The sequence below is a fragment of the Xenorhabdus bharatensis genome (genome assembly GCF_037996705.1).
In the GTDB taxonomy this organism is placed as follows: domain Bacteria; phylum Pseudomonadota; class Gammaproteobacteria; order Enterobacterales; family Enterobacteriaceae; genus Xenorhabdus; species Xenorhabdus bharatensis.
In genome coordinates, this window is record NZ_JBBMXG010000016.1 from 57,672 (window position 1) to 115,342 (window position 57,671).

A 57,671-nucleotide genomic window follows, 5' to 3' on the forward strand; every position below is an offset into this window, starting at 1 on the left:
ACAGTTACAAACACAGCCAGTTTCCTCAATCACATCTTGCCCGTCTGGCAAGCCAACAGGGTTTTTCTTTACCTGATATTTTTATTGCCTACGACCGCTATTCAGCATCAGCCACTGAAATTAACCAGAATCAGCATTGCCATATTGATGGAATATTTAATATTTATCCCATCGCATTCCGTTTGAAAGATCACGGTTATGATCAGGAATTAACAATAACAGTCGATTATTTGCAGGCCTACTTTAATGATGCCGATATTCAAAATGCGCTTGAACGGCTACAAAATTTATTGGCCGCATTAATTGATAATCCATCTGTTCTCGTCCGCGAGTTACCTATTTTATTAGAGCAGGAACGTCAATCATTATTGCGTCTCCAACAACCGGCTGATATCGCGTATCCACAGGATAAAACCCTGCAACAACATTTCGAAGCGCAAGCAGCCGTCAGGCCGGATAATACGGCAGTCGTGTTTGAGGATGAAACGCTGACCTATCGCCAGTTAAATGAGCGGGCGAATCAACTCGCAGTTGTTATTCGTGAACGTTATCAGCAGCAGCATAATCGATCCATGCCGGTTAATACGCTGGTTGCACTCTATCTGGAGCGCAGCACGGAAATGGTGCTCAGCATTCTGGCAGTGCTGAAAGCAGGTGGTGCTTATGTGCCTGTCTCACCGGATTATCCATCGGAACGGGTTCGGTTTATTCTGGAGGATACCGGCTCATTCTGTGTGATCACGCAGCAAAAATACCTACCAGTGTTGAACAAGTACGCACCGGCACAAACTGTTCTGATTGCCGCTGATGACCACTGCGTAACTGAAAATCGCGCTACGGAAAATCCGGTATGCGCTGGTCAGGCAACCGATCTGGCCTATGTTATCTATACCTCCGGCACCACCGGGCAGCCAAAAGGCGTATTGCAGACACATGCTAATGTCGCCCGTTTATTTGCCAGTACACAGGAAGATTATCAATTTAATCAGGATGATATCTGGGTACTGTACCATTCCTACGCCTTTGATTTCAGCGTCTGGGAATTGTGGGGGGCACTGCGCTATGGCGGATGTCTCATTATTCCGACAGCGGAATGTACCAAGGATTTTGATAAATTCAGCGATCTCTGTTCAGCTCGGAATGTCACCGTGCTGAACCAGACTCCGGGGGCGTTTTATGCCTTTATTGATGCTTCATTAAAGGCCGGAGCTGAATTTCCTCATCTTCGCTATGTCATCTTTGGTGGTGATAAGCTGAATCCGATGCAACTGAAACCCTGGTGGAATTTTTACGGCGATCAAGCCCCTGCCCTCATCAATATGTACGGGATCACCGAAACCACCGTCCATGTGACCTATAAAAAATTAACTCAGAGCGATGCAACCGCAGTCTCCTGCATCGGGCGACCACTGCGTGATATGTCTGCCTATATCCTGAACCATTCAGGGCAGCTTGCCCCTATTGGCGCGCCCGGTGAGTTGTATATCGGCGGTGCTGGGCTGGCATCTGGCTATTTAAACCGGCCGGAATTAACGGCTGAACGCTTTGTAGAGAATCCGTTTGCTACGGATAAGGAAAAAGAATCCGGTTATACCCGCCTGTATAAAACCGGCGATTTAGCCCGTTGGCTACCTAACGGGGAACTGGAATATCTGGGGCGTAATGATTTTCAGGTCACAATCCGTGGTTATCGCATTGAACTGGGGGAAATTGAAAGTGCGCTCGCTTCGCATCCAGAGGTAAAACAGGCGGTTGTGATTGATCGCGAATATCAAGGTAATAAGGTGTTGGTCGCTTATCTGGTTAGCCATGAAGAACTTTCGGATGAGGCGTTAATCAGCCACTTATCCGCCCTTCTGCCTGACTATATGCTACCGGCCAGTTTTACCCATATTGAATCCATCCCTCTGACTCAGAACGGTAAAGTCGATCGGCGGGTATTACCAGAACCCGCCTTCGGCAACAAAGCCGGTTCTGTTTCTCCCCGTAATGAACTGGAATCCCGGCTTTGTGATCTTTGGCAGACCGTTCTGGGCGTGAAACAGGTGGGAATTGAAGATAACTTCTTCCGTCTTGGCGGGAATTCTTTGACAGCCATTAAGCTGATTAGCGCCATTCGCCAGCAATTAGGGCTGGAGGTTTCATTAAGTCAGTTTTTTGAGTTTAAAACCATTGCCGGGATCGCAGCACAGATGGCGCAAGCAAACGGTATGGTTATTGCGCATATTGAGCAGGAGCATTACCCGCTGTCATTCGCTCAGGAACGAATGCTGTTTATCGAACGTTTTGAGCAGGGTACTTATGTCTATCATGTTCCTTATCTCGTGCAACTGGATGACAACACGGACCTGCCATTATTGGAAAGCGCGATTAATCAGGTGGTTGATCGTCACCCGATAATGAAGACGGTATACCGTACGGATGCTCGCGGGCATGAATATCAACAGGTATTAGCAGAGAACCTCAGATTCAAATCACAATCCTGTCAGGATATGCATACCCTTTTACGATCAGTACGCGCTGAAATCGCCACGCCATTTGATCTGGTCTCTGAGCCAAGTCTGCGTGTGTGCCACTATCAAGTGGCTGAAAGTCATTACTTATTGTTCCTGTGGCACCATATTGCCACTGATGGCTGGTCTACTGATATTTTTACCACCGAGCTGGCAGAAAGTTATCACGCACTTCTGCAAGGACGTCCCAGCCAATTACCGGCACTGGAGATCAGTTATGGTGACTATGCACGGTGGCAACGGGAATATTTGCAGGGCGAAGTTCATGCACAACAACTGGCTTACTGGCAACACACACTAGCAGGCTTTGAAACGCTGGATTTGCCAACAGACTACTCCAGACCGGCTCAGGTCAGTTATCAGGGTCGGGATGTTACCTTTACGCTGAATTCCGTCCTTTCCGAACAATTGCGAGCGCTCGCCAAAGCAGAAGAAACAACTTTGTACACCGTTCTGCTCAGCGCCTTTTATGTCATGCTGGCGAAGCTATCCGGGCAGAAGGATATCGTGCTGGGCACGCCGACGGATAATCGCCATCATACCCAGACCCAGTCTTTGATGGGCATGTTCATCAACTTACTGCCATTGCGTGCACAGTTAGAACAGACGGACAGTGTAAAAACACTGATTGGGCAAATTCATAAAGTCATTGCCGGCGCCAAAGATCATCAGGACATGCCATTTGAACAGCTACTTGACGCGCTGGTGATGGTACGGGACACCTCCCGCCACCCGATTTTTCAGGTGATGTTTGGCTTACAGAGTTTTGGGGAAAGCCTGACAAATACCCCTGAACTGCCGTTCAGCCCGGTTGATCTGGATGACTCTTTATACAGCCCGGCTAAATTTGATTTGAGTCTGTTCTTATCGGATGGACAGACCTGTCTTACCGGTAGCCTCAATTATGCCGTCAGTCTGTTTAGCGAAGCCACCGCCGGACGATTGGCTGACTATTATCAACGTGTGTTGGCGGCTTTTATCGAAGACCACCAGCAAAGGTTGGCTGACATTAACATTCTGTCAGAACAGGAATGCCGGACTCTGTTGCATCACTGGAATCAGACTGATGCGCCGTATCCACAGGATCACACTCTGCAACAACTGTTTGAAACTCAGGTGGAAAAAACACCGGATAATGCAGCGCTGGTCTTTGAAGGCGAAACGCTGACTTATCGTCAACTGAATGAACGCGCGAACCAGCTAGCCTGTGTTATCCGGGCTTACTACCGGCAGCAGCATGGTGAAGCGTTACAGGCAGATATGCCGATAGCACTCTATTTTGATCGCAGCCCGGAAATGGTGATCAGCATGTTGGCGGTGCTGAAGGCCGGTGGGGCTTATGTTCCGATTTTACCGGCCTATCCTGCCGAACGGGTTCAGTTTATTCTGGCTGATACTACGGCACGCTGCATACTGACTCAGCAACATCATCTGACAACACTGGCAACATATTGTCAGGCGCTGCCTGAACAACCGGCACTGATTGCGGCAGATGACCATACTATTACCGCAGAACAGCCTGTAGAAAATCCGGCACGGATCAATACCCCCACCGATTTGGCCTATATCATCTATACCTCCGGCACAACCGGGCAGCCCAAGGGGGTCATGATTGAACACAACAATGTGGCTCATATGGCGGCTGCGCAAACAAACATTCTGGATACCCCGAAAATAAAGAAAGCCTTAATGTTTGCTGCCTATGTGTTTGATGGTTCGGTTTTTGAATTATTCCCCTGCCTATTCAGAGGAATTACGCTTTACCTTTGTAGTGAAACAGAGCGGAATGTCATTTCAGTTGCGCAACTCATTCAACGTGAAGGTATCGAAGCGGCCGCCTTACCTCCCGCGATGCTGAAATTACTGACTGATACTGAGTTGCCTTCTTTGCGGGTATTGGTGACAGCGGGAGAAGCGCCGTCCTCCGATTTCATTAAACATTTCCGACAAACCAGCCGCGTACTGAACTCTTACGGCCCGACGGAAGTCACGGTCTGTGCGACTGAAAAGCAATTTCAGCAAGGGGATATCCCGGCCAATATTGGCAAAGCCATTAATAACGTCCGTCTTTACGTTCTTGACGAACAAGGTCATTTATCGCCTGTCGGCACACCGGGAGAACTGTATATAGGCGGAGCCGGGCTGGCGCGCGGGTATTTAAATCAGCCTGAACTGACCGCTGAACGTTTTGTGCCTAATCACTTCGCTACCGCAGAAGACAGAACCAAAGGGTATACCCGCCTGTACCGAACCGGAGATTTAGTCCGCTGGCTGGCAAATGGTGAACTGGAATATCTGGGACGCAATGATTTTCAGGTCAAAATCCGTGGTTATCGCATTGAACTGAGTGAAATTGAACGGTCACTGACGTTACATCCACAAGTAAAACAAGCCGTCGTGATTGATCATGAATATGACGGCAACAAAACGCTGGTTGCTTATCTGGTCATTGATGGCGAACTTACCGACGATGTATTAATCCGTCATTTATCCGCCCGTTTGCCTGAATATATGTTGCCAACCTGCTTTACCCGCATTAATGCAATTCCTCTGACGGTAAATAACAAAGTGGATCGGCGTGCATTACCGGAACCGGTTTTCGGCAATAAAATGGGCTATGTTGCCCCCCGTAATGAACTGGAAACGCGGCTTTGTGCTATCTGGCAGGATGTTCTGGGACTGGAGCAGGTAGGTATTGAAGATAATTTCTTCCGTATCGGAGGGAACTCCCTGACCGCCATTAAGCTGACTGCGGCTATTCAACGTATTCTGGCAACAGAAATCTCACTCACCCAGCTGTTTGAACTGAAAACCATCGCGGAACTGGCAACGCAAATGAGGGAGAAGAGTTATACCGTTATCCCCCATCTGGCACAGGAGCACTATCCTTTATCCTTTGCGCAGGAGCGCATGTTATTTATCGAACAATTTGAACAGGGCAGCAATGCGTATCATGCACCTTATCTGGTTCAACTGGATAATGAAATTAGCCTGCCCTTATTGGAAAGCGCCATTAACCGGTTGGCTGAACGCCATTCCGTGATAAAAACAGTGTACCGTTCTAATGATGAAGGCCAGATTGACCAACAGGTGCTGAACAGGGATCTGAAAATAACCTCCCAATCCTGCGAAAATATGGATGTGTTACTGAGTGCTGTGCGCACCGAGATAGGACGCCCATTCAACCTGACCACAGAATTCAGCCTGCGTTTATGCCACTATCAGGTGGCTGACAGTCACTATTTACTGCTGCTATGGCACCATATCGCTATTGATGGCTGGTCTATCGCTATTTTTATGGCAGAACTGGCAGAAATTTATCAGGCTCTGCGGGATAACCGTCCCTGCCAGCTTGCACCTCTGGATATCACTTACGGTGATTATGCTGTCTGGCAGCGTGATGACTTACAGGGTGACAGGTATGAACATCAGCTGAGTTACTGGCAACAAACGCTGGCCGGTTATGAACCGCTGGCCTTGCCTGCTGACTACCCCAGACCGGCTCAGGTCAGTTATCAGGGACGGGACTTCAATTTTGTACTGGACACCCGGCTTTCGGAGCAATTGCGGACATTGGCAAAAGCACAGGAAACCACCCTCTATACTGTGCTGCTCAGTGCCTTTTACGTCACATTAGCGAAACTCTCCGGACAGGACGATATCGTTATCGGCACCCCGACGGATAACCGCCACCATGCCCAGACTCAGTCTCTGATTGGGATGTTCGTTAACTCGCTGGTTTTAAGGACTCAACTTGAACAAACCACCCGCGTAGAAAACCTGATTCAGCAGATCCATCAGTTAGTTACCGAAGCCAAAGCTCATCAGGATATGCCGTTCGAACAGTTGCTTGAAATACTCGGTATTGAGCGTGATACCTCCCGCCATCCGATTTTTCAGGTCATGTTCGGCTTGCAAAACCCCGAAGAAAGTCTGCCACAGGGAACGCATCTGCCATTCAACCCGGTAATACTGGAAGAGCCTCTGTACAGCCCGGCTAAATTTGACCTGCATCTGTATTTATCCGATGGACAAAGCGGGATTTCCGGCTGCCTGAATTATGCGGTCAGTTTGTTTAATGAAACGACCATTATGCGGTTGGCAGATATTTATCAACGGGTACTGGTCGCCTTTGTGGCAGATCAAAAGCAGCCACTATTCGGGCTGGATATCCTGTCGGGACAGGAACGCCATACTCTGCTGCATCGCTGGGATCAGGCGGAGATATGTTATCCGCAGGATAAAACCCTGCCGCAACTGTTTGAAGCTCAGGCAGACAAGACCCCAAATAATGTGGCATTGATATTTGAGGATGAAACGCTGACCTATCGCCAGTTAAATGAGCGAGCCAATCAACTCGCGGTTGTGATCCGTGAGCGTTATCAGCAACAACATCATCAACCGATGCCGACTGATACGCTGGTTGCCCTCTATCTGGCTCGTAGCCCGGAAATGGTGATCAGTATTCTGGCAGTCCTGAAAGCGGGAGGCGCTTATGTGCCCGTCTCACCGGAATATCCGCCTGAACAAGTCCGGTTTATTCTGGAAGATAGCCAAACTCCGTGTGTAGTGACTCAGCAACGGCATTTAGAAGCACTGAAAGCATGTACACAAACAGAGATGGAACAGCCCGCTCTGATTGCGGCTGATGATCCGGCTGTGACACAAAATCCGTCAACGGAGAATCTGGCATTCATTCATCAGGCAACCGATCTGGCCTATGTTATCTACACCTCCGGCACCACCGGGCAGCCAAAAGGCGTGTTGCAGACGCATGAAAATGTTGCCCGCTTATTTGCCAGTACACAGGCAGATTACCAATTTGATCAGAATGATATCTGGGTGCTGTATCATGCTTACACTTTTGATTTCAGTGTCTGGGAATTATGGGGCGCATTACTCTATGGCGGGCGCCTGATTATCCCGACCCTTGAATGTACTAAGGATTTTGACCGGTTCAGCCGCCTTTGTTCAACTCAGAACGTCACCGTGCTGAATCAGACACCGGGCGCATTTTATGCCTTTATTGATGCTGCATTGAATATAAAAGCAGAGTTCCCTCACCTTCGTTATGTGATTTTCGGTGGCGATAAACTGAATCCGGCACAACTGAAACCGTGGTGGGATCATTATGGCGATCAAACTCCTGCCCTCATCAATATGTACGGGATCACCGAAACCACCGTCCATGTGACCTATAAAAAATTAACCGCAAACGATGTCACCACAGTCTCCTGCATTGGGCGGCCACTGCGTGACATGTCTGCCTATATTCTGAATCAATTCGGGAAGCTGGCCCCGATTGGCACACCGGGCGAACTGTATATCGGTGGCGCAGGATTGGCGCGGGGCTATTTAAACCGACCGGAACTCACCGCTGAACGTTTTGTGCAGACCCCTTTTGCCTCGGAGAAAGACCAAGAATACGGTTACACTCGTCTGTATAAAACCGGCGATTTAGCCCGCTGGCTGCCAAATGGAGAGCTGGAATATCTGGGACGTAACGATTTTCAGGTTAAGATCCGTGGTTATCGTATTGAGCTGGGGGAAATTGAAAGCGCACTTGCTTCACATCCACAGATAAAACAGGCCGTCGTGATTGATCGGGAATATGAGGGCAACAAAACGCTGGTTGCTTATCTGGTCATCAAGGGCGAACTGACAGATGATGCATTAACCGGTTATTTATCCTCCCGCCTGCCGGAGTATATGCTGCCTGCCAGCTTTACCTCGATTGAAGCGATCCCGCTGACCAAAAACGGTAAAGTCGATCGCCGGGCATTACCGGAACCGGTTTTCGGCAATAAAACAGGTTATGTTGCTCCCCGCAATACGCTGGAAGCTCAACTGTGTACCATCTGGCAGGATGTGCTGGGGCTGGAACAGGTAGGGATTGAAGATAATTTCTTCCGAATCGGGGGAAACTCTCTCACCGCCATTAAGCTGACCGCCGCGATCCGCCGTATGCTGACAACTGAAGTCTCGCTGGCACAGCTATTTGAGCTGAAAACGATTGCAGGTCTGGTCACGCAGATGGAGAAGCAGACTTATACGATTATTCCTCATCTGAATTTGGATCGTTATCCCTTATCTTTTGCTCAGGAACGGATGCTGTTTATCGAGCAGTTTGAACAAGGTTCTGATACCTACCATATTCCTTATCTGGTTCAGCTGGATGATGAAAGCTGTCTGCCTTTATTAGAAACCGCCATTAATCGACTGGCTGAACGCCATCCGGTCATAAAAATGCTGTACCAACCTGATGATAACGGCCAGATTTACCAGCAAGAAATGGATTGTCATCTGGTTATCCAATCCCAGTCCTGTGAAACGATGGAAACTCTGCTGAGCACCGTGCAGGCTGAGATAGCCACACCATTTGATCTTTCTAACGAGCCTAGCTTGCGCTTGTGTCATTATCAGGTCGCTGATAGCCACTATTTATTGCTGTTGTGGCACCATATCGCCTTTGATGGCTGGTCTGCCGATATTTTCAACAATGAACTGGCGGAAATTTATCAGGCTCTACAAAATGGTCGTGACTACCAGCTCACACCTCTGGAGATCAACTACGGAGATTATGCCGTCTGGCAACGCCATTATTTACAGGGGGATAACTATGAACAGCAGCTTGCTTACTGGCAACACACTCTGACGGGCTATGTTTCACTGGATTTACCCACTGATTACCCCAGACCTGCGCAGGTAAATTATCAGGGGCAGGATTTCAGTTTTGAACTGGATATCGCCCTCTCAGAACAGTTGCGGACACTGGCAAAAACACAGGAAACCACGCTGTATACCGTGTTGCTGAGCGCCTTTTACGTCACACTGGCGAAACTCACCGGGCAGGACGATATCGTGCTGGGAACGCCAACAGATAACCGCCACTATGCCCAGACTCAGCCTCTGATTGGAATGTTTGTTAACTCGCTGGTTTTAAGGGCACAGCTTAAACAAACCACCAGCGTGGAAAAGCTGGTTAAGCAGACTCATCAGCAAGTGAGCGAAGCCAAAGCTCATCAGGATATGCCATTTGAACAACTTATTGATGCCCTGAACCTTGAACGTGATACCTCCCGTCACCCGATTTTTCAGGTGATGTTCAGTGCTCAGAGTGAATCTGAGTCAAACGAAACCCATCTGCCATTTCATTCGGTAACACTGGAAAAACCGCTATACAGCCCGGCCAAATTTGACCTGAGCCTGTTTTTAGCCGATGGGAAAAGCGGCATTACGGGTTGCCTGAATTACGCAATCAGTCTGTTTGGCGTAAACACGATCACACGGCTGGCGGCGAGTTATCAGCGGGTACTGAGCGCTTTTGTGGCAAACCAGCAACAATCCTTGTCCAGCATTGATATTTTATCGGTACAAGAGCGGCATACACTACTGCACGATTGGAACCAGACAGCGGCTCCTTATCCACAGGATAAAACCCTGCCACGGCTGTTTGAAGCACAGGCCGCCCAACACCCCGAGGCTATCGCCGTTATCTTTGAAGATCAGACCATCAATTATGGCGAACTCAACCGGCGAGCCAATCAGCTGGCTCATCATCTGATTGCACTGGGGGTACGCCCTGATGACCGGATCGCCATTTGCCTTGAGCGCAGCCCGGAGATGATTGTGGGCTTACTCGCGATTCTCAAGGCGGGCGGGGCTTATGTACCGCTCGATCCGACCTATCCGACTGAACGGCTCAACTTTATGCTGGCGGATTCTGCGCCGGTCGCTCTGCTGACTCAAACCACACACGTTGATAAATTATCCGGCTCCGTCACCACGGTATTGCTTGATGAGCAGGCACGATCCCTTGCCACCCTGCCGGAGACGGATCCTGATACGCAGGCATTAGGCCTGACATCACGCCATCTGGCTTATGTTACCTATACCTCCGGCTCCACCGGTTTACCCAAAGGCGTCATGGTGGAGCACCGTAATGTGCTGCGCCTGATTATCAATAATGGCTTTGCCGATATCGGGCCGGATGACTGCATTGCGCATTGCGCCAATATTTCATTTGATGCCGCCACATGGGAAGTGTGGTCAGGGTTAGTGAATGGCGCCCGTATCCTGCTGGTGCCGGAAAAAACCCTGTTACAGCCAGCTGAATTTGGTCAGTGTCTCTCAGCAGCCGGCGTCAGTGCGCTGTTCCTGACCACCGCGCTGTTTAACCAGTATGCCGACCTGATTGCCCCGGCACTATCAGGATTGCGCTATGTCCTGTTCGGCGGTGAACAGAGCGATAATCGGGCCGCCATGCGCCTCAGAGCGGAACATTCCCCTCAACATTTACTGCATGTCTACGGGCCAACAGAAACCACGACGTTTGCCACAGCCTACGATATGCCACGGATGGAAAGCGGAAAACTGCCTATCGGGCAACCTATCAATAATACCCGCATCTATATTCTTGATAATCAGGGCCAGCCCGTTCCGGCAGGTGTACCCGGTGAAATCCATATTGGCGGAGACGGCGTTGCCAGAGGTTACCTGAACCGGCCTGAACTGACGGCAGAGCGGTTCCTGATCGACCCATTCTCCCCAGAACCGAATGCCCGTATGTACAAAACCGGCGATCTCGCCCGCTGGTTACCGGACGGCAATATTGAATACCTGAGCCGCAACGATTTTCAGGTTAAGTTACGCGGGTTCCGTATTGAATTGGGGGAAATCGAAAATGCCCTGACCGCTCATCCACAAATAAAACAGGCCGTCGTCATTGATCGGGAACATCACAACCATAAGGTGCTAATCGCGTATCTGGTGACAGAAGGAACACTCTCCAATGACAGCCTGATGGAATATCTCTCTTCCCGCTTGCCGGAATATATGCTGCCTGCCAGCTTTAGCGTTATAGAATCTATTCCGCTGACGCTGAACGGTAAAGTGGATCGCCGTGCTCTGCCGGAGCCAATCTGGGGTAATCAGGAGCACTATACTGCGCCGCGTAACGCACTGGAAACTCAGCTGTGTCATATCTGGCAGGATGTGTTAGGGCTGGAGCAGATTAGCGTTGACGATAATTTCTTCCGTATTGGCGGCGATTCGATTGTCAGCATCCAACTGGTTTCCAGACTGCGTCAGGCCGGTTTTACTCTTCAGGTCAAAGCCATTTTTGAGGCTCCCACGGTGGCGCAATTAGCCCGATTGCTGGCACAGGCTGTTTCTACTGAGACAGTCATCGCCGAACAAGGATGGCTAACCGGAGAATTTGAACTGTTGCCTGTCCAGAAGACTTTCTTTGACTGGGATTTCGCCAATCCACACCATTGGAATCAGGCTTTTATGATTCAGATACCCGGTCATATTAAATCTGTTCAGGTTGAGCAAGCACTGATAATGCTGGCTGAACGACACGATATGCTACGTACTCGTTTTATTAAAACCGAAACAGGTTATCGCCAGTGTTATTCCGCAGAAATACCGGATTCACCTTCTCTTTTACAACATGGTGATATCCGTGAATTCGATCAGGAAGCGCTGCATCAACAACTCACCCAATGGCAAAGTGGATTCGATTATCACAACGGGCCATTATGGCAGGCGGCTCATCTGATCGGCTACGCAGATGGCAGTGCCCGTTTATTTTTTGCCTTCCACCACCTGATTATTGATGCCGTCTCGTGGCGGATTATTGCCGAAGATATGCGTTTACTCCTGCAAGGTATGCCGTTACGCCCGAAAACCAGCAGTTATCGCCAATGGGTAGCCGCAGTACACCACTACGCCGAGCAGCATCAGAATGAGGTTGCTTACTGGCAACAGGTGATGGCAGGCCATGATGCCAAACCGGCACAGGATAACATCACTCGTCACCCGTTAAGCCTTTCTACGGAGATGACAGACATTCTGCTGCATGAAGCCAATAACGGTTATCACACTGAAATTAACGACTTACTGTTAAGTGCGCTGGCGCTGGCTTTGCAGGATATCTTCGCACAACCCGTCAATCACATTACACTGGAAGGACACGGACGGGAACATATTGATAACACACTGGATGTTTCTGAAACCGTAGGCTGGTTTACCACACTCTATCCGGTTCAGTTGCAAACACAGTCCGATATTACCGAAACCATTATGCATACCAAAGAAATGCTACGTGGTGTTCCGAATAAAGGTATCGGTTACAGCACACTACATCAGGCAGGGTATCTGAGCGGTGACTTACCGGCGATCAGTTTCAATTATCTCGGCCAACTGGGAGGGGCCAGCTCTCAGGATTGGAGCATCACCAGCGATGATTGCGGAAATGCAATAGCCAGTGAAAATAGCAGCCATTTATTGCTGGGCATCAATGGCGCAATTCAGGACGGAAGACTGCAATTCAGTGTGGATTCCCGTCTGCCGAAAAACCAGACAACAATGTTTATCACCGCATTTGAACACACGCTCAACAGCGTGATCACCATGGCTCAGGCACAAGCACAATCGGGCGGGATAAAAACGCCCAGCGATTATGGTATTGAAGGGCTTTCAGTCAGGGCATTAAATCAACTTCAACAGCAGTATCAAATTGAAGCCCTGTATCCTGCCACCAGCCTGCAACAAGGTTTTGTCTACCATTATCTGGCTCAACCGCAGGATGATGCCTATCGCGTACAATGGTTGCTGGATTATCACGCCAATGTTGACACTGCCGCCTACCAACAGGCATGGGCGCTGGCTTCGCTCCGTTTCCCTACTCTCAGAACTGCCTTTGACTGGGAAGAGAAAATATTACAGGTTATTACAACCGAGGCCGGTATTGGTTCGGCCCACTTCAGAAGAGAAGATCTCACCCAATTATCAGAAGCAGACTGCAACCGGGTGATTGACGAAATTCAGCAAACTGACCGTACGCAGCCGTTTGATTTAAGTCAGCCCGGTTTGGTTCGTTTTACGATGATTCAACAGCGTGAACAACTCACCACGGTGCTGATTACATTACACCACAGCATTGTCGACGGCTGGAGTACGCCGATTTTATTGCAGGCTGTACATGGGTATTACAACGCCATCATTCAGGGCGAACTCCCTGAAATCACGGTGGATCAAGCTTATCCGGCCACCCAGCAATATTATCTGGATCATAAAGCAGAATCAGACCGCTACTGGGCCAAGCGTAAAATCCAGTTTCAGGGTGCCAATGATTTTTCTGCTTTACTGAGCCATTCCATTGATTTAACACAGGTAAAAACCGTTGAAAAACCCGCTGCACAGTTACTGACTCTACAAGAAAGTGCCTATCAACAGCTTAAAGCGATCTGCCGGACGCAGGGCGTAACCCTGAATGTGGCCCTACAATTTGCCTGGCATAAATTACTGCATAGCTACACGAGCGATGAACAGACTATTGTCGGCACGACAATATCCGGCCGCGATGTCCCCGTATCAGGCATTGAGGATAGCGTTGGTCTGTATATCAATACGTTACCGCTGATGGTGCGCTGGGATCATACTGATAGTGTGGCAACGGTTTTACAGGCCATTCAGCAGGATATCGCTGCTCTCAACAGCCATAGTGATGTTGCCCTGTCCAGTCTGCAATCTGACGGTGAGCGGTTATTCCATAGCCTGCTGGTCTTTGAAAATTACCCTGTCCCAGCGGTAAGCGAAGATATGGCGGGTATCGAGCATACTCTGACATTCCGTAAAGCGGTCGAAAAAGTGGATTATCCGGTGTTGATCATGGCCTATGAACAGGATAACCGTTTAGTTATCAAATTCAGTTACGGGGAAGACTGGCTGACAAAAGAACAGGCGCAGCATTTACTCTGCCAGCTTGAACGTATCCTGTACGCGGTAGCCAGTAATCCACACCAGCCACATACGTCAGTCTCTTTCCTCAGCGAAGAAGAGCGTCATACTCTTCTGTACCGCTGGAATCAGACAGCGGCCCCTTATCCACAGGATAAAACCCTGCCACAGTTGTTTGAAGCTCAGGCTGACCAACATCCTGAGGCTATCGCCGTTATCTTTGAAGGCCAAAGCATGAGCTATGGCGAACTTAACGCTCGAGCCAACCGACTGGCTCATCATCTGATTGCGCTGGGGGTACGTCCTGATGATCGGGTTGCTGTCTGTCTTGAACGCAGCCCGGAGATGGTGGTGGGCTTACTCGCCATTCTTAAGGCAGGCGGGGCTTATGTGCCACTTGATCCGGCCTATCCCACTGAACGGCTCAGCTTTATGCTGGCGGATTCAGCGCCGGTCGCACTGCTGACTCAAACCACACAGGCTGATAAATTATCCGGCACCGTCACCACGGTATTGCTTGATACTCAAGCGGCAGATCTTGCCACCCTGCCGGAGACGGATCCTGATACGCAGGCATTAGGGCTGACATCTCGCCATCTGGCTTATGTTACCTATACCTCCGGCTCCACAGGTTTACCGAAAGGCGTCATGGTGGAGCACCGCAATGTGTTGCGCCTGATTATCAATAATGGCTTTGCCGATATCGGGCCGGATGACTGCATTGCGCATTGCGCCAATATTTCATTTGATGCTGCCACATGGGAAGTGTGGTCTGGATTAATAAATGGTGCCCGTATCCTGCTGGTGCCGGAGAAAACCCTGTTACAACCCGCTGAATTTGGTCAGTGCCTGTCAAATGCCGGTGTCAGTGCGCTGTTTCTGACCACCGCGTTGTTTAACCAGTATGCCGACCTGATTGCTCCGGCACTGTCAGGGCTGCGTTATGTCCTGTTCGGTGGTGAAAAGAGTGATAATCGGGCCGCCATGCGCCTCAGAGCAGAATATTCCCCTCAACATTTGCTGCATGTCTACGGGCCAACAGAAACCACGACGTTTGCCACAGCCTACGATATGCCACGGATGGAAAGCGGAAAACTGCCCATCGGACGGCCCATCAATAATACCCGCATCTACATTCTGGATAATCAGGGCCAGCCCGTTCCCGCAGGTATGCCCGGTGAAATCCATATTGGCGGAGGCGGCGTTGCGCGGGGTTATTTGAACCAGCCTGAACTGACAGCAGAGCGTTTCCTGTTCGACCCGTTCTCTCCGGAACCGAATGCCCGTATGTACAAAACCGGCGATCTCGCCCGCTGGTTACCGGACGGCAATATTGAATACCTGAGCCGCAACGATTTTCAGGTTAAGTTACGCGGGTTCCGTATTGAATTGGGGGAAATCGAAAGTGCCCTCACATCCCATCCACAGGTGAAACAAGCGGTAGTGATTGACCGTGAGCATCATGGTCATAAAGCACTGGCCGCTTATCTGGTAACAGACGGGCAGGCCTCCGATGAAAGTCTGCTTGAACACTTATCGGCACAACTGCCGGATTATATGCTACCAGCCAGTTTTAGCCGGATTGACGCGATTCCGCTGACCCTGAATGGCAAAGTCGATCGCCGTGCCTTGCCTGATCCGGTTTGGGGAAATCGGGACAGTTATGTTGCCCCCCGCAATGCACTGGAAACCCAGCTATGTACTCTCTGGCAGGATGTTTTAGGGCTGGAGCGAATAAGTATTGACGATAACTTTTTCCGCATTGGTGGTGATTCAATTATCAGTATCCAGCTGGTTTCCAGACTACGGCAGGCGGGTTTTACCCTTCAGGTGACTTCAATTATCGAAGCACCAACGGTGGCTCAATTAGCTCAATTACTGATGCAGGAAACCGCTGCCGATAAAATCATCGCGGAACAGGGACTATTAAACGGGGAATTTGACCTGTTGCCTGTCCAGCAAATGTTCTTCGACTGGGCGCTGACAAAGCCACATCACTGGAATCAGGCTTTTATGATCCGGTTACCCGGCGATATCAAATCTGTACAGATTGAACAGGCACTGATGGCATTGACTGAGCGGCATGATATGTTACGCGCTCATTTTGTCAGAACAGCACAAGGCTATCGCCAGTGTTATCCGGTCGAGATGCCATTTTCACAGATCCCTTTCCCACACTGTGATATTCGTGGATTAAATAAGGAAACACTTCATCAACAATTGACTCAATGGCAAAATCACTTTAATTACGATAATGGGCCATTGTGGCAGGCAGCCCATCTGACTGGTTACGCGGATGGCAGTGCGCGCTTATTCTTCGCCGCACATCACCTGATTATTGATGTCGTATCGTGGAGGATTATTGCGGAAGATATCCGTCGGATCTTACAGGGCGAAACTCTGCCGATCAAAACCAGCAGCTACCGGCAGTGGGTGAAGGCCATCCGCCAATATGCCGAACAGCATCAACAGGAAGTTGCCTACTGGCAACAAGCGCTGGCAGAAACGGCTACCCAAACCACTTCTGATAATCTCAGCCAACACACACTGAATATTTCCGCTGCACTGACGGGTATTTTACTGCGGGAAGCCAACGCCGGTTATCAGACCGATATTAATGATTTATTGCTGAGCGCACTGGCACTGGCTCTACCGGTAGTGTTCTCACAATCGATTAATCCCATCACGCTGGAAGGCCACGGGCGGGAAAATATTGACCACACACTGGATGTTTCTGAAACCATTGGCTGGTTTACTACCTTGTATCCTGTTCGTCTGGCAATACAGAGCGATATTGCCGAAACCATTATTCACACCAAAGAGATGTTGCGTTCCGTACCCAATAAAGGAATAGGTTATGGTGCATTACGTCAGACAGGTACTCTGAGCGGGGATTTACCGGCCATCAGTTTCAACTATCTGGGGCAACTGGGAGGTGAAAGCGAACAAGACTGGGCACTGACCCGTGGCGATACGGGCAATACCTCGGCAGACGAAAACCACAGCCATCTGCTGCTGAACATCAACGGGCTGGTTCAGGCCGGTCAGCTGCAATTCCAGATCGGTTCCCGTTTAACTCCGGATCAGACACAGACATTTATCGCCGCTTTTGAACAGGCGCTCCGTTCTGTCATCACTACCGCCCAGAAACAGGCGCAATCCGGTGGGATAAAAACCCCCGCAGATTATGGTATCAAGGGGCTTTCCATCAAGCTGCTGCGCCAGCTTCAACAGGTGTATCAGATTGAAGCCCTGTTCCCCGCCACCAGCCTGCAACAGGGCTTTATTTATCATCATCTGGCCCAGCCACAGGACGATGCTTATTGCGTTCAGATATTACTGGATTACCACACTCAATTCGATTTCGCCGCCTATCAGCAAGCCTGGGCACTGGCTTCACTACGTTTTCCTATCCTCAGAACCGCCTTCAACTGGACGGAAGAGGTATTACAAATTATTACTGAGGAAGCGAGTATCAGTACTGCCAACTTCAGCATGAAAGATATCCGCTCATTGCCGGAGGATGAACGGCACAACGCCATCAGTACAATTCAACAACGGGATCGCGCTCTGCCGTTTGATTTCAGCCTCCCCGGGTTGATTCGCTTTACTCTTATCCAGCAGCATGAGCAACTGGTCACGGTGCTCACCACCCTGCACCACAGTATTATCGATGGTTGGAGTAATCCGATTTTATTGCAGACTGTACATGGATATTACAATGCCATCATTCAGGGAGACAGACCTGAAATCAGGGTAGATCGAGCCTATCCGGCTACTCAGCAATATTATCTGGATCATCAGGCCGAATCAGACCGCTATTGGGCAGAGCGCAAAGCGCAATTTCAGGGTACTAATGATCTTTCAACGCTGTTAAGCCACCGTGTTGATTTAAGCCAGATAAAAACCATCGAACACCCCGCCGAGCAGGGGATTATTTTACAGGGCAGCGCTTATGAGCAGCTGAAAAATACCTGCCGGACGCAGGGCGTGACGCTGAATGTGGCCCTACAATTTGCCTGGCATAAACTGCTGAACAGTTATACCGGTGATGAGCAGACCATTGTCGGTACAACGGTATCCGGCCGTGATGTGCCCGTGGAAGGTATTGCGGACAGTGTCGGTCTGTATATCAATACCCTGCCGCTGATGGTGCAATGGGATCACACCGACAGTATAGCGGCGGTTTTACAGGTGATTCAGCAGGATATCGCCGCTCTGAACAGCCACAGCGCGGTATCGCTTTCCGGCCTGCAATCTGACGGAGAGCGGTTATTCCACAGTTTGCTGGTGTTTGAAAACTATCCGGTTCCGGTAGCAGACGAAAATAACTCGGGTATCGAGCATACCGTGGCATTCCGCCAGTCGGTGGAAAAAGTGGACTATCCGCTGTCACTCATGGCTTATGAACAGGATAACCGTTTAATCATCAAACTCAGTTACGGTGAAGACTGGCTGACGGAAGAGCAGACTCAACGCCTGTTGGATCAGCTTGAACGCATTTTATTCGCTGTGATGAACGATCCACATCAGCCTCATACCGAAATCACCTTCTTCAGCGAGGAGGAACGCCATACCTTACTGCATAGCTGGAACCAGACCAATGTACCGTATCCACAGGATAAAACCCTGCAACAGCTGTTTGAAACACAAGTGGAAACAACACCGGATAATGTAGCACTGGTGTTTGAAGGAGAAACACTGACCTATCGCCAGTTAAACGAGCAGGCCAATCAGCTGGCTTACGTGATCCGCGCATGCTATCAGCAGCAGAATCATAAGGAGATGCCGGCGAATACCCCGATAGCCCTTTATCTTGACCGCAGTCTGGAAATGGTGATCAGTATTCTGGCGGTGCTGAAAGCCGGTGGCGCTTATGTGCCTATTTCACCGGAATATCCCGCCGAACGGGTGCAGTTTATTCTGTCGGATACGGCTGCTGGTTGTGTACTGACTCAGAAACGACATCTCATCACACTGGAAGCCTACTGCCAGTCTCACAAAGCACAGCCGTTACTGATAGCAACTGATGACCCAACAGTCACGGTAACTCAGCCCGTGGAAAATCCGGCTCAGATAAATTCAGCCTCTGATTTAGCCTATATCATCTATACTTCCGGCACGACGGGGCAGCCCAAAGGCGTAATGGTAGAACATACCAGCGTCAACAACCTGAGCCAGTTTATTATCCGAACCCATTCACTGTATTCACAAACCAGAACATTGTTTTTCGCCAACTACGTTTTTGATGCCTCGGTTTTTGAGATTTTCCCAGCCCTGATCGCGGGAGCATCGTTATATCTCGCTCCTGCCACAGTGACCGTGAACAGTGAGCAATTGCTGGCATTTATCAATGCCCACGCCATAACCCGAGCATTTATCCCAACCGCTTTAATGAATCATTATTCCGCTGATTTATTCCGCTCTTCCCTGCAAATTATCCATACGGGTGGAGAAACCCTGAATGCTCTGAATTTGCCACCGGCAATCACCGTATTTAATCAGTATGGCCCGACAGAAATCACTGTTTGTGCAACCCAAAACTTATTGCAAGGAGATGATTTATCCATTGGCAGCGGTATTGACAACACGCGTCTGTATGTTCTTGATTGTCATGGCAACCCAGTACCTGTCGGCGCACCGGGGGAGTTGTATATCGGTGGTGCGGGTGTCGCCCGGGGATACTTAAACCAGCCAGAATTAACTGCTGAACGCTTCGTACTAAACCCCTTTGCCAGCGAAGAAGACAAAACTAAAGGTTATACCCGCCTGTATAAAACGGGCGATCGGGTACGCTGGCAGCCGGACGGCAAACTGGAATACCTGAGTCGCAATGATTTTCAGGTTAAAATTCGCGGCTTCCGCATTGAGTTGGGTGAAATTGAAAGTGCCCTGTCCTCGCATCCACAGGTGAAACAGGCGGTTGTGGTGGATCATGAACATATTGGAAATACTGTACTGGTCGCTTATCTGGTGACAGACGACAAATTGTCGGATGACACCCTGCGTGGCTACATTTCTTCCCGTCTGCCTGAATATATGCTGCCTGCCAGCTTTACCCGTATTGAGTCCATCCCGCTGACCGTGAATGGGAAACTGAACCGCCGCGCCCTGCCGGAACCAGTCTGGGGAAATAGTGATCACTATGTCGCCCCGCGCAATGAGCTGGAAACCCGGTTATGTGCCATTTGGCAGGAAATACTGGGAGTGGAACAAGTCGGCATTGAGGATAACTTCTTCCGTATCGGCGGAAATTCACTGGTGGCGATTAAACTCACCTCTGCGATCCGCGATACCCTGCAAATTGACATTCCGTTAAATATTCTGTTTAGCGGTAAATGTATTTCTTCGTTATCGCAATGGCTGGAAACAGATACCGATCATGCGCAACCTAGCTTACTGAATTTCTTCACACCAGAGTCAACCGCCACCAATAAGCTATTTATGATCCATCCGGCCAATGGCGGCAGTGAAGTTTATGAATCTCTGGCAAGTGCGCTGTCTGATACCTATAACTGCATCGGCATTAATAACTATAACCTCAGCACGGATAATCCAACGGATTCACTGTATCAGTTGGCTAATATTTATAGAGAATTAATACTGGCAGAAACCACTATCGATCAGCCTATTTATATTCTGGGCTGGTCACTCGGCGGGCAGTTAGCGATGGAAATCGCCTTTCAGTTAGAACAATTGGGTGCAACAAACATTCAACTGTTTTTATTGGATACGGTACTCAATAACGAGGAAATAAAAACGCTCAGAGAGAAATTAGAACTCTCAGCAATAAATGATGTAGTAACAAGAAACTTGCAGAAAATGGGAGCTACCGACAGCTATATTAACAAGATATTGGAGATTATGCCATTTGAAAATTCTATCGCAAATTGTGAATTAAGCGGTCAATTAAACCAGACTAACATCACTTTGTTTAAAGCCGGTCAAGTTAATTCATTAAATAAAGGCGAAATTGAGCTACAAATAAGCCAGTTGATCATAGAAATACCGGATAATAATATTTCTCAATGGTCAATCAAGCCACTGGTCGTTAAGCGGGTGACTGATTATTATCACGAAAATATGATTGATGCGGTTTACATTATCAGTACTGAAGCCGTTAATTTATTAGGAAATAAGGAAGACGTACTGTTGTAAAATCACTGTTATTGACGAGGCTGGCATTGCCAGCCTCGTTAGATTGAGAAGTAATTTATTTTTTTCTTATTTATTGTTTTATTAATTATCTAACACAACAAGGGATTCATCTCCTGCACCTTCGACATATTATGGCGTAAAACAGTACGGCTAAAGTGGCTATTATGGACGGATAAAATAACGTTCATCTTGAGTAAAAATTTACGTAATTCGGCTGACATGGATATATTTTTTGTAATATCCCATATCTGAACAAAGTTATTGTTTATCACCCATGAAAATAACATAATTTAAACATGTTAGGCGTAAATGGCAGTGCAATTTCCAATCAAAACTTCACTCTTGGTTTTTAGATTACGCCAGAGAATAGTATTATTCATAGTCATTATTTTAATTTGGTGGAGGATACATGTTACTTGAGTTTATTTTAGCATTTTTAGGTCTATTAGCGTTACTAACACCCGTGATTTTTTATAGAAAAAATTCATTTAAATATAATAGCATGTATTATGCTATTGGATTGGTTTTGGTGGGAACTCTTTTAATGCAATGCTATGAAGACTCAAAGGAAACACAAAATAAAAATGCATTAATAAAAAGAAATCCTTATTTTAGTGCGATGCGAAAAATTGTCCCTGACGAATTCGAAAAATTATATTTTTTAGTATACTCTCGATCTCCAATTATAAAATATTATAATGATGATTACTCTGAAAAAAATATGAAAGCGCATCTTGAAGCAGGAAAAGCGTTTGGGGATAAAATTAATAAATCTTTCAATATAATCTCGGATGAAGCTATGCGTGAATATGGTCTTTATCTTATTGGAGCTTATACTGATTTTCTATCCGTTGATCCTACTGGAATTCTCTGTTTCCAAATGATATCTCCCGGAATTATTGGAAACCCAGCGCCTGAGGTAATAGCAACTATAGATAAAGATTTTGCAAAACAAAAGAACTATCTTGAGAGTTTCGCAGATTCTATTGCTAAGGGTATTCAAATTGATAGATTACCTGCTGAACAGGTTAAAGGTGAATCTGAAAAGATTTTAACACTATTATCTAATAAATATGGAGATTTTGTTTATGTTGAAGATCTTCATGAACTGTCTAAAAAACCCAGATTAACATGTGAAATCCAACGTGATTATATTATTGAAGTTATGAAATTAGGCTCTCATCTTTCAGCCGAAATATTACGCTTACCCATTAGTCAGCCGATGTGAACGCCTCATAAATTCGATGCAGATAAACAGCAACAATGTATTGAGACCTACAACATTCTGAAGGCTGAATGCGGCCAACATGAGGCGATTTTGTTTATTGATGCTGTGCATCCGACCCTGTCTACAAAATTAAAAGAGCTTGAGCTAGTGATTAAGATGCAAAATACGCGGCTGAATAGTGGAAAATGCCGGGTCAAATCTGAATTACTACAAATTAACGTTTTTGAGTAAACTCCGTGGGAGCGTTCAAGCATCTACGCCCCCCATTCTATCGCAGATATTGGTTGCATTCTTAAATGAATGTTCTTACCACTTACATACCACTTAAACACCTTATTCCTTAGTTTTCTTGGATAATCAGCGCAAAGACACACTATATTCGCCCATGGATCGCAAACAATCGCATCAGAGGGAAAGTTTGCAGAAGACATATTGTTTAGGCGTGGAAGATTGTTTGGAATCACAGATAAGTTAAAAACACAAAATGTATGGCTCACTCCATCAGTGCTTTCGTCTTCAGGATATTCATCACAGCCAAATACCCAAATGGTACTAACCAAATCGATATTAGTCGCAAAATACACGGCAAGATCGGTATACTCCTGACAATTGCCAGCCCGTTCTTCAGGGGGCATAGCAATCATATCATGTACGGTGAAACTGTCTGTTCGCTGCATCTCAATGCATGTGTCAGCATCTAGGGCATGGTCATTGCGGTAATTTTTTCGTTCATAACTCTTACTACCATAAACCAACGAATAAACCTTGTTACCTGATTTGTACCCATATCGAAAATGTTCTCTCACATCATGATTTATTTTATTAGCTTGATCTATTGTTATCATAATATTTCCTTCTTATTTTTCTAATATTATTTCGAATTAACAAAGAGATAATATGCCCCATAGTGTTAAAAATATAAATATATTGCTATACCTCTTTTTTCTAAAAAGTGAGTTAGATTCCCGCTTTTGCAATGAATTTCAGCTTAAATGTTGGGGGTTGGTTGTGCAAGGAAAGATACAATCGCGTGTATATTTAAAATACAAAGCTGGACAGTTCAGATGATTGCACAGGCCTTGCGTATTCTTGAAAATAGGTAACGTCACCTAACAGATAATTTTCAGATTTTAATTCCTGCATCTTCAAGTTAATTGCGTATATACACTTCGTCTTTCAAGTGGCCTCTTTGTTGGCTGTACTCACTCCCCCGGTAACATAGTTATCTATGCTCCCTGAGATTAATGAAAGGCTCTTGTCTTTGGCTGGTCAAATTCGTTCCCGACGAATTTGTTACTCTCTCGCCGCCGCGATGCATCTTGAGTCCATTGTCTATATGGCTAGATCTGACTAATTAACTCAATTCTGTTTCCGAACGGATCATAAACATGAAACCGATTAAACCCTACAATGGGTACATCATCCTGACATGTGTACCCGGCATCAGTACACAATTTTCGTAGCTGATTGAGGTTATCAACCAGAAAAGCAGGGTGTGCTTTAGTTCCGGGATAAAAATCTTCCTGTACCCCTAAATGAACCTGAACTTCACCGCTGATAAACCAACAACCGCCGCGTTTAGCCAAGTTTGCCGGCTTTTGTATCTCAGCCAATCCGAGAATATCGATATAAAATTTACGGGCTGTCTCTTCTTCTCCTTTAGGCATCGCAAGTTGGACATGATCTATCTTTAATAAAGTCATGATAAGTTCTCCTTAAAGGTAGCGGGTATAGACCAATAGATTTAAAGTTGCCTCGTGACGGCAAATACGCCAATTAAGAGTAAAAATCATTTTATGCCTATAAAAACAATAATAAAATAACACTATTATTTTTATATTTCATTGTTTTTACATTAATCAATAGCTGTCTTGATTTTTATTTCAAATTAATATTATTCGCTATAATAAAATAAACAGAGATACATTTTAACCTCAAATGCAACTAATATATTAAATGCTGAATTCATAAACATATTAAATAAACATGGAAATATACAGGGGGTTGCTATTGGAATCACACTGATGGATTTTCCCAATTTAACAGGTAATGTTATTAGTGTGATAATCGATAGTAATTTTAAAAAAAACATGAATAGTATTAATAAATTGGAACACAATGACGCCAGTATATCAATTACTGGCGTTTATTATTATCAGATTGTCACTTTAAGTTCAGTATGAGTTAAATAAATTGTAAACGTAAAACGTCAATAGCCTCTAATCTTCAGTTTCCATTCTTAAATATTTAAAAGGAAACCATATCTGCCGGATTAAATGTACTCATGACTCCCAGAGCACCCTTAATCAACGGAATAACCACTGGGGAGAAATAGGAACCCAATGGAATGCTCGTGTGGTCAATGCTGGTCAGCATGTTAAAATCCCGATTGCGGCCAGTGAAATCGTCACTGATTGCTTTACCAATGCGTACCGTCTGCGCTACACCATGACCACTCCAGCCATGTACCATGTATACAGGGGTGTTATCATCGCTTTTACGGGCATCAGCCGCACCATTCAGGGTCAGGTCACTGATCCCGCCCCAAGAATATTCCAGCTCGGGTTTCTCCAGCTGCGGAAATACAGTTCTGATACGATCAAGCAAATAGTTGTTTACATCACGGGATGACCAAGAATTGCCCGTGCCCTGCCCGCCAAACAGCAGGCGGTTGTTGCGTACTGAACGATAATAGTCTATCTGTAACTGCGTATCGTAAACAGGCAGATCTGACGGGAGCAATTCTTTGATAGGCATCGGCAACGGTGAAGTGACCGCCACATAAGTGAAAAAAGGCACCGTAGTGGATGCGCCTGAGATAAACTCACCCGTAGAGGCATGTACCCCAAGTACCACGGCTTTACTCGCCCTGATAGTTCCCTGACTGGTTTCAATAACCGCACCGTGGTCTTCCTGCCTGATACCGGTCACTTTTGTGTTGTCATATATTCGTCCACCAAGCCCGGCAAAACCATATGCCAAGCCTCGTAATAACGCGAGGGGCTGAACCTGTCCGCTGATACTGTCGATATTGGCACCGTGATAAATATCCGAGCGTACATACTCTTCTTGCAATTCGTATGGGCCAATAACCTTCACCATTTTATCGCCCAATCGACGCCGTGCATCGGCATTAGCCACTAATGGCCCCATATGACCCGGATGGATCGCCGCCGTAATATGACCATATTTACGGTCACACTCAAAGCCATAACGTTCACGAATCTCATCCACAAGATCCATTGCTTCAACCGAGGTAAATTGCCATAAACGCCTGGCTTCTTCGGGTGAAAATTTTTCCAGTATAGTTTCAGCTGACCAGCGAGCAATTCCGGGTGTCATCTGCCCCCCGTTACGTCCAGAAGCTCCTGAGCCAATGTTATCTTTTTCAACCAGAATGACATCCACACCCGCTTCAGCCAGATGTAACGCCGTGGAAACTCCCAGCAATCCACCACCAATAACAACAACCTCGCAGCTTTGATCTCCGGGAAGACTGCCAAAGGCGGGCCAGTCAGCAAGTGAAGCCTCATAGTAGTTAGCTGGCATGTCGATAGCCGCTATGTCTCTATGCCAGTTCCAGATGCGGGGATCCAGCCCCAGACGACTGGGTCTGGCCTGAGCATCCTGTAATAGCTTGGGCCGGAGTTGATCAATACCGGCGGCCAGAGTACCAATCTTGGTTAATTCTCCGGCAAGTAAAGATGTCGTGGGAAATAGGGAAGAAAGCACGCCCGCGCCTGCAAGCGTTGCAGCATTAGAAATAAAATCTCTTCTGTTCATTGTCATTTTAGCGCTCCTGTATGACCTGAAATCACCCGTTAACCTGATCCGGGGTATTTTTTTGTGAGTGAATCCAGCTCTCTGAGCCGTATTTATTGCTACCCGCCGATCCTTTCAACGTGGCGAGAATCAATAAAATAACAGTGCCAACAAACGGGATAAGATGTAAAAGTAGCCACCAGGCACTACAGTTGATATCGTGCAATCGACGTGCACCTACTGCCAGTGCTGGCAAAAATGTGAGTAGTAGATAAATGGCGCTGAACCAGCCCATATAAATTTCGGGATTAGCAACAGCTAATAATCTTTCCAGAAAAGAAATGATAAGAACTGCCAGAATCTGAAACAAAATGAAATACCAAAAATCCTTACGCTGTGCTCTCCCCCTGAAGCAGGCATAATTCTTTAATACGTTTAAATACCAATGCATTATTCTCCTCTCTTATAAATCTTCTGGTTCCACCTGACCTCCATGTATATTTATGCCAACAAAATATGCGCTGTTTTATTCATCCGTTTCACCAGAACAGCAAACCTCCTGCACCGTGAACCGGATATCGTCCAGAATTCGTCTTACCTGTTTTACATATACATGCTTATATATGATTTTCCATTTTCAGAAGTTCAGGTATCGATACGACTGTATTACTCGAGATTAGGCTTCTGCCTGAATGATATTTCAGTATCCATATGTTCTTTATATTCAAGTAGATAATCGTTAATTCGGGTCATCATCTTCTGTGCCAGCCGATAACAGGTAAGACTGTCTTCCTTGTAGAGCGCGGTCAATATTGTACACTAAATAGCAATTAATTTCATTGTAAACAATTTCATATAGTTACAAAATTACGTTTAAAGGCCCCCTCTCAGCCTGAATTACCAGCTCCTGACTGGCGAGCCGGGCCTGTTCGAGCGGGACATATACAATTCGTCTTTCAAGTGACCTCTTTGTTGGCTGCGCCCGCTCACCCCAGCCATTACCCAATTTCTGATTGAAGAGTGTACGTAATTTCCGCAAGGCTAACGCTAAAAAATGCCGTAACGATGTAATGCTTGCCCATCCTCCGGTACCGGTGTGATAGCATCCCAAAGTTCGGCGATTTTACCCTCCTCAACACGCCATAATTCAAAGTAGCTATGACGTTCTCCGGCAATACTTCCTTCTGAATGAGTCAGAACAAACTGACCGTCAGCGACGGTGCGGTGGATTTTTGTATAATGCAGCCCATTTCCTTCATCTTTCAGTTGCTGAAGAAATTCAATAACCGCTGCCGCACCATCAGATATATCCGGGCTATGCTGACGGAATGCCTCACCATTGGTGTAGGTAATAAATTCACCATAGTCTCCTTCAATCAGAGCACGTCTGAAGAAATTGACTACCAGCTTACGATTTTTTTCCTTGTCGTGGTTGTCACCCGCTTCAGTCGGGCCATCTAATTGAGTCCGACCGCTGGCATTAGGTGCTGCCTGTGGCACTAAACCATCCCAGTGCTCCACGATTAAACCATCAACAACCCGATACAAATCGAAGCCAACCAACGGCTGAGTATCTAACCCTGTAAAACGACCGTGGATAGCGACCAGATCACCATCCTGTAATACGCGGTAGGCTTCGTGATGAAGTTCTGGGTGTGTCTGAACCAGCTCACGCAGGCCAGCAAGGCCATCTCTGACCAGTGGGGAATGTTCAATGAAGTCCGGCGAAAAATAACGTTCAAGTGCGCCTACATCACGGTCAGTAAACAGTTCACGATGTGCACGCGCTACTACATTACGCGCTACTACATCGCGTGAAGATATAACCTGATTTATAGCCTGATTCATTATGGATGCTCCGCATTAATCGTTGGAACTCATCACGTGTTTGATACGCGTATATTCATCGAAACCATAAGCCGACAGATCTTTACCGTATCCGGAGTGTTTAAAACCGCCGTGTGGGGCCTCTGCTGCAAGAGGAATATGGGCGTTAATCCAGACTGTGCCAAAATCAAGCTCACGGGACAGGCGTAATGTCCGGGCATGATCACGAGTCCAGACACTGGAAGCTAACCCGTATTTCACATCGTTGGCTTTATCGATCGCTTCTTCTTCTGTTTTGAATTTTTGTACTGTGATAACCGGGCCAAAAATTTCGTTCTGAATCATTTCATCATGCTGCTCCAGACCAGTGATTACCGTAGGTTCAAAGTAATATCCCGGACGTTCAGCCTGACGACCTCCTGTTTCGATACGGGCATAAGCAGGCCGACGTGCAATAAATCCCTTAACCTGTTCCAACTGGCGAATATTGTTAAGTGGGCCATATAGCGCTTCTTCATCTTCAGGGTCGCCAAAACGCGTCGCTTTAGCCGCCGCGACTAATTTCGTTATGAACGTATCGTATACAGATTCATGCACCAACACGCGCGAAGCGGCTGTGCAGTCCTGACCGGCGTTGAAGTACCCCGCAATAGCAATGGTTTCCACCACTTTGTCCAGATCCGCATCGGCAAAAACAATGACCGGTGCTTTACCTCCCAATTCCAGATGCGATCGGGTGAGATTAGCTGCTGCTGAAGAAGCAACCTGCAAACCAGCCCGTACAGAGCCAGTGATGGAAACCATAGCCGGGGTTTTATGTGAAACAACCAGAGCACCTGCACTGGCATTGCCCAGTACTACATTGAACGTCCCGACAGGAAAGAACGGAGCAGCCAGCTCAGCCAGCAACAAAGTGCTTTCCGGCGTAGTATCACTCGGCTTAAGTACAACCGTATTGCCAGCGGCCAGAGCAGGTGCAATTTTCCAAACTGCCATCATTAATGGGTAATTCCATGGAGTAACCTGCCCCACTACGCCCAATGGCTCACGTCGGATACTACTGGTCATACCGGAAAGATATTCCGCTGTTGCCTTACCTTCCAAAAAGCGGGCGGCACCAGCGAAAAAACGGATATGGTCAGCCGAAGTTGCCACTTCCTCAGAGGCAATCAGATGTTTGAGCTGCCCGGTATTGCGGCTTTGCACTTCAATCAAACGTTCAGCGTTTTTTTCTACCGAATCAGCCAGTGCTAACAGTGCCTTCTGGCGCTCAGAAGGGGTACTCCGGCCCCATACTTTAAATGCCGCTTTAGCTGATGCATAAGCATTATTAACATCTTCAGCATTCGCATTAGGAGAACGTGCATAAGATTCACCGGTGACCGGACTGACCAAATCAAAATATTCAGAACCTTTAGATTCAATATACTGCCCATTAATAAAATGCCTGAGAGTGGCTATCGACATGCTTATCTCCTGATAGGGTTAATGTATGAAATATAACCTATAAATTAATATATTTAATGGTTATGCCGCAGTCAAATATGTATCAAAAATGTAAAAACATGTGAGCCATTAGATACATACGTGTAACTTTCAGGCATTTTTCGCAGGAAAATTATGCAAATCTGTGAGAAGGATCGAAGATTTCAGGCAGGTTGAGGCAGGTGATTCTATGGTCAGGTATAACTGAGCCAATAATCGGGCACGGCTTAAAAGTTGTGGTCAGACACTTAAATAACTTTAATTATCGATTGTTTTTTGAGCTACGTTTGTTCGCGGGACTTCTTTATACTAACGCAAATAGGTAAATAACCTATTTGCTATTAGTCATTGTCATTTCAGTTCTCTATTAGTGATGAAGTAATAAGAATTCTTATTTTAAATATTTTCATCAAAAAAGGGGGCGATATGAACGTCTTATTTAAGGTAAATTTTGATGGACTTATCTTTGATCAGCCAACTCTGACCAACCTATTTGATCGGAGAACATCAAAATGCACCCTACTCACTATCTGAATACCCGTATAAAGGGCCAAATTCACGCTGCGAGACTAATCATGCAGCCTGTACAAACTCGTCAGATAAGTTGCCATGTTGGAACTCATATTCTTGGTTTTATTTCTACGGGTTACCAGGCGCTCATCGCAGATAAAACACTCTCTTGCCAGATCCGAATATTTCTTCTTACCTTTTTTCCTCCAAGAATACGGGAGGCTTATTATCATGAATAATCATGAACTTATTATGAGCCATGCTCCTATAAACCCTCAATTATTTCCCTGGATAGTTCGAATAATCGTTACTTATACGCCACTAGGTTCGCGAACAAGGCGTCGTGTAGTAGGAAGTGGTATAGTCGTCAGCCCCGACTGGGTATTAACAGCTAGTCATCTAAATCCACACGACATCGATAATAATGAAGATCAATTCTTTTTCATATATCATCTCCGACGTCATGGAAGGCCACTTACAGAGTCAGGTAGGTGGTACCCTGATTACGAACCCGGTATATATGCCGATATAATTATGAGCAGAGGTAGCCATGGAGATCTCATGGCTCTTCACTTAGAAGAACCCCTTGTATTAAGGTCGTATGCGCCGTTGGGTCTGTTTTATCAGCTACCTATTACCGAGGGAAACCTTGAGCCACAGCAGGTCATTGGATTTGGCTTTGCTGGTCTAAGCAGAGATAACCCTTTGCTTGAGCCAGACACTTTTCACGCGTTCTTCGCTACTACGGAAAGTGTCCGGCCTGTTGAATATTATAGGGGGCGTGAAGTACTAGCCGCCTTCGAACCCAGATGGGGGTCATCGGCTCAGGGTGACTCTGGCGGGCCTATCATGTTCAATGATCCGCAGCGCGGTCTTGTGGTTATTGGACTCATCACTGGGGGAGAACCACCAGGTGTGACCCCTCCAAGCCATACGATTTTTGTTCCTTTAGAAGATAACCTCTCTTTTATTGAGAACCTTAGTCTGGAATCAATATCGTTAGGGCAACCAATAACAATAAGCAACTTTTTCCGCTTTACTCTTGGGTGGAGCATTGCTCGTTGGCAAGGACCGGGAGGGTCTGGAGGATCTGGCGTAGCCAATAGTGCGATATCAGATGCTGATTTATCTGGTTGGCGTGTTTTTTGGCAAAAGGTAAAGGACGGGGCATCATGGTCGGATGCCAAGCACAAGGACATACTTGATCCTAAGACAAAGAAAATAGAGCTAGAGGTAGAACAGAACGCGTTGTGGCGGGCAACGGTGTTGCCGTTGATTGGAGACCCACCCCAATTAGTGGGCAAGAATCACTTTCCAGCGGCTAACCTGCCGAGCAGCCTTATAGGCTCAATTACAGATAAGTACACGATGCCCACTAACCTGAAAGTGATTGCTGCTAACAACGCAGGAAAGAACGCTGTTCACGCATCCTGGGATGAAGCACTGGCAGCATCAGGCATACCAGCAGCAGGATATCGTGTGTTCTTTCAGGGAAAAACAGCAGGCGGTGCGTGGTCATCATGGTCACATTTGCCGGATACGGACAAACGCGAAGCTGTGTTTCAGGTGACCAGTGCCACGGATACAGGCCCGTGGCGAGTCGTCGTGCTGCCACTGTATACATTACCCAACGTCACTGCTGTCGTGGGTGCCGATGAACACGGCAATCCGTTTGCAGCAGACGCAGACACACGCGGTGTGCAGATCAATAAACCGATACAGACATGCCAGTTCCCAGAGCCAGAGGAAACACTCTATATCACCGAAGGGACAATCGGTTCTGGGTCTGTAACAGCGTTGTTCAATTCTGTGGATCCCGATACGAAAGAGGGTTCCCTCCAGTGGGAGTGGGCGGATAGCCCGGACGGGAAGTTTATACCCGGTGGTCGGTGGATAGGCATGTCAGGGCAAAACAGTGTGCAGATGGTGTTCGGAACAAAGGATGATCCAGCAACAGAAAATAACTCAGGATGGTACCGCCTGCGGGCAACCAATAACCTGGGTGAAAGCATAAGTCAGCCAGTACATGTGGTCATCAGCAGTCAGGTAATACCATTATTGTTGGATCAGACACCAGTCCCCTATGGAGAAGTGGTGGGATATACCAACAGTGCCGGAGATGCGGAAATCGAGGTGTTGTTTACCGCTCATCCAGCCCCGACCGATGCACAGGTCACGTGGGAAAAATTAGACCCGGCAACCCGAAAATACACTCCGAACATTAGCAACCGCTTATTCTCATTACCGCTTCAATCTTACGGAAAAGAGAAAGAACATAAATACATTGCCACTTTGGTTTTCGGGCAAAAAAACACCTACCCGACAGAAGAAGACTCAGGCTGGTATATCGCTCATATCAAGACCACATTCGCCGACAAAAGTGAGCACGAAACCTATTCGCTTCCCGTCTTCGTCAGTATCGGCGCATCTGTCAACTGAGCTATGAAAACGAAGGAGTAAAACAATGAATAAAAATCGGACAATAGGAGTAAAAAACTCCGCAATACGCGACAACATCTCGACACTACTGCGAATTCTGGCTGGCGGGTTGATGGTCATAATTCTGGGTTTCGGGTTGAATGCTACGCCTGCACATGCAAGCGGAACGTGGACGGTGCTTCTGAAAAACTTTTCCGATAAGACTATCACTCTCCACCCTAGCAGCACCAAGTGCATAGATAGCACAGGCGGAGCTCAGACAGTCAAGCCCAATCAGACAACAACATTCCGTTTTGTAGATTTGAACACATTTAAGCTTTTTTTTTGGGGTTGTTGGCAGAAAGAAAAGTATATCGATTGGGAGGTAACGATTGAGGGCTTACCGGCACCTACCGGATCCGGTCGCTTTAGTCTGCGCTGGGATCATGTATATTACTATTCTGGCGCAGAATGGCGCACACAGATAACAAGCCCTGATTCATCCTTAGGTGTACCGGTAACGGGAGCGATTTGCACCGAAATGGAGGGGGACCCCGACTCTGAGTATAGTTGTTTGAATGTCTGGCAAAAGGCACCGAATAACGATGGTGGTAAAATTTGGCTCTACTTCAACTTCGCGCATATCAACCAGCAAGGTGAAAACGCGACTTATATGTATAGAGAAAAGGCAACATTCAGCGGTACTGGTGACATCAGAAATACCATCACTTTACATCAGGGATTTCCTCATGGTAATCCGCTCCCCGGCTGCGAAAACATATCCGTCACTCAAGAGCAGGGAGGATACAATGGTAATTGGTCTTGCACTTCGAGCTCCCTTCCCTACGGCATAACACAAATTGTTGCCGTTCAGAATGATGGCATCTCTTCGCACTCTTCAACACCATACACTATCCTCGCGGAGCTAAAGGTACATTCCCCCAGAGATAATGCACTTATCTTCAAAACCCTTGGTCCGTATGAGATTAGAGGCCGGGCGACCCCCGGGGCGCAAATCGAGGTAACACCTCGCGAGGAAGGAACTCCGGCAGGAGCATCCCCCTTTAGCTGCTCGGCAACTGCCGATCAATCGGGCGGTTGGTATTGCGACAAAAAATTCCCCGCGCTTATTGATGGCACCTATCAGTGGGACGTCACACAAAGTTTTAATGGATATGGCAGTCAGATCAATACAAATACAGGATATTACCACTTGACTGTCGGAGAGCTTAAGGTTTCGATTGATCCGATTGGGGTGGATGGAGTTGTGCCTGACTGGGGTGAGTCCTTACAGATCCATGGACTGGGAACACCTCGCGATACCGTACACCTTATTGTACAGAAGGATGGAGATTCTAAGACGGTACTAAGATCTCAAAACTGTAGAAAAAGCTCAGATCCCGATCAACCTGATATGCATCCCATTTCTGACACAAGTACTTGGGGATGCAACTATCCCATTCCCGCGGTAGGAACTACCTGGGACGTCACTGCTACACAATATCGTCCCCACGGAGAGGAAGTGCAGGATCCCGCAAAAACGTCTTTCAGCGTCAAAAATGCGGCTCCTCTATTAGTACATAAACAAAAGGACTCAAGCGACCGGAGCGATAAGATAACCCTCTCTGGAACAGCAACTCCGGGGGCTACCGTCAAAGTGACCACTAAACAAGGGCCTCAGTGTCTGGTTAATGTGACAACAAACTCGTCAGGGTTGCACATCCCTACGCCTTGGTCATGCATATTGGACAACGTTAATACTGGAGGATTAGATTTCACGGCTGTTCAGATATACGGCTCTATCATCAGCGCCCCAATTACTGGTTCAACAAATAGCCTATAATGTAGCCCCATTTTAGTGAACACAGAGATAGGCATAATGACCGGCTGACTTCATCGTCAGCCGGTAGCTTCCTTTATTCGGATCACATGATGATAATGATGAAACATAAAAAATCATTGCTAAAATGGAAGGGCGACTTTGACAAAGAGTTGCGAGCCTGCCGGGCGATTAGTCACAACCAGATCTTTCTGCCATTTCAGGGCCACCAGCAAGCCTTTATCATTAGCGTAACGGACGGAAGGACCCAGACCAAATGCGCTCGCTTTACCCTGTGCTGAATTGGGTCCGCTATCGTTTGTTACCTGCTGGAATGCATAACCGCCAACACCAGCGACTAAACCATTACCGAATCCCCAGCCCAGTGCATAATCTATATGAAAAGCCCTGCCGGATTTTGTATTGGTTTTTTTATTTTTCAGATTAATGTCATACATTACTTTTAAATCGGTATTGTAACCATAAGCCGGAAAGTAACTTATCGCCCAGACAGGCTGAAATGCCCAATGATTTTTTCCCAGACTGGAAGGGTCATGACGATTATAGCTACCTGTCGGGGCACTGATATCAAGACCGATAACATAGCCTAAATCAGGTGCCGGATGATATCCAAGAGCCGGGCCGAAAGTGATATCCCCAATTCCTTTACTATCGCTGTGCTTACCCGCGGCTTCCGCTGTCACGCTCAGTAAAGGCACAATAGTATGATAAGCCAGTTGGCCGCCCATAATCTGTTGATCTGTGACCAGAACTAACCGGGGAGCAAGAACGTTCACATTAACTTTAAATCCGGGAACAGGAAGGCGAGAACCGTTATTTCCCCTGAGTTGATCATAATGAATATTGCCACCATAAAGCAGCACATGAATACCCGGCGGAGGCAGCGCGCCTGACAGGTAATTATCTAATCCATCCGGATAGATACCAACCCCACCCCCTTCTGTCGCCATAACAGAATGGCTTACCACTAAAGTACTCATAACGGAAACACTGAGTAATGATAAAGCAGTAAGCTGAATCACTCTCCGATATTTTATTATTCCTGTGTTTATCAGTTTTGTTTTTATTGCCGTGTATATTTTTATCATGACAGATCCTCCGGAATGGGAAGTGAGCAGATATGGTATGTAAGGAATAAATTTGATCAGCGCCGCGCAAGCCTGCGAGCGACCAGATAGCCGGAGGTTCCTGCTAATCCGGGGCCGGGATGTGCTGATGCACCAATATGAAAGACATTACGAATAAAAGTCTGATGTGCTTTCGTCCTTTTTGACGCAGCAAAGGGACGCAGCCAGAAAAATTGGTCAGGTGAACAAATCCCTGAGTAAGGATCTCCCCCCACCAAATTACAGTTCAATGTCTGTAAATCTGCCGGAGAATATGCCCTGCGGCCAACAATGGTCGATGAAAACCCCGGAATGACTTTCTCCAGACGAGCCTGTACGCGATCTGCGAACGCTTCACGCACAGCATCATTCCATTTGCCATCTTCGGGAATAGGGATTTCTCCCAGCGCATCCCCTTTCAGGTGAGTGGGCAACTCCTGCATCTGAATCCATAAAATCCATCCACCTTCAGGAGCACGTCCCGGATCAAGTGCAACCGGCTGCCCTATAGCTAATGTCGGGTGCTCCGGCAAATAACCGTTATTAGCCTGTGTCACCGACAGACAAACCTGTTGCATACTTTCTGTTAAGTGAATTAGCGGTACATGACATAATTCCGGATTGCACCATAACGGGGGTGCATTCAGGGCAAAGTGAACCTGCATTCCACCACGCCCATAACGATATCCCTGTGCATGTTGTTGAACTGTCTCAGGAACGTTATCCAGTAAGTGACCATAAAGCTGTTGCGGAGTGACATTGCAGACCACGGCATCGGTAGCGTGATAAACCCTGTCCTCTGCGATAACACCAGAAGCCCGGCATTTTCGCCCCCGCTGGTGAGTGATAATATGTTCAACGTTGGTATGTGTGAGAAGCTGCCCTCCATGCTGTTCTATAATCATTTTCAACGCTTCTACAATCGTGATACTTCCCCCTTTAACGACCGGCATTCCTCCCGACACTACGGAAGCAAAAGTGAGTTTTCCAATCAGGGCAGAACTGGCATCATCCGGCCCCAGTCCGGTATGCAAGGCCCATGGCGCAATCAGGGTGCGGATGAAATCGGACTGTAATTCACGTTCAGACCAACGCCGGAACGTTTCCAGTGAATGACCGGCAAATTCCACCAGACCATCAATACCGCGTTTTCGCCATTCCCTAAACAGTAACCGGAGGATGCTGAAATCGTAAGGATCCTGCCCCAGTAAACTGAAAACTAATTCAGCATCATCATGAAGAATTTGCTGCACCATGTAACGAAAGGCTTTTCCGTCTTTTCCTGCAATGTTATCAAGCTGCAATGCAACAGGTAACACACCTCGCTTTAATGCAATTCCCCGCCCATTCGGCTGAACCAGCCCAGTGGAGTAATCACTTTGCATGAACTCTACGCCCACTTTTTCTAATTCAGGCTTCAGCACCTGATAAGCCGGGCTACTCAAAAATAACGGATACCAGCAGGAAAGCACATCATGGATATAACCGGGGAAAAGTTCTTCGGTGCGGATACACCCACCGAGCACAGCATTCCGTTCCAGTACCAGCACTGATTTTCCCCATATGGACAGTAGTGCGGCGCATACCAGTGAGTTTATTCCACTGCCGATGATAATGACTTGAGGTTTAGCACTGTTCATGAGGTTATTCCATCAGATTGTTCAACCAGCGCCAGAACGCGTAGCGGACTCCCCGAACCGCCTTCGATTTTAAGAGGGGCAGCAATAATAACGGTTCCGACGGGGGGTAATAAATCGAGGTTTTTCAGGCATTGCAAACCGTATTTATTTGCTCCGTGCATCAGGGTGTGACAAGGATAAGCCACGGGCCATGAATAGGATTGCCCGGCATCAGTATTGATCGTCTCCACCCCAAAACCCCGGATATTACGTTTATGGATTAACCATTCTACTGTTTCCTGATCAGGCCCCGGTGTATGGGCTCCGTCATCACGCATATTGAGGAAACGGGTGGGATCATCCGCCCTTTTTGACCAGTCAGTGCGGAACAATAACCACGCTCCAGCAGGGATCTGCCTGTGCTGATTTTCCCATTCCCGTAGGAATTCGATTGTCAGCAACCAATCCGGGTTTTTTGCCACCTGTTGGCTGGCATCCACAACAACTGCGGGTGCCACAAAATTATGCAGCGGAATGCTATCAACGGTATTATCTGAATAATCTTTGCCGCTAACCCAATGCGCTGGAGCATCAAAGTGTGTTCCTGTATGTTCTCCACAACTGAAATTATTCCAATACCAACCCGGCCCATTTTCGTCGTAACAAGAAATACGCTCCATTTTGAATGACCAGACTTGCCCATATTGTTCAGGTAATTGTAAAGCCGGGAAATCAGGCGATAAGGTCTGCGTCAAATCAATAACCTTCACCCCACCCTGATCCAACGCTGCGGTGAACATATTTAGCAGGCTTTTCATGCATCTCCTCCCATATTGTTCCCCATATCATGTAACTCCGTGAACATACCGCAGTGAAAAACCAATGGTTTACCTTCAAGGCTGGCAATACGTTTCACCTGACCTATCATCAACAAATGATCACCAACATGGGTTTGCTGATGGTTCGAGCAAACCAGTGTTGCTATTGCGCCACAAATTGCGGGGATCCCTTCCGGCGTCTCTTGCACAGGAATATCCTGAAACTTATTTTCAACCCTCGGATTAGCAAAACGCAGAGCCAGTTCCTGATGGTCACAGCTAAGAATGCTGATCGTAAAATATTCACAGTTCTGGAATACAGCCAGATTGGGGGAATGATTGACCAGACTCCAAAGTATCAAAGGTGGCTCCAGTGAAAGTGACGCAAATGAATTGATGGTCAGACCGACATTGCGCCCGTCAGCTGTTCGTGTCGCAACAATGGCAACACCGGTTGGGTAGCTCCCAAGAATAGTACGCAATGCCCTTGCCTCAAATCCGGTTATTCCCCACTCAGCACCGGATAACATCGCTTCGCTGTTCTGGATATTCACGGTCATGTTGACTTTTTCCACACTGAAATTCTCCACACGGAAACCCCTGCTTTTCAGGCAGCTTGTTAAATCGCTTCCTTACTTAAGAATTAGCAACCTGTGCATGTTGTGTCTGTGAGTTAATGTAGGCTTCACAGGCATCACTGTCCCGCCACCACGGAAACAGTACAGGAGGATGATTGAAAGCATTGGCAATTGTGCCGGCAAGTGCCGGTAGCTGCTGAGCTGCGCCGAGTAGATGCAGGATATGAGGTTTTGGTGGGATGAGCAGACTGTTTGTCCATTCCACAACATACTGGCTGTAATCCCAGAATCGCTCAAAGGTCTCGCTCATCCATTCTGCCGTAAAAGGTTTGTCACCACGGGCAAGAATCGATTCGTAATAGACCTGACAGGCTTTGGTCGCATTGTTGGAGCCTTGTCCGGTAAGTGGATCGTTTGTCACTACCGCATCACCCAACCCAAAAATCTGACGACCAGACGGTAATGTCAGTACCGGTTTGCGTACTATCGGGGCGAAACGCCCGGCCAGAACGCCGTTCTTATCGGTCAGTTCCACCTTTTCGCAACGCGCGGCTTCCCACGGCAGAAAGGTTTTAAGAATGTGTCTGCTATAAGCCAGATGCTCCTGCGGCGTTCTGGCTTCCTGCCAGCCATCCATTGCTCCTCCTGGTATCCCTTCAAAAACCATAATGTCACAGGGACCATTCAGAGTCAGAGCAGGAAAAACGAAATACTCGCCCACTCCGGGGATCAGATTGAAAGAAACACGTGAATATTCAGGCACCGGCAGCATACCATTCACATAAGTCAATGCCAGTGCACGCTGCGGCTTATCATAGGGAGAACGGGTTGCATCACGCTCCAGTAATCTCACAACTTCCCCTTTTCCTCCCGCCAGAATAACCAGTTCATGGGTAGATGCCAGTTGTTCCAACTCATTAACACCAACATCGCGGATCTCCAAATTACCGCCACGGGCAGCAAACAATTCCATCCAGAACGGCATTTTAATGCGTTGATCAACCGCTTGTGCGTACTTATCGAGCCGGGCGCTCCAGTCAATTGCTTTGGTATTCGGTATTTCCGGATGCGGAACAGCAAAGCCGATACCTTCAACAGGCGGACACAGTGTTTCCCATTTATTCAGCTCCAGTTCCCGCTCAAACTGTAAAGAAGAATCGAACATACACTGACTCGACATCACCCGCCCCTTCAGAACATCTTCAGGCGTTCGGTTAGTCACTACGGTTACCTGATAGCCCTTGTCAAGTAGACCAAGGGCCAGAGGCAGTCCGGCCTGACCACCTCCTACAATAGCGATACGACGCATAGTATTTTTCTCCTACCTTGTGTTTCATTTCAACGGTGTTTTGTAACAACCGTGTTTTGTAACAACGACGATTTGCGACTATTCCGCCAGACGGCAAATGGCAGGTTTTGCCTGCTCAGGTCCCATCACTGAATAACCACCATCAACGGAGTAATCGGCTCCGGTCACAAAACTCGACAAATCAGAAAGAAGAAAGGACACGACCTGAGCAACCTCTTCGGGATCGCCCGCACGGCCAAGTAAGTGATAATCTGCGGCAATTTCATCTGTTTTCCGGCGACTGCCTTGAGTCAGCTCATCCATGACCCGTGACCACGTCCAACCCGGTGAAACGGAATTCACACGAATACGATCAGCGGCATAGTCCATTGCCATACTGCGGGTAACTTGTAATAAAGCGGCTTTTGAGGCGGGATATAACCAACGACCTGTCTGGGCAACAAAGGAGGAAACGCTGGTGAAGTTAACAATTGCTCCACCTCCGGCAGCCATAAAATACGGATGTGCAAACTGGGCGGCCCTGATAGCGCTGACCACATTAATATTCAATGCCGTCAGCCACATTTCGCGACTGGAATCGGCACCATCATCCAGATAAGTTGTCGCAAGATTAACGAGACAGTTAAGATGGCCATAGTAAGCAGCGACCTCGTGTATTCCCTGAGAAAGCTGTTCGTCATCAGTAATATCAACAGGCCAGAAATGAATATCATCAGGTCGGACATCGCAGGCTTTTTTACCACCTTCACGATCAATATCAAAAATAGCAACCTTAACACCATATTCACTCAATACTCTGGCAACGGCCGCACCTATTTTGGTTGCACCACCAGTAACAATAGCGACCTTATTACTTAATCCTTTCATGAGTGATCCCCTCGTATCATATATCTACCGCTATTCAGGGCAAACCATCAGGACAAATTATCCGTTGAATCAATAAGTTCGGGGCATAGAGAAAAAAGCACATTATTGACTGAATAGCTTTTTCCTGAATAGTTTTTTCCCGAATAGCTTTTGTCCGAATAGATCGTGACTAAATAACCGATCAGAGATATAAACACTGAATATCCAATATTTTGCATATTCAGTGTTCTTATAATTAATAAATCATGGTGGGTATCATTACGTGAAAAAGATAAGAACAAATAGCCGATATTTGCAGGAAATATCCATCCAGCGCAGGTATTCAAAAATGTCTTCAATAAATTTAAAAATGCAGAAATGAAATACTCTTTGTTTAACTTATTCCATCACAGATCATACCGAAATCAGTAACCCGCAGAGCTAATCATCCTGAAACTATGAATATCGTGTGCGAAATCACGGTTGTGAGTTGCGACTCATCCATCTTTTGTTTGACAAAAAAAACGCGGCCGTCTCGTTCTGGTCAATTATAATTTTCGGCTAGAAATATATTTCATCCAATACATCATTCACAATAAAAAAACATCAACAATTAAACTTCCCTATAAGCAATAAAAAACAAGGATAATAAAAAACGACATAGACATTATTTAAAACAACAACCAGCATTACACTATAAATAACAGCAGCCATAAGTAATATAAAACAATTATATTCACATAAAAAATATACTCTGGTATTTTGGGGAAACAAATACCAACTATATTTCACGAGAATGAGTGTTGAAAGATTGCAAGATTATTTGTAAGGACATCATGAGAGATTATGCTACGTTCTATATACCTTTTCATAATAGTGAGAGTATCAGCATGTGGTGTTCCTTACCCCGCGTGTCACACGGGATAAGGAATACTTCTATCATTTTGAAAAGCTATTTAGCGTGCAAATTAAGGTCAGAAAAATCATCAGCCCTATTCATTTTGTACTATCAACTATGACTAACTTGTAAGCGGAATGCACTCATATAAATAATTATGAGAAAGATTGAGGATCATTTGAATCCAGATTTACATCACCTGCATCCTGCTCAGGAGAATGTATTCTACGAACAATTTCTTTACGAGAATAGCCCAGTACATACCCTGAATTGGTATACATTAATAGAGGAAGATGTTGACATTACCCTCTTACAAAAAGTAGTTGATTTGCTATATCAGCATATCGATATTTTACGTTTACGCATATTCAACAATGCCAATAATGAAGCAGTTCAATACATTCAGGAACAAAGTACGCCCACGTTAATCCATGAATATGATATTTCAAAACTGCCTGACCCTGAAAATCACGCGATTTTGTGGATGAAGCAACAAAACAACACCCTTATAGATTATTTAAATGAAACATCCTATCAATTCACATTAATCCGTCTTGCCAATAAAAAGTATTATTTTCTCACGATATTTCACCACATTTTCATTGACGGCGTCGGATTATATCGCTTTCACGAATATGTTTATAAATTATATACATGCCTTAAGGATGGAACATCCACTACGTGGTTATCGGAAATCCCGCAATATCTCACAGCAGTAAAAAAAGCAAGAACCTATTTAAATGATTTTAATTATGAAGATGATAAAAATTATTGGCTTAATTTTTTAAAGAAACATGAAATACACCAATTAACACCTTATTACCATAATACAGGCTCTGATGATCATACGCTGACATTACCACTCTCCGTTAAAAATGACTTACGTATTTTTTGTCACGAAAACAAAACGAATTTACTTGCCGTCTTTTCTACGCTTGTTTCTATTGTTATCGCTGAATTAACCGGGCAACAAGAGCTGGTTTTCAACACAACAACTCATGGAAGAACAACAAAATCCGAAAAATATGTTGTCGGGATGCAAGCAAATACGTATCCAGTACATTGCCATATTTCACGCACCTCTTCTATTGTTAATCAAATTAAGCAAGTAGAGTCAGCGCTGAAAAACAGCTATCTCCACGGGAGATTTCCCACTTCACATTTTACTCGCCTTGCAAAGCAAGATGGGTTCTCTTTACCCAACATCCTGATTTTATATGATCGTTTTTCAGCATCAGATACTGAAATTAACCAAATTAAACATTTTCATCTAGACACTGAATTTAATATTAATCCCATCTTATTTAGGTTGAAAGATCATGGCTATGATCAAGAATTAAAAATCACTGTCCAATATTTAAAAGCCTATTTTAATGATTCAGAGGTCAATAATATACTTGAACGATTAAATAACCTGATAACGGCGATTATTGACAACCCTGCTATTTTAGTCAGTGAATTACCTATCTTGTTAGAGCAGGAGCGCCATACCCTATTAAATATCTGGAACAAGACCGTTGCCCCTTATCCGCAGGATAAAAACCTGCCACAGTTATTTGAAGCACAGGCAGCGGCACATCCGAATAATATTGCGCTGGTGTTTGAAGACGAAACCCTGACCTATCGCCAGCTTAATGAACGAGCCAACCAACTGGCACGTGTGATCCGTGAACGCTATCAACAACAGCATCATGTACCGATGCCTATGGATACGTTGATCGCGCTCTATCTGGATCGCAGCCCGGAAATGGTCATCAGTATACTGGCAGTACTCAAAGCCGGCGGGGCTTACGTGCCGGTATCACCGGATTATCCGACGGAGCGGGTTCAGTTTATGCTGGACGATACGCAATCACCCTGTGTTATCACTCAGCAAAAGTTTCTGCCCACATTGCAGACTTATACTCAGGCATACGTGACACCACCAGCCCTGATTGCCGCAGATGACAGGAGTGTCACTGAAAACGATTCAACAGAAAATCTGGCATTAGCCGGTCAAGCGTCAAATTTAGCCTATGTTATTTATACTTCCGGCACGACCGGAAAACCCAAAGGGGTCTTGCAGACCCACCATAATGTCAGTCGCTTATTGACTGCCAGTCAAAAAGATTACCAGTTCGATCAGCACGATGTCTGGGTGCTTTTCCATGCGTATACGTTTGATTTCAGTGTGTGGGAATTATGGGGCGCTTTGCTCTATGGCGGACGTTTAATCATCCCTACAGTTGAGTGCACTAAGGATTTTGGCCAATTCAGCCGGTTATGCGCCGAACAGAATGTGACGGTACTGAACCAAACGCCGGGGGCATTTTATGCCTTTATCGACGAAGCAGTCAGCAACGGCACAGCGTTTCCTCATCTTCGCTATGTCATATTTGGTGGCGATAAATTAAATCCGGTGCAATTAACACCCTGGAGGGATCGTTATGGCGATCAAAAACCGGCGCTCATCAATATGTATGGGATCACCGAAACCACCGTCCATGTGACTTACAAAAAATTAACGCAAGGCGATAACAGCGCTGTCTCCCGCATTGGGCGGCCCCTGAGCGACATGTCTGCCTACGTGCTGAACCCTGCTGGACAGCTGGCTCCGATTGGTGCTCCCGGCGAACTTTACATTGGCGGCGCAGGGCTGGCACGGGGTTATTTAAACCGACCGGAATTAACCGCCGAACGTTTTATCGAAAATCCGTTTGCGACAGATAAAGACAAAGAACAGGGTGACACACGTCTGTATAAAACCGGTGATTTAGCCCGCTGGCTTCCCGATGGCGAACTGGAATATCTGGGACGTAATGATTTTCAGGTCAAAATTCGCGGCTACCGCATTGAGCTGGGCGAAATTGAAAGTGCGTTGGTGACACATCCTCAGGTTAAACAGGCGGTAGTCATCGATCGTGACTATCAGGGTAATACCGCTCTGTTCGCCTATCTGGTGATTGAGGGTGAACTTTCTGACGAAGGATTAATCAGCCACTTATCTTCTTACCTGCCCGATTATATGCTGCCCGCCAGCTTTATCCGGATTGAGGCGATCCCGCTAACGCCGAACGGTAAAATCGACCGCAGAGCCTTGCCGGAGCCGGTTTTCGGTCACAAAAAACATTACATCGCGCCGCGCAATGCACTGGAAACCCAGCTATGTGCAATTTGGCAGGATGTTTTAGCACTGGAACAAGTCAGTATTGACGATAACTTTTTCCGTCTCGGCGGCAATTCCCTGACCGCTATTAAACTGATTGCGGCTATTCGCCGTACTTTGTCTACGGATATTTCACTGGCACAACTGTTTGAATTGAAAACCATCGCCGGGTTAGCCACGCAGATGGACACACAAATTCGTACGGTTATCCCGCCGCTGGCACAAGCGCGCTATCCCTTATCCTTTGCGCAGGAACGCATGCTGTTTATCGAACAGTATGAGCAGGGTTCGGATGTCTACCATATTCCGTATCTGGTTGAGTTAGCTCAGGAGGCTTCTCTGCCTTTGCTGGAAGCCGCCATTAACCGATTAGCTGAACGCCATGCGGTGCTGAGAACCGTGTATCGCAGTGATGATCAGGGCCAGCAGTATCAGCAGGCATTGGACACGTATTTCGTGATCCCATCTCAATCCTGTGACGACAGGGAGACATTGCTGGCTAACGTCCGCACCGAGATCGCTACCCCCTTTGATTTAACCACCGAACCCAGCCTGCGCTTGCGGCATTATCAGGTCGTAGACAGTCACTACTTATTACTGTTATGGCACCATATCGCCATGGATGGCTGGTCGATTGATATCTTTATGGCGGAACTGGCGGCGATTTACCACGCGCTGCAAGCAGGTCGTGACAGCCAGCTCCCTGCGCTGGATATCACCTACGGGGATTACGCTGTCTGGCAACGGGATTATTTGCAGGGGGACATCCGTGAACAACAACTGACTTACTGGAAACAGACGCTGGCAGGCTATGAATCGCTGGCACTGCCCACGGATCACCCCAGACCGGCACAAGTCAATTATCAGGGGCAGGATCTCAATTTTGAGCTGGATACCCAACTGTCTGAACAGCTACGGACACTGGCAAGAACGCAGGAAACCACCCTGTATACCGTGTTGCTCAGTGCGTTTTACGTCACGCTGGCGAAATTATCCGGACAGGATGATATTGTTATCGGTACGCCGACGGATAACCGCCATCACGCACAAACCCTGCCCCTGTTAGGCATGTTCGTTAACTCACTGGCCTTAAGGGCACAACTGCAACACACTGATAATGTGACCGCGTTAATTGCACAGACACACACACTGGTGACCGACGCCAAAGCCCATCAGGATATGCCGTTTGAGCAGTTGATTGAAGCCCTGAACATTGAACGGGATACCGCCCGCCATCCACTATTTCAGGTGATGTTCAGTGTGCAGGCTTTTGGTGAAAATCTGTCAGATAATTGCCTGCCATTCAAGCCGGTGGTACTCGATGGATCCTTATATAACCCCGCCAAGTTTGACCTGAGCCTGTTTTTGTCCGATGGCAAAACGGCAATTACCGGTTGCCTGAACTACGCCGTGAGCCTGTTTAATGACACCAGCATCACCCGTCTCGTGGAGAGCTACCAACGGGTTTTGAACGCATTTGTAGCAGACCAGCAACAAACGTTATCGAGCATTGATATTTTATCGGTGCAAGAACGTCATACTCTACTACACCGCTGGAACCAGACTGATGCTCCTTATTCGCAGGATAAAACCCTGCCACAGTTGTTTGAAGCGCAGGTGGCTCAGCGAGCCGATGCTATCGCTGTCATATTTGAAGAACAACGGATCAGTTATGGCGAACTCAACCGGCGCGCCAACCGACTGGCGCATCATCTGATTGCACTGGGCGTTAAACCAGATAATCTCGTCGCGATTTGCCTTGAGCGTAGTTTGGATATGGTGATCGGGATACTGGCTATTCTCAAGGCGGGTGGCGCGTATCTGCCACTCGACCCGGCTTATCCCGCCGAACGATTGGCCTATATGCTGGATGATGCAACGCCGGTAGTCTTACTGACGCAAACCGCACAGGCGGATAAACTGACCACGTCAGCCCCCACCGTGTGGCTGGATAATCCGGCTCCGGACTTTGACACGCAACCGGACACTAATCCGGATGTACAGGCACTGGGGCTGACTGCCCGTCATCTGGCTTACGTGATTTACACCTCCGGCTCCACCGGACAACCCAAAGGCGTGATGGTGGAGCACCGTAATGTCCTGAGTCTGATCATCAACAATGGCTTTGCCAATATTGGCCCGGATGACTGCATTGCCCATTGTGCCAACCCCGCTTTCGATGCCGCCACCTGGGAAATCTGGGCAGGATTAATTCATGGGGGCTGTATTCTCCTCATTCCGGAAAAAACGCTGTTACATCCTGACCGGTTTAGCCAATGCCTGTCATCAGAAGGCGTCAGCGCGCTGTTTCTGACCACCGCGTTATTTAATCAATATGCAGATTTAATCGCTCCCGCATTATCAGGGTTACGTTATGTTTTGTTCGGCGGCGAACTGAGTGATAACCGGGCAGCCATTCGTCTCAGAGCCGCATATGCGCCTACACACCTGCTACATGTTTATGGGCCAACAGAAACGACCACGTTCGCAACCGCCTACGATATCCCCCTGACTGAAAGTGAAGCGGAAAAACTCCCTATCGGGCGGCCAATGAGTAATACTCAAATCTATATTCTCGATAAACAAGGTCAACCCGTTCCACAGGGAGCCGTGGGCGAACTGTATATTGGCGGTGACGGCGTGGCGCGGGGTTATCTTAATCAGCCTGATTTAACGGCCGAACGCTTTCTGACTAACCCCTTCTCCTCAGTGCCGGAAGCGAGAATGTACAAAACCGGCGATTTAGGCCGATGGTTGCCAGATGGCAATATCGAATGTCTTGGACGCAATGATTTTCAGGTGAAAATCCGTGGCTTCCGTATTGAACTGGGGGAAATTGAAAGTGCGCTGACGGCGCATCCACAGGTTAAACAGGCTGTGGTGATTGATTGTGAGCATCATGGGCAAAAGGTGTTGGCGGCCTATCTGGTTGCCGAAGACGCTGTATCTGATGAAATGCTGCTTGCTCACTTATCTGATCGTCTGCCGGACTATATGCTGCCCGCCAGCTTTACCTTTATGGAGACTATACCGCTAACGCTGAACGGCAAAGTGGATCGCAGAGCCTTGCCGGAGCCGGTTTTCGGTGACAGAGAAAATTATGTTGCGCCCCGTAATACGCTGGAAACCCAGCTTTGCGCTATCTGGCAGGATGTGTTAACGCTGGAGCGAGTCAGTATTGACGATAATTTCTTCCGTCTCGGCGGCAATTCCCTGACCGCCATTAAGCTGATTGCGGCTATTCGTCGTACCCTGTCTACGGATATTTCACTGGCACAACTGTTTGAATTGAAAACCATCGCCGGGTTAGCCACGCAGATGGATACACAAATTCGTACGGTTATCCCGCCGCTGGTACAAACGCGCTATCCCTTATCCTTTGCGCAGGAGCGGATGCTATTTATCGAGCAGTATGAGCAAGGTTCGGATGTCTATCATATTCCGTATCTGGTTCAGTTGGCTCAGGATACTTCGCTGCCGGTACTGGAAACCGCCATTAACCGACTGGCTGAACGTCATGCGGTGCTGAGAACCGTGTATCGCAGTGATGATCAAGACCTGATGTATCAGCAGATATTGGATGAGGATTTAGTTATCCCGTCTCAATCCTGTGACGACAGGGAGACATTGCTGGCTAGCGTCCGCACCGAGATCGCCACCCCCTTTGATTTAACCACCGAACCCAGCCTGCGATCGCGGCATTATCAGGTTGCAGACAACCATTACTTATTACTGTTATGGCACCATATCGCAATGGATGGCTGGTCGATCGATATCTTTATGGTGGAACTGGCGGAGGTTTACCACGCGCTGCAAACCGGCCGTGACAGCCAGCTCCCTGCGCTGGATATCACCTACGGAGATTACGCTGTCTGGCAACGGGATTATTTGCAGGGGAACATCTACGAACAACAACTGACTTACTGGCAACAGACGCTGGCCGGTTATGAATCGCTGGCACTGCCCACGGATCACCCCAGACCGGCACAGGTCAATTATCAGGGGCAGGATCTCAATTTTGAGCTGGATACCCAACTGTCTGAACAGCTACGGACACTGGCAAGAACGCAGGAAACCACCCTGTATACCGTGTTGCTCAGTGCGTTTTACGTCACACTGGCAAAATTATCCGGACAAGACGATATTGTTATCGGCACCCCGACCGATAACCGTCACCACGCGCAAACCCTGCCCCTGTTAGGCATGTTCGTTAACTCACTGGCATTAAGAGCACAACTGCAACACACTGATAATGTGACCGCGTTAATTGCACAGACACACACACTGGTAACCGACGCCAAAGCCCATCAGGATATGCCGTTTGAGCAGTTGATTGAAGCCCTGAACATTGAACGAGATACCGCTCGTCATCCACTATTTCAGGTGATGTTCAGCGTACAGGCTTTTGGTGAAAATCTGTCAGATAATTGCCTGCCATTCAAACCGGTGGTACTCGATGGATCCTTATATAACCCCGCCAAGTTTGACCTGAGCCTGTTTTTGTCTGATGGCAAAACGGCGATTACCGGTTGCCTGAACTACGCTCTTAGCCTGTTTAATGACACCAGTATCACCCGTCTCGTGGAGAGCTACCAACGGGTATTGAGCGCGTTTGTAGCAAACCAGCAACAACCGTTGTCCGGCATTAATATTATATCGGCTCAGGAACGTCATACCCTATTAACTATCTGGAACCAGACTGACGCCCCTTATCCGCAGGATAAAACCCTGTCCCAGTTGTTTGAAGCGCAGGCGGCAAGAACACCGGACCATGTTGCACTGGTGTTTGAAGGTGAATCCCTGACCTATCACCAGCTTAATCAGCGCGCCAATCAACTGGCTCATGCCATACGAAAACGTTATCAGCAACAGCATCATCAAACGATGCAAGCTAATACACCGATAGCCCTGTATTTTGACCGCAGTCTGGAAATGGTCATCAGTATGCTGGCGGTGCTGAAAGCCGGGGGCGCTTATGTACCGATATCACCGGAATATCCCACAGAGCGGGTACAGTTTATTCTGACAGACACCGCGACGCCTTGTGTTCTGACCCAACAACACTATCTGAACGCTCTCCGGCCATTGTCTGAGTCATCAATCCTTATCGCAGCAGATAATCAGGCGGACACGGCCAGTCAACCTGTGGAGAACGCTGAATCCATCAGTAAACCGACCGATTTAGCCTATATCATCTATACCTCCGGCACTACCGGCCAGCCGAAAGGGGTCATGATTGAACATAAAAATGTGTCGCATCTGACGGCCGCTCAAAGTGCATTTTTTGATACTGAAAAGACCACTAAAAGTTTAATGTTTGCCGCTTATGTGTTTGATGCTTGTGTTTTCGAACTCTTTCCCGCGTTATTAAATGGTCTGACGCTTTACCTTTGCAATGAAACAGAACGGAATGCGCCTGCCATTGCAGAGTTGATTCAGCGAGAAGGCATTCAAATGGCCATCTTGCCGCCAGCAATACTCAACTTATTGACTGATGTGGAATTACCCTCACTACAGTTATTGGTTACCGCAGGCGAATCCCCCTCGCTGGATTTTATGGATCATTTCAGCCAACACAGCAAGGTGATAAATGCTTACGGCCCGACAGAAATCACCGTTTGTGCGACACAGAAGCGATATCAACATGGGGAGATTGCCACCAATATTGGTCAAGCGATTAATAATGTCAGACTTTACGTACTGGATAGTGATGGAAATCCATCACCTGTCGGTACGCCGGGTGAGTTGTATATTGGTGGCGCGGGTGTCGCGCGGGGTTATTTAAACCGTCCCGAATTAACGGCAGAGTGTTTTGTTACGAATCCTTTTGCAACGACAAACGATACTGTCAAAGGTTACACCCGCCTGTATAAAACCGGCGATTTAGTGCGCTGGTTACCCAACGGCGAACTGGAATATCTGGGACGTAATGATTTTCAGGTCAAAATTCGTGGTTATCGTGTTGAACTGGGAGAAATTGAAAGTGCACTGACGGCGCATCCACAAATTAAACAGGCCGTCGTGATTGACCGTGAACATCTGGGGCATAAAGCATTGGCGGCCTATCTGGTTGCCGAGGACGCTGTATCCGATGAAATGCTGCTTGCTCACTTATCTGCTCGCCTGCCGGACTATATGCTGCCCGCCAGCTTTACCTTTATGGAGGCTATTCCGCTAACGCTGAACGGCAAAGTGGATCGCAGAGCCTTGCCGGAGCCGGTTTTCGGTGACAGAGAAAATTATGTTGCGCCCCGTAATACGCTGGAAACCCAGCTTTGCGCTATCTGGCAGGATGTGTTAACGCTGGAGCGAGTCAGTATTGACGATAACTTCTTCCGTATCGGCGGCAATTCCCTGACCGCCATTAAGCTGATTGCCGCTATTCGTCGTACTTTGTCTACGGATATTTCACTGGCACAACTGTTTGAGCTGAAAACCATCGCCGGGTTAGCCACACAGATGGACACACAAATTCGTACGGTTATCCCACCGCTGGCACAAACGCGCTATCCCTTATCCTTTGCGCAGGAGCGGATGCTGTTTATCGAGCAGTATGAGCAAGGTTCGGATGTCTATCATATTCCGTATCTGGTTCAGTTGGCTCAGGATACGTCACTGCCTGTACTGGAAACCGCCATTAACCGACTGGCTGAACGTCATGCCGTGCTGAGAACCGTGTATCGCAGTAATGATCAGGGCCAGCAGTATCAACAGGTATTAGACGCGCATCTAGTGATCCGGTCTCAGGCCTGTGATAACAAAAATACCTTGTTGGCTAACGTCCGCAGCGAGATAGCCACCTCCTTTGATTTAGCAACCGAACCCAGCCTGCGATTGCGGCATTATCAGGTTGCAGACAACCATTACTTATTACTGTTATGGCACCATATCGCAATGGATGGCTGGTCGATTGATATCTTTATGGCGGAACTGGCGGAGGTTTACCACGCGCTGCGAGCAGGCCGTGACAGCCAGCTCCCTGCGCTGGATATCACCTACGGGGATTACGCTGTCTGGCAACGGGATTATTTGCAGGGGGACATCCGTGAACAACAACTCACTTACTGGAAACAGACGCTGGCCGGTTATGAATCGCTGGCACTGCCCACGGATCACCCCAGACCGGCACAGGTCAATTATCAGGGACGGGATCTCAATTTTGAGCTGGACGCACAGCTATCTGAGCAGCTACGGATACTGGCAAGAACACAGGAAACCACCCTGTATACCGTGCTGCTCAGTGCGTTTTACGTCACGCTGGCAAAATTATCCGGACAGGATGATATCGTTATCGGCACCCCGACCGATAACCGCCACAATACGCAAACCCTGCCCCTGCTGGGGATGTTCGTTAACACACTGGCCTTACGGGTACAACTGCAACACACTGACAGTGTGACTACGTTGATTACACAGGCCCACAAATTGGTTAGCGGTGCCAAAGCCCATCAGGATATGCCATTTGAACAGCTCCTTGATGCACTGAACATTGAGCGGGATACCGCCCGTCATCCACTATTTCAGGTGGTGTTCAGCGTACAGGCTTTCGGTGAAAACTCGTCAGACGGCAATCTGCCATTTAGCCCAGTCGCACGGGATGAATCCTTATACAGCCCGGCCAAATTTGACCTGAGCCTGTTTTTGTCCGATGGCAAAACCGCAATTACCGGTTGCCTGAACTACGCCCTGAGCCTATTTAACGACACCAGCATCACCCGTATCGTGGAGAGTTACCAACGGGTTTTGAACGCATTTGTCGCTGACCGGCAACAACCGTTGTCCGGCATTGATATTTTATCGATACAGGAACGTCATACCCTATTAACTATCTGGAACCAGACTGACGCCCCTTATCCGCAGGATAAAACCCTGCCACAATTATTTGAAGCGCAGGCGGCAAGGACGCCGGATCATGTTGCACTGGTGTTTGAAGGCAAAACCCTGACCTATCACCAGCTTAATCAACGCGCCAATCAGTTGGCCCACGTCATACGCGAACGTTATCAGCAACAGCATCATCAAACGATGCAGGCTGACACACCGATAGTCTTGTATGTTGACCGCAGCCCGGAAATGATAATCAGTATTCTGGCGATTCTGAAAGCCGGGGGCGCTTATGTACCTGTTTCGCCGGAATACCCGACAGAGCGGGTACAGTTTATTCTGACAGACACCGCAACTCCTTGTATTCTGACGCAACAGCACTATCTGACCACGCTCCGGCCACTGGCTGGATCCTCAATCCTTATTGCCGCAGATAATCAGGCAGACACCGTCAGCCAGCCGGTGGAAAACCCTGACTCCATCAATAAACCGACCGATTTGGCTTATATCATCTATACCTCTGGCACCACCGGCCAGCCGAAAGGCGTGATGGTTGAACATAAAAACGTGGCCCACTTGGTGACAGCACAAACCACATTTTGGGATATCGGAAAGACAACAAAATGCTTAATGTTTATCACCTATGTATTTGATGCTTCTGTTTCCGAATTATTCCCCGCGTTATTGGGTGGCATGACCCTTTACCTTTGCAGTGAAGCCGAACGAAATGCCCCTGCCATTGCGCAACTCATTCAACGGGAAGGTATTGAAATGGCGACCTTGTCGCCGGCAATACTGAAATTGCTGGTTGATACAGAATTACCCTCCCTGCGGTTATTGGTCACAGGAGGCGAATCCCCCTCACTCGATTTTATGGATCATTTCAGTCAATACAGTAGCGTGGTAAATGCTTACGGCCCGACAGAAATTACCGTTTGTGCAACACAGAAGCGATACCAAAGTGGCGATCTTGTTACCAATATTGGTCAGGCCATTAATAACGTTCGTCTTTACGTACTGGATCGTTCCGGTAATCCTGTACCTGTCGGCACGCCGGGGGAACTGTATATTGGCGGTGCTGGTGTCGCACGGGGTTATTTAAATCGCCCTGAATTAACGGCGGAGCGCTTTGTTGCTAACCCTTTTGCAACCGCAAACGATACGGTTAAAGGTTACACGCGTCTGTATAAAACCGGTGATTTAGTACGCTGGTTACCCGATGGTGAACTGGAATATCTGGGGCGTAATGATTTTCAGGTCAAAATTCGCGGCTTCCGTATTGAACTGGGGGAAATTGAAAATGCGCTGACAGCGCATCCACAAATTAAACATGCAGTAGTGATAGATTATGAGCATCATGGCCATAAAGTATTGGCGGCCTATCTGGTTGCCGAGGGTACTGTCTCCGATGACATGCTGCTGACGCACTTATCTGCTCGCCTGCCGGACTATATGCTGCCCGCCAGCTTTACCTTTATGGAGGCTATTCCGCTAACGCTGAACGGCAAAGTGAACCGCAGAGCCTTGCCGGAGCCGGTTTTCGGTGACAGAGAAAATTATGTTGCGCCCCGTAATACCTTAGAAACCCAGCTTTGTGCTATCTGGCAGGCGGTTTTAGGACTGGAGCAGATAAGCATCCACGATAATTTCTTCCGCATTGGTGGTGACTCCATTATTAGTCTCCAGTTGGTGTCCAAGCTGCGTCAGGCCGGTTTTTCGCTTCAGGTGAAAACCATTTTTGAGGCACCGACCGTGGCACAATTAGCGGTATTACTGATGCAAACAGCGTCTACTGCCGAAATCTTTGCCGAACAAGGGTTATTAAACGGAGAGTTTGCTTTACTGCCTGTTCAGCAAACCTTCTTTGACTGGCAGTTAGCTCAGCCCCATCACTGGAATCAGGCCTTTATGATTCAGATCCCCGGCGATATCCAAATCATACAGATTGAACAAGCGCTGGCTACATTAACTGAGCGGCACGATATGCTGCGCTGTCGTTTTTTCGTTACTGAAAACGGCTATCGCCAGTGTTATTCTGCGGATATTCCGTCTTCACAACCGCGGTTAAAACACCGTGATATCCGTCAGTGCAATCAGGAAGAACTCCACCAGCAACTGACCCAGTGGCAAAGTGGGTTCAATTATCACAACGGGCCACTCTGGCAGGCCGCTCATCTGACTGGCTATGCTGATGGCAGTACCCGGTTATTCCTCGCTTTCCATCACCTGATTATCGATGCGGTGTCCTGGCGGATTATTGCGGAAGATATGCGTCTGCTATTACAGGGAATGCCCCTGCCTGCGAAAACCAGCAGTTATCGCCAATGGGTGACCGCTGTGCAGCAGTATGCCCGGCAGCATCAACATGAAGTGCCTTACTGGCAACAAGTACTGGCAGGCAATAACAGCAAACCTACATTGGATAATCTCACACACCATCAGCTGGAAATATCGGCAGAAATGACCGATATCCTGCTGCATGAAGCTAACGCAGGTTTTCACACCGAAATTAATGACTTGTTGTTGAGTGCGTTGACCGTGGCCTTGCAGGATACCTTCGACAAATCTGTCAACCCTATCCTTCTGGAAGGACACGGGCGGGAATCTATTGATAACACAATAGATATTTCCGAAACTGTTGGCTGGTTTACTACGATGTACCCGGTTCGTCTGGAAAATCAGGCGAATATAACCGACACCCTTATCCACACCAAAGAGATGCTGCGCACTGTGCCAAACAAAGGTATTGGTTACGGTGCATTACAACAGGCGGGTTATCTGACCGATGATTTGCCTGCTATCAGTTTCAACTATCTTGGACAGTTAGGCAGTGCCAGCCGTCAGGACTGGTCAATCACCAATGATGATTGCGGAACGATGATAGCCAGCGAAAACGGCGGTCATTTTCTGTTAGGAATTAATGGCTCCGTTCAGGCCGGAAAACTGCGGTTTTATGTCGATTCCCGCCTGCCACAGACTAAGACAGCCCTGTTTACCCGGGCATTTGAGCAGGCACTCAATCACATCATCACCACAGCGCAAAAACAGTCACGAACGGGAGAAATAATGACTCCCAGTGATTACGGTATCAAGGGTGTTTCGCTGGAGCAATTCAACCAGATAACTCACCATTTTGAACATACCAATCATGTCAGTTCACCCCACGACTCCGAAAATGAAACTACTTTGGATTTATAGAAATGTTGACGCTATTTAAAGAACTTAACAAAAATCAGGCATCAGTATGGGTTTATGAAAATAAGTTGAAACTGACATTCACAGGGGAAACGCCCCCTGATCAACTTATTGATCAAGTTAAACAGAAAAAAGAAAACATTCTTAATTTTTTAAATGAAAAAAACATCTTCTCAGTAGAAGACTTTAAGCGTTTTATTTCCCTTGAAAATTATGCTGGTAGGCCTGCTACTTCATCCAGCAACAAAAAAATTGAGGCTATTTTCCCTGCCACCAGCTTGCAACAGGGGTTTGTCTATCATTATCTTTCTCAGCCACTGGATGATGCTTATCGCATACAGCTGCTATTGGATTACCACACCTCTATTGATGTTAACGCTTACCAACAAGCCTGGACACTAGCTTCGCGCCGTTTCCCGATCCTCAGAACCGCCTTTCATTGGGAAGGCGAAATATTACAAATCGTCACAACAGGTGCCAGTATTAATGCGACAAATTTCAGACACGAAGATATTACCCCTTTATCAGAAGAAGAAAAAAACAGGGCGATTGATACGCTCTCACAACATGATCTCTCCCTGCCATTTAATTTACGTCAGCCCGGATTAGCGCGCTTTACCCTGATTAAACAACATCAACAATTGATTACCGTGGTTATCACCCTACACCACAGCATCATTGATGGCTGGAGCTACCCGATTTTATTGCAAACCGTTCATAGCTATTACAACGCACTCACACAGGGCCGCACACCTGAAATCGTTGTAGATAACACTTATCTGGACGCCCAACAATATTACCGCAATCATCAGACCGATACGGATAGTTATTGGTCTGAGCGCAAGGCCCAATGGCAGGGCACAAACGATTTATCGGCGCTGCTAAGCCACCGGATTGACTTGACCCAGATAAAAATGATCGAAAAACCGGCAGAAAAACGACTCACTGTGCAGGGTAACGCTTATGAGCAGCTTAAAAACACCTGCCGGAGACACGGAGTGACGCTGAATGTGGCGCTGCAATTTGCTTGGCATAAACTGTTGCACATTTACACCGCTGATGAGCAGACAATTGTCGGCACAACCGTCTCCGGTCGGGATATCCCCGTTGCAGGGATCGAGTCCAGTGTCGGTCTTTATATCAATACGTTGCCTCTGGCTGTGCAGTGGAAACAAACCGACAGCATCGTCGCCGTTTTACAACATATCCAGAAAAATATCGCCGACCTCAACAGCCACAGTGCCGTTTCTCTCGCCAGTCTGCAATCTGACGGAGAACGGTTATTTCACAGCCTGTTAGTGTTTGAAAATTACCCTGCTCCGGTGGCAGACGAGAACCAAACCGGCATCGAACAGACACTGACATTTCGCCGCGCAGTGGAGAAAGTGGATTATCCATTGTCATTGATAGCGTATGAGCAAGGTAACCGTTTAGTCATCAAATTTAATTATGGGAAAGACTGGCTGGAGGACGAACAGGCATTACGTTTGCTGGAGCAGCTTGAACGTATTCTGCACGAAGTCTCCTGTCATCCGGAACAGTCTCATACCGCTATCACCTGTCTAAGTGAGGAAGAGCGTCATACTTTGCTGCACAGTTGGAACCAGACCGATGCGCCTTATCCACAGGACAAAACTCTGCCACAGTTGTTTGAAGCGCAGGCGGCTCAACTTCCTGATGCCATTGCAGTGGAATTTGAAGAACAGGTATTGAGCTATGGGGAACTTAACCGCCGTGCCAATCACCTGGCTCACTATCTGATTACGCTGGGGGTATGCCCTGACGAGCGTATTGCCATATGTGTTGAACGCAGCCCGGAGATGGTGGTGGGCTTACTCGCCATTCTT

At 47.4% G+C, this 57,671-nt stretch carries 18 protein-coding genes and 1 pseudogene (2 of these 19 cut by a window edge); 7 read left to right on the top strand and 12 right to left on the bottom strand.

What is annotated here, in order from left to right:
* From AAC855_RS15225 to AAC855_RS15235, 3 genes and pseudogenes are all read left to right on the top strand, one after another.
* Nucleotides 1-21,416, top strand: the 3' portion of a protein-coding gene (locus AAC855_RS15225) for a non-ribosomal peptide synthase/polyketide synthase (protein ID WP_422824395.1). Its footprint begins 970 nt before the window's first position; 21,416 of the gene's 22,386 nt are visible here — the last part of the coding sequence; its start codon lies beyond the left edge, outside the window; the stop codon is at nucleotides 21,414-21,416.
* Between the two features lie 409 nt (nucleotides 21,417-21,825).
* Nucleotides 21,826-22,644, top strand: a complete 819-nt coding sequence (locus AAC855_RS15230; protein ID WP_340610715.1) for a hypothetical protein — start codon at nucleotides 21,826-21,828, stop codon at nucleotides 22,642-22,644.
* Nucleotides 22,645-22,647: 3 nt separating this feature from the next.
* Nucleotides 22,648-22,776 (top strand): annotated as a pseudogene (locus AAC855_RS15235) (IS630 family transposase); the annotation flags it as partial.
* Nucleotides 22,777-22,898: 122 nt separating this feature from the next.
* Here the strand turns inward: AAC855_RS15235 and AAC855_RS15240 are convergent.
* The 6 genes from AAC855_RS15240 to AAC855_RS15265 all read right to left on the bottom strand — a co-directional run bounded on the left by AAC855_RS15240 (nucleotide 22,899) and on the right by AAC855_RS15265 (nucleotide 29,694).
* Nucleotides 22,899-23,489, bottom strand: coding sequence for a hypothetical protein (locus AAC855_RS15240; protein WP_340610717.1), 591 nt, complete (start codon nucleotides 23,487-23,489; stop codon nucleotides 22,899-22,901).
* A gap of 495 nt (nucleotides 23,490-23,984) precedes the next feature.
* On the bottom strand, nucleotides 23,985-24,347 hold the full coding sequence (locus tag AAC855_RS15245) for a VOC family protein (RefSeq protein ID WP_340610718.1): 363 nt from the start codon (nucleotides 24,345-24,347) through the stop codon (nucleotides 23,985-23,987).
* Between the two features lie 544 nt (nucleotides 24,348-24,891).
* A complete protein-coding gene (locus tag AAC855_RS15250) occupies nucleotides 24,892-26,433 on the bottom strand; it encodes an NAD(P)/FAD-dependent oxidoreductase (RefSeq protein WP_340610720.1) in 1,542 nt (513 codons plus the stop codon).
* Nucleotides 26,434-26,458: 25 nt separating this feature from the next.
* Nucleotides 26,459-26,857, bottom strand: a complete 399-nt coding sequence (locus tag AAC855_RS15255) for a DUF805 domain-containing protein (RefSeq protein WP_340610721.1) — start codon at nucleotides 26,855-26,857, stop codon at nucleotides 26,459-26,461.
* A 596-nt stretch (nucleotides 26,858-27,453) separates the two neighbouring features.
* Nucleotides 27,454-28,254, bottom strand: coding sequence for a nuclear transport factor 2 family protein (locus AAC855_RS15260; RefSeq protein ID WP_340610723.1), 801 nt, complete (start codon nucleotides 28,252-28,254; stop codon nucleotides 27,454-27,456).
* Between the two features lie 15 nt (nucleotides 28,255-28,269).
* Entirely contained in the window at nucleotides 28,270-29,694 is a 1,425-nt protein-coding gene (locus tag AAC855_RS15265; RefSeq protein ID WP_340610753.1) for a gamma-aminobutyraldehyde dehydrogenase, read from the bottom strand.
* Nucleotides 29,695-30,480: 786 nt separating this feature from the next.
* Here AAC855_RS15265 and AAC855_RS15270 point away from each other — a divergent pair.
* Both AAC855_RS15270 and AAC855_RS15275 read left to right on the top strand, forming a co-directional pair.
* Nucleotides 30,481-32,667, top strand: coding sequence for a trypsin-like serine protease (locus AAC855_RS15270; protein ID WP_340610755.1), 2,187 nt, complete (start codon nucleotides 30,481-30,483; stop codon nucleotides 32,665-32,667).
* 25 nt (nucleotides 32,668-32,692) lie between these two features.
* The gene (locus AAC855_RS15275) at nucleotides 32,693-34,489 is read left to right on the top strand and encodes a hypothetical protein (RefSeq protein WP_340610725.1); all 1,797 of its coding nucleotides are present in this window, start codon (nucleotides 32,693-32,695) and stop codon (nucleotides 34,487-34,489) included.
* A gap of 119 nt (nucleotides 34,490-34,608) precedes the next feature.
* Here the strand turns inward: AAC855_RS15275 and AAC855_RS15280 are convergent, their stop codons facing one another.
* The 6 genes from AAC855_RS15280 to AAC855_RS15305 all read right to left on the bottom strand — a co-directional run bounded on the left by AAC855_RS15280 (nucleotide 34,609) and on the right by AAC855_RS15305 (nucleotide 40,783).
* The gene (locus AAC855_RS15280; RefSeq protein ID WP_340610726.1) at nucleotides 34,609-35,574 is read right to left on the bottom strand and encodes a SphA family protein; all 966 of its coding nucleotides are present in this window, start codon (nucleotides 35,572-35,574) and stop codon (nucleotides 34,609-34,611) included.
* A 56-nt stretch (nucleotides 35,575-35,630) separates the two neighbouring features.
* Nucleotides 35,631-37,232, bottom strand: coding sequence for a phytoene desaturase family protein (locus tag AAC855_RS15285; RefSeq protein WP_340610727.1), 1,602 nt, complete (start codon nucleotides 37,230-37,232; stop codon nucleotides 35,631-35,633).
* Nucleotides 37,229-38,029 carry a cyclase family protein gene (locus AAC855_RS15290; RefSeq protein ID WP_340610728.1) on the bottom strand — a complete coding sequence of 267 codons (801 nt, stop codon included), beginning with the start codon at nucleotides 38,027-38,029 and terminating at the stop codon, nucleotides 37,229-37,231. Before AAC855_RS15290 ends, AAC855_RS15285 begins: the two co-directional genes overlap by 4 nt.
* Nucleotides 38,026-38,619 (bottom strand): flavin reductase family protein, encoded by a 594-nt coding sequence (locus AAC855_RS15295; RefSeq protein WP_340610730.1) that lies wholly within the window; start codon nucleotides 38,617-38,619, stop codon nucleotides 38,026-38,028. The genes AAC855_RS15290 and AAC855_RS15295 overlap by 4 nt, the downstream gene beginning before the upstream one ends.
* A 46-nt stretch (nucleotides 38,620-38,665) precedes the next feature.
* Nucleotides 38,666-39,916, bottom strand: coding sequence for a styrene monooxygenase/indole monooxygenase family protein (locus tag AAC855_RS15300; protein WP_340610732.1), 1,251 nt, complete (start codon nucleotides 39,914-39,916; stop codon nucleotides 38,666-38,668).
* Between the two features lie 78 nt (nucleotides 39,917-39,994).
* The gene (locus AAC855_RS15305; protein ID WP_340610734.1) at nucleotides 39,995-40,783 is read right to left on the bottom strand and encodes an SDR family oxidoreductase; all 789 of its coding nucleotides are present in this window, start codon (nucleotides 40,781-40,783) and stop codon (nucleotides 39,995-39,997) included.
* Between the two features lie 1,034 nt (nucleotides 40,784-41,817).
* On the opposite strand from AAC855_RS15305, the gene AAC855_RS15310 reads away from it, so the two are divergent.
* Nucleotides 41,818-55,827: an amino acid adenylation domain-containing protein gene (locus AAC855_RS15310; protein WP_422824396.1), complete on the top strand. Its 14,010-nt coding sequence runs from the start codon at nucleotides 41,818-41,820 to the stop codon at nucleotides 55,825-55,827.
* Nucleotides 55,828-55,829: 2 nt separating this feature from the next.
* On the top strand, nucleotides 55,830-57,671 hold the beginning of the coding sequence (locus tag AAC855_RS15315) for a non-ribosomal peptide synthetase (protein WP_340610738.1). Its footprint extends 2,319 nt past the window's final position; only the first 1,842 of its 4,161 coding nucleotides appear in the window; it begins with the start codon at nucleotides 55,830-55,832; the stop codon falls past the right edge of the window.

Excerpts from the sequence above, each read along its gene's own strand:
- AAC855_RS15230 (WP_340610715.1), top strand. The coding sequence starts at position 21,826 with ATGTTACTTGAGTTTATTTTAGCATTTTTAGGTCTATTAGCGTTACTA.
- AAC855_RS15240 (WP_340610717.1), bottom strand. The coding sequence starts at position 23,489 with ATGATAACAATAGATCAAGCTAATAAAATAAATCATGATGTGAGAGAA.
- AAC855_RS15245 (WP_340610718.1), bottom strand. The coding sequence starts at position 24,347 with ATGACTTTATTAAAGATAGATCATGTCCAACTTGCGATGCCTAAAGGA.
- AAC855_RS15250 (WP_340610720.1), bottom strand. The coding sequence starts at position 26,433 with ATGACAATGAACAGAAGAGATTTTATTTCTAATGCTGCAACGCTTGCA.
- AAC855_RS15255 (WP_340610721.1), bottom strand. The coding sequence starts at position 26,857 with ATGCATTGGTATTTAAACGTATTAAAGAATTATGCCTGCTTCAGGGGG.
- AAC855_RS15260 (WP_340610723.1), bottom strand. The coding sequence starts at position 28,254 with ATGAATCAGGCTATAAATCAGGTTATATCTTCACGCGATGTAGTAGCG.
- AAC855_RS15270 (WP_340610755.1), top strand. The coding sequence starts at position 30,481 with ATGAGCCATGCTCCTATAAACCCTCAATTATTTCCCTGGATAGTTCGA.
- AAC855_RS15275 (WP_340610725.1), top strand. The coding sequence starts at position 32,693 with ATGAATAAAAATCGGACAATAGGAGTAAAAAACTCCGCAATACGCGAC.
- AAC855_RS15280 (WP_340610726.1), bottom strand. The coding sequence starts at position 35,574 with ATGATAAAAATATACACGGCAATAAAAACAAAACTGATAAACACAGGA.
- AAC855_RS15285 (WP_340610727.1), bottom strand. The coding sequence starts at position 37,232 with ATGAACAGTGCTAAACCTCAAGTCATTATCATCGGCAGTGGAATAAAC.
- AAC855_RS15290 (WP_340610728.1), bottom strand. The coding sequence starts at position 38,029 with ATGAAAAGCCTGCTAAATATGTTCACCGCAGCGTTGGATCAGGGTGGG.
- AAC855_RS15300 (WP_340610732.1), bottom strand. The coding sequence starts at position 39,916 with ATGCGTCGTATCGCTATTGTAGGAGGTGGTCAGGCCGGACTGCCTCTG.
- AAC855_RS15305 (WP_340610734.1), bottom strand. The coding sequence starts at position 40,783 with ATGAAAGGATTAAGTAATAAGGTCGCTATTGTTACTGGTGGTGCAACC.
- AAC855_RS15310 (WP_422824396.1), top strand. The coding sequence starts at position 41,818 with ATGAGAAAGATTGAGGATCATTTGAATCCAGATTTACATCACCTGCAT.